Below are 57,671 nucleotides of genomic sequence, written 5' to 3'. Positions count from 1 at the left end.
GAAATTGCCCTTATCCTAAGCAAGATCGAATCGTTAAAACATACAGAAGCATCAGAAGAAGTTTCGAATACAATAAAGGAGCTATTGAATTTCTTAACGGCGAATAAAATCTCTATGCCTGAATACTCCAACCTGAATAGCGATAACTTTGAGCATACTTTTAAAATTCTCAAATCATACCGAAAACATCCTTTAGTATAGAGTGGAGCAGCTGTGATAATCATTTGGATGAATATATGCCGTTCACATATATCCATCCAATGAGCTGATTACTTTATTAAGTTATAAAGTTCATCCAGTTTTGGTGAAAGAACAATTTCAATTCTTCTGTTTTTACTGCGGCCATCGGCATTCGCATTTGTTCCCAGCGGCTGAAATTCTCCTTTACCTGTAGCAGTCATCCTTACGCCTTCTACTTTCTCATTTTCCGTCAGGTAACGCACTACCGAAGTTGCACGAAGCACACTTAAATCCCAATTGTCTTTAATCTGACCCAGGTTATTTATTTTCTGGTTGTCGGTATGGCCTTCAACAGCGATATTGATTTCCGGTTGCTGCTTTAGTACATTAGCCAGCTGGGTTAATGCTTGTTTACCCTTATCATCAATAATGATACTTCCGGAAGGAAATAGCAATTTGTCGGTCAGGGACACATACACTTTCCCGTTCTTAATTTCCACAGTTAATCCGCTTTTTGTGAAGCCTAACAATGCCTGTTGCAACTTCTCCTTTAATGCATTGGTTGCCTCATCACGCTTGCGCAATACCTCTTCCACTTCTTTCAAACGTTTTTCGCGGGCTGCAAGATCGCCGGATAGCTTGGTAATTTCTGAAGATGAATTGCTTTTTAACTTTTTGTAATTTGCATCAACGGTATTATAGCTCGATTGCAGGTCGCGAAGTTCTTCAGCCATTAAAGTCGTATCCTTTTTTAACCTGGACACCTCTTTCTCTAAATTTTCAATTTTGATTAATCCTTCATTGAAAGCAGTATATAAAGAGTCTTTTGTACCCAGTAATGCTTTATATTTTTTGGGGGATAAAACGACACAAGAGGTTAGCGAAGAAAAGAATAGAAGAACGGCAAAAGCCAGAAAGGTCTGTTTCATTATGTTATTTGATATTGTTTGATTTTAAGCATTAATCGCATTTCGTAAAAATGCAACTAATGGTTGTACTGTTGCAAAAGAACTTATCAACTTATTAACGAGTGCAGGCTTAAAAAATTCTTCATCCGCAATTTTCATAGTCGCTTCAAAGCTTTTCAACTTTAAAAATTCGATATTGGGATCTTCCGGATCGTAACCTTTAGGTGCATTTTTAAGCGCATTCTCTGTACCTAATTTAAAGTTTTTTTTAAAATCCTTGTTTTCTATAATCTCTTTAAAGTCTTCGAAATTATAATCAATTTCCTGTCTGATCAGTTTTAAATGGGGTGCTTCGGGCATCCAGTAACCACCAGCAATAAAGCTCTTTCCTGGTTGAATGTGCAGGTAATATCCTGGCTCATTGCTCCCTTTTTTAGTGGCAAACCAGATTCCGAAGTTATTTTTGTAAGGATCTTTGTTTTTGCTAAACCGCACATCGCGGTAAATGCGCATCAGGCTTTTTTTAGGATCTGCTTCTGCCGAGAGCACCGGATCAACTTTTGCAATTTCTGGAATAAGCTGCGTTACCAGTTCCAGCACATTGGCTTTCGCCTCCTCATAAACGGCTTTGTTTTCGGCAAACCATTCGCGGTTATTGTTTTCAGATACGTCTTTTATAAATTGAAGGGTTTCTTTTTTTAACATAGGGTTTCTGTAGTTTTGAAGATAATTGCACAACTGAAGAATGATCAGTTCATCAGTTTAACAATTCAATAGCTCAAACAGTTTAGCAATCACGCCTATTGATCGTACCAGGATTTATATTTGATATTCGGCGACAGTACGTGGAGCAATATAATCCTCGAATAACGGTAGTTGAAAGGATAAAGTATAAAACACCCTGCAAATATCACGATCAGGTAAGGCCAGAAGGTATCATCGGTTAATGGGCCTGCAGCAAGGTAGGTAAGGTAACTGGCAAACAGCATTTCAATTACGTTCATGGCATAACTCACATACATGGCTGCATAGAAGTAGCCGGGCTCAATCTCAATCCGCTGTGCACAGTGGCTGCAGATTTCTCTGGTATGCTGAATGTTCCAGCCGTACATGCTGCCGGTAAAGATATTGCCCCGGCGGCAATGCGGGCACTTACAATGAACAATTGCAGATAATTTTGAGGTCCCTCCTGCCATGCTTAATTCAGGTTGAACGGCTCTTTCTTCATATTGAGCTGGATGTTTTTCTTGCGGTATTTTTTATACCAGATTACCCCCACAATCATTGCCATTAAATATGGAATAGCCAGCAGGTACAGTACCCCGGTATTTAAGCCTGCAGACACTGTATTTCCATTCTTGATACCTTGCTCGGCATTAATGCTGCACATGGCGCATTGTGCATTGGCCTGAATCATGAACGCAAAAGTGAGAACGAATGTTAGTATGGTAAAAACCAGTTTCTTTTTCATCAGTACAAATATAAAGATTTAAAGGATGGAGGGGGTTAAAAATTATGTCATAAAAAAGCCCCCGATTTATCGGGGGCTTGGAGAGAGCGGAAAAAATTTTATTGAATATTCCCTGTAAACGTAAATGTAGGGTTCTGAACACTTTTAAACAGAGCCATTACTACTCCGGTGGTTGGATGGGTAAAATAATCTACTGTAAACGTATCCACATTAATTCGTTGCCCTAATAAGGGAGCTAAATCTGGACCAATAGCCGATTCATTACCACCTAAAGTTCCCTGATTAAATTTGAACACTCCGTCAGCTGTCTTGGTATAAGTATAATCAAATGTCAATGAGAAACTATTTGTACCATCTGGAGCATCAATTTTTATACTCATTTTCTTGGTAACGTCATTGAAAGTAAATGTCATACTCTGAAACCTTAGTGAACCAGCACCAATATTCCATCTTGCTAATCCAGTTGTCGCAGCTGCTCGACGCGTAATGAAGTCGCTACCCCACCCAGGGAATGTTGTCGCATTAGGAACAATGACTGATTTATATCCCGAACCAATCAATATATACAATGGTAGTAGTGGGGTTGGGTTGGATTTAACAATATACTCTTTTCCTGCCACATCGTAAAAAACCAGGGTTGTGGCATCTTTCCATAGAGCTTTCAGAAATGTTACTCCGGAATAAGCTAATCCTGACCCTAAAAAATCAACCCCATCAAGTTTGAAGGCAAATTTGGAGGATCCGCTTCCTACAGTTCCATCGGCAAGTAAACCCGTAAAATTGACACGTTTCCCGGACGCTACGCTTGTTGTAAAGTCAAAGTTAATTCCACCTTTCAACGTTGTTGATCCAGATACAATTTCTATATATGGATTGCTCGTAGTTGCAAAAAAGCTCTTGAACTTATCGATGGCAGTTTTATAACCTCCACTTTCATATGCAGCTTTTTGTGCTGCAGTCGCCTTCACCAATTTAAATGGTTGACGATATTTTTTGCCGGTAAAAATGATGCTATCTGCAGTAGAGTGATCGTAAATGAATTCAACATCACTTTTATGGCCTGAACCCGTAACTCCCGCGAATGAGGCAGGATCAGGATCATCTAAAAGAGAGATTGAATTATAAGTATCAAAGATCAATTCAGCCCCCGCATTAGCTTTAACACGATAAGTTGAAACACCTACTGTGGTCGATGAAGCACCTGTCAGATCGCTATACATCTTAACCACTTGTGTAGCTCCATCAAATGTGACAAAGAATCCATATCCACCCCCAGCCTGAGTTGGGAGTGTTGCAATCCATCCATTTTGTGCACTGGTTAAAGTGGTATTGACTTTTGCAATCGCAGCCTGCATTCTGGCTTCTGGTAATTCATCAAAAGCCGATTCAAAGGAAGAGTTTTTACATCCCGCCATTGAAAGCAGGAATATAAATAGATATAATATTTTTTTCATTTCACATTATTGTCCTAAAAGTCCATAGAAGTAATTTGTTGGCACACCGCTTACATAGAAGCCACCATATTGGTTATAATTTGCTGCGTCAATGGATGCAGGTAACCAGTCTGCTATGAATGTTTTACCTGTTAAATACGCCTGTATGGTATTTGTAAATGAAGTAGCAAATAAGGCTCCGTTGTTAAATGTCGTTCCAGTTCCATTCGCTACCTTTGTAAAAGTTACAGCTCCTGTAGTTGGATTAACGGTATAAGTAAAAGAATAATCACCAAAGTACTGAGTAGTAGCATTCGAAAAAGCTCCTCTGACTACTAAACTTGTTGAGGAGTCGAATCTCAATTGAATATAGTCCAAGTGGTATTTCTGAGTGGCATTAAAAGCTAATACTGCTGCTTTAAACGAGTTGTACGGAACTGAAAAATCGGAGGATGAACCATTCGCAGTATATATTCCGTCTTCTAGATTGATGGTCATTGTTTTAAATAGATTCTGACTCATCCAATAACGGAAACTCGCTTGCTGGTAACTATACTTTTTACGTACAACCTCTTGTATTTCTTTTTGCAACGACCTGAAATCTATACCAAGGTTAACCGTAAAGTACTGAACTACACTTGCCTCTTTGGCTTTAAGGGCTGCTTTTCCAGCAGCAGTTGACCCATTTGCCCATGCATCGAACCAAGCTTGTCCTAATACTAGCAACGATGTGGTCGTTTCTGCAAAATCTTCCCCTGGTTGGCTTGATGCGTAAGGAGTTACATAACCATTTGCTCGCGCAGTAGCATCACTAACCGTAGTCCATGTTGCTAGATATGTAGACTTTGTAATTAACTGAAAGTCAGTCGGCATAGGAACAATTTGGTTCAGAATATGTGTAAACTCATGATGAATTGTTCTAAGCTTGCCAACAATAGCATTAGTGTTAGACAAATCAAAATTATTCAAGTCATAAATGGTAATATTCCTTCCTGCTGAAGCTGTTGCAAGTGTATAGGAGTTGTCCGGATTATACGATCCTGAGCCAAATAATACAACCTGCTTAGGTGCATATTTTTTTATGAATGATGTCCCGGCAATTTTCCGGTAAGGTAGCAAAAAACCATCCAGATAAGTTTGCATCTGAGGTTGCACTTTCTCTACTTTTACCGAAGCCACATCCCTGTCATTACCGTGGTAAAACCGATTATATCGGTAAATCACTTCCATATTATATTCGTCTAGGAAGGTTGTAGTCAACCATTTATCAAGATCGGTATTGGCAACAGGATTATCAATGTTATACTGACTAAAGTCGGTATTTAGCACATCTTCTTTCTTGCATGATATCAAAGCAACGACGAAGAGCAATATTGCGAAAATATTATATATATTCTTTTTCATAATAATTGATATTTATTATCTGGGATTTAATGTTACTCCCGACAAAAGCGCTTCCTGCGGGATCTGAAAAACACGACGAAGATCACCGGCCTTCAATTCAACAAATGTTTCTACACCATTGCTGTCGTAAACATTATGCTTTACTGTTAAACCTCTTCTTACAATATCTAACCACCGTAAGCCTTCTTGTAAAAATTCTGCTTTTTTACTTTCCAGGATGAATTTGATTAGCACTTCTTTGGAATCTAGTATGCCATAGTAACTTGTGATCCTGGCGAGTGTTGCGGCATCGCTACTGGCGCTATAGTTATTGATTTTGGTACTGAGAAAAGTATTCATATCCCTGAGTGCGTTATCAAATTGTCCCAGTTCCGTATAAGCTTCCGCCCGGTTCAGAAGTGATTCGTCAACAGTTAATAAAGGTGCTATCAGATAAGGGAACCCAATGTCAGCACCCGGGCTGGTACGAAAGAAATATTCTCTGAATTTATATGTGGTATAAGCCGGCACTCCATATGACAAAATTTTGTCTGCCCTCGACTTACCAGTAAAATTACCTGAGGTCCCGAACATTTTTACCATATTGACTCCATACCCATATCTTGGAGATGTTTGTCTTTGCCATCCTGAGTATTGTTCCGTTAACAAGAGTGTTGCCTTTTGATCAGACCGTGTAAAGGCTAGCCTGAAATCTTCTGCTCCGTATGCTTTATATATTGTATTCACAGGCCTCAGATTGTTAAAAAAATCACCGCCCGTAACTGTTGCTGTAGATTCATCGACAACTTTCTGCCAATCTCCTTTAAACAAATAAAAACGGGAAGCAAAAGCATGTGCCGCCGCCGGAGTAAAGTGGTATTTTGGTACACCATAAGCTGATCCAGATAATAAAGGCATTCCTTCTAAAAGGTCTTTCTCGATTTTAGCATAGGTTTTTGCGACAGTTTCCCTATCATATTGTACAATGACTTTTGTTTCTGGCGCAGTAACGTATGGAATACCAGGGGAGTCGTTTGAGCCACCAATTTGATAAGGCTTTGAAAAAAATGTTACCAGCATAAAGTGAGCATAAGCACGTGCCACTAACGCCTCACCCTTATACGGTAAAACTGCATTGCCAAAATTTCCGTTATTTATCGCCTCCAAAGCTTGATTTGCAGCAGCAATTGCTTCATAACAACTATTCCAATAAGAAGTAGTGGATCCCGTTTGGTCACCAACAACATCTTGCCAAGCATAAGGACGGGCAATTGCGTCGTCTAGATTGCCAACTCCATTGCCTTTATCTTCACTGTTATCCGATGCTGATTCTGTAAAATAATAGTAATCTCGTCCAGGGTAGGCAGTGGTGACTAATTGAGCTACTTTGTCTATTGTATTAATTTCTGTCCTGTTGTCTGGTTCTTTATCCAAATACTTATTGCATGACTGAGCAGTAAGCATAAGTCCAAGTCCAAATAATAAAAAATGTGTTTTTATTTTCATAGCATTTTTTTCTAAAAGCCAACTTTTAATGATAATGTATATTGCTTAGGGATTGGCAAGGCAACGCCTCCACTTCCAAAAAACTCAGGGTCCTGTCCATTTAACCGTTTATCAGAATATAGTAATGCGATGTTATTCCCAACGAAGGAAATTGACGCATTGGTCATATGTAGTCTGCTGTAGATGGTTTTCGGTATGTCGTAAGTGAGAGAAATTTGTTTAAATCTTACAAAATCTCCTTTGGCTACCCTCTCTGTTGAAAAATTATACAAATTGTAAGGATATACAGCACCGACAGATGCGCCAGATGCGTCTTTAATAGTCTGGGAGGCATCAAACGGATCAAGTAAAGCTGGGATATTTGTGAATTTTTCGTCCCCTGGCATCACCCACCTGTTCAACATATCTTTAGACATTGAATAAATATCTGAATAACTTGACTGATATGTATTAGCCAAACGGACTACGTTCCCTGTAGCAAATGTTAATAGTGTAGATAGACTGAAATTTTTATATCTGAACTGATTATAGAAGCCACCTGTAAGCTTCGGATCTACTGGCCCTTCATATTTCAAATGCTCAACACTCGTACTTTGCAAATTAATGTAAGTGTTCCTCACACCATCTTCATCTATGTAATATGGATAGCCTCTATCATGGTCTAACCCTGCAAATTGAACAGAAAATAGCCCCCTTTGAGAATAACCTTCCAAAACTCCGCCATCGGCATCAACCAAACTGAAAATATTTGGATTTACCTTTAAACTTGTGATTTCATTTTTGTTATATGCGATGTTAAAGTTCGTTCGCCATTTAAAGTTATCGTGACTTATTGGATTACCACCAAGAGTGAATTCAATACCTTTGGAACTCATACTGGCATAATTTGCTGTTTTCTCAAATTGCCCTCCAATTCCGGATGTATTAATTTGTCCAATTAAATCATAGATATTTCGAGTATAAACATCTAAAGTTAAATTTACTCTATTATTAAAAAAGCTTAAGTCAGTTCCAATATTTAATTCCTTATTTTTTTCCCAGGTCAACTCAGAATTTTCAAGCCCTGAGATATAAGTGGCAGTTTCTTTTTCATTATCATATGGTCTTCTTGTTACCTGATTATAGTAAATAGCGCTTGAATTCCTTGCATTCCCAATATTTGCTGTCAAACCGTATGTGGCCCTTAAAGCTGCTGCGGTGAAGATCTTACTATCTTTTGGCCAAAATGATTCATTATTAATAAACCATTTCCCTGAAACATTCCAGGTAGGTAACCATCTTGCAGTGCGGCTTTTCCCCATTTTATTTGAACCGTCTAAACGAGTTGAAGCATTTAATGTGTATTTTTCCTTGTATGAGTAAGCTGCATTTGCAAGGAAGCCAGTAAATCTATCATAGGTATTCTGCATTCCAAAATATGGAAACCCTGATTCTTGTGCCCATTTGAAATATTTATATGCGGAGTTGACTATTCCGCCATTCTCGTACTGATAACCAACTCCATCGAAGTTTTCTGTCTGCCTATCTGTGTAACGAACCTCCATTAAGCCTAATACATAGAGGTGATGATCAGTGTTGAAAATCTTGTCGAATTCAAGTTTCTGGTTGAAATAGTAATTTTTAAGGTTGTCAGTTGTAGTGTTATAAAATCCCCCTTCTGGTAACACACTCTCAGGTAATGCATAAGGATTGGATGGATCGGTATACAAAAACTTATTGCTTCCTATAGTAGTAGCATCTGACACGTTACGATAAGCTAACACCATATTTGAACTTTCCAATTGATAGTGTTGCCGCTCTGTCTTGGCATAACGATACGCCCCGTCAACTGAATAGGTTAAAGTGGGAATAATCTTATACCTGATTCCACCTTGAACTTTGAAGTCAATTTGTCCTAAAGTCAAATAGTTATTTTCAAGTTCATGAAGTATGTTAAAGGGTGAAAAATTTCTAGTAAAGAACTCGCGGTTTCCATTTTCATCAAAAGCAGTCATCGTACGACTAGTATTCAAAGCATACGAATATGGATTAATATCAAAATCACGCGAGTATTTTCCATATACCGGATCAGATGTTCTTTCCAGAGTTCCCGGAGCCCGCTGATCACGGACAGAGCCATTTGCTAATAATTCAAAACTCAATTTATCGCTCATTTTAGCCGTAGCACGAAAATTACCAGTAAAACGGTCAACGCTGTTTCCAACTGTCTGCCCATTATCATGCAGGTAAGATGTTGAGGTATACGTTTGAAACTTCTCGGTTCCCGATGTTACACTCAAGGAATGTTCCTGAAGCAAAGAATTCTTAAAAAGAACATCAAACCAATCGGTATTAGCATTGGCATAACGCTTTAAAAAATTATTTCTGCTTGAAATATCATTGCGTAAAGCAAAAGAATCGGTGGAAGGATTATAGTCGTACAAAGAATTATACATTTTGTAAAAAACACCGCCTTCCGAACCTCGAGAAGCAGTTGTATGCTGGAAGTAGCCCTTGTTTTCCAATTCCAAAAGGACTGACATTTGATCCGCTGAATTTAGGATATCGAAACTTTCATATGATGGTTTCAGATATGTGGTAAAGTTTCCTGTGTAGCTTATGCGTGGTGAGCCATCAGTTATTCGTCCCTTCTTCGTGGTAACTACCACGACACCATTCATAGCACGTGCACCATATAATGCAGTTGCAGCTGCATCTTTTAATATCGTGAAACTCTCAATATCATCACCATTAAGACCTGCGACAGAAGAGCCAATCAAAGTATTAGCATCGCCAGTGGAAAGCGCTTCATTGGAGATATTCACAACATCTTCCAAAATAATTCCGTCAACAACCCACAATGGTTTATTATCGCCCGAAAGAGATGTTGCACCTCTCACACGTATTTTAGGAGCTGCTCCAAATGTACCTGAAACATTCTGTACGGTTACGCCAGCAACCTGGCCTTCCAACATCCTGCTCACATCAGGCACACCGTTGCGCTGTGCATCTTCTGCTTTTACCAAAGAAGCAGACCCAGTAAACAACTTTCTATCAATCTTTTGATAACCAGTAGAAACCACATTAACCTCTTTTAACTGAGCTGCATCTTCTTCAAGTGTTACATTAATCGTTGTTTTCGAACCGACTTCAACCTCAACATTTTTATATCCAATAAAGCTAAACACCAAAGTCGCGCCTTCTTTAACTGAGATCGAATAATCTCCGGAAGCAGTAGTGGAAACTGCATTTGAAGCACCTTTTTCCCGTACGCTTACTCCAGGTAAAACCGCACCACTTTTATCCCTAACCTTGCCCGTTACACGAACAGCTACGAAGTAATCTACTACTTTGTCGAATAAGGATTTTGCTTTCGGGCTGATTAAAATAGTTTTATCTTCAATAGTATAAGTTAAATCCTTATCAGCAAGAATTTTAGCCATTACCTCTTCAATAGTAGCTCTTGTGAAATTAGCATTGATTGTAGTGCTACTCTTGATTTTATTTGTTGATAACAAAACGTCATACCCAGATTGCTGCCTAATTTCCTTAAACATTCTTTCCAGGGTAACATTTCTTTCTTTTAGTGTAACGAACTGGCCATAGGTAGCGGCACTTACCTGCATGAGGGAAGTCAACAGAACAGCCGTAATTAACTTCATCATTAATAATAATTTAGGTATGTAGCGTCGTTGCGTACATAAAATTCTGATATAAATTTTGTACATTTAATAGTCTGTTTTTAGCGAACTGCAATGAAGTTTGGACGCAAAATTGCGTTCGCGGTTATTCAAGAAATAATTGGTTTAATCGATCCGGTTTACGGAATAGTTAAACAGACATAAAAGGGAGTGCTGAAACGCTCCTTTTTTTATGCATTTAACTTTTTGAATCGTCAGATCTGTTGTCGAAGTGTGGTCATAGTTGTTTACGTTTAGGGTGATTTTTAATTAGTTATTTTTTTATAGATAAAGGTTAGTTATGCCTTCATCTGTGGCTCGTTTAATCTTTGTAGACAATTAGTTTTTTGTCCTTTATATCAAATCTTACTTCTCCTGTTTGCTCAAATTTTCGCAATACCTGAGATATTTTATCGAAACGGCTCACCGTTCCATAATACATTACATTCCTGGCCGACTGATCTGCAAATTCAACCTTTACGTCGTACCAGCGGGCAATTTTCCTTAAAATACTTTCCTGCTTCTCATTGTTAAACATGAAATAACCATTTTTCCAGGCAATCGATTCATCAGTATCAACTTCGTCAACCCTGAACATTCCGTTATTAAGTACCGACTGCTCACCAGGTTTAAGGACTTCCCCTTGGCCATTCTCGAAATTTACTATTCTAACACTACCCTCAAGAAGAGTCGTTCGCGTGACAACTTCGTCAGCATAACTGTTAACATTAAAATGAGTCCCTAAAACAGTTACTTCCTGTTTTGATGTTTTAACAATAAATGGATGTAATTTGTCTTTTGCTACTTCAAAATAGGCCTCTCCGGCCAATAACACTTCACGCTTTTTACCATTTCCAAGATTTAATGGATAGGTTAACGATGATGCCGCATTCAGCCAAACAGTAGACCCATCTGGTAGTTTAATCTGCCATTCCCCTCCATTAGGTGTAGTGATTGTATTCGTCTTGGAGTCATCCGTTGCCTCACTCGACTTAACAATATGGTACACCAATTGCCCATTCGCTGTTTTTGTCACTGCCATGCCTGCATCTTCCATTAGGTCGCCCGCCGCTGCATCGTTCAATGATATTCTAGTTCCATTTGCTAACGTTAAAATGGCTTTATTACTTCCTGGGGCAAAATCAGTGGCAAAAACGTGCTCCTTTTGCCTGGTCACATTAACATAGGTTGAAAGGGAGAACACAATCAGCACAACAGCTGCTGCAGCCCACCACCATTTTAAATTGATAGATTTGACTGTTTTTAATTTCGGCTTATCGCTCGCGAGGATTGTTTCCAGAACACTGTCCCAGGATTGCTGATCGTCTATAGTCCTATCGACCATTTGCGCTTCAATTAACTTCACAATTTCACTGTTGATCAACAAAGGATATTCCTCTGCCAATTGAAGTAACTCCTGCCGCTCAACGCTGCTGAGTTTTGCTTCAGTAAATCGATGTAAGAGATAGTTGATTCGTTGGTCCATAATAATTCTGAATATAAGAAGACAGATATTGAAATTAGGACTATCGGAAAATGAAATTTATTTTAATTTATTTAAAAAAAGTGAATGCAAAGGGTAAAATCATAGTAATCCCGTATTGCTCCAGGTAAGAACGAATGAATTTCAAGGATTGGACCAGCGCGTTTTTAACAGTATTCGGTGATATGCCTAGTAATTCCGCTATTTCAGGAATGCTTTTCCCATCACCTCTGCTAAGATGGTAAATTTTTTTCCGTTGGCTGGGAAGTTTATCAACAGCCTGAGCAATAATACGGGTAACCTCATTAACTTGTATCGTATGAAGTGTATTATACTCAGCATTGTTATGTTTGGAAGCAATTATATTGACCAGCTTCTCGTCCCGGAGCTTTTTCTTCAGATAGCTAAGGCACTCATTCGAAACATATTTATACAAGTAAGCTCTTATATTATCTACAATACCTAATTTATCTCTATTTAACCATAATCGAAGGAAAGAATCCTGAATAATCTCTTTAGCATCGTCCTGGTCTTTAGTAAACTTCAATGCAAACGCCTGCAATACTGGAAGATATTGAAAAAATAGCTCGGAGAAAGCCTTTTCGTCACCTTCCACAATCTTGTCTATCAGCACCCGATCATTACTTCTTCCATTTGATATCATACATTCACAGTGGCGAAAACTGTTTGACAATTTAATAAATTTTCTAGGTAGTTGACTTTATCGCAGAAGCTAAAACGAATTAGCCCTACTTAACCAAATATAAGATTTCCATTTATTACTTCAGTCAGAAATAATTTTAAAATAAAAAGCCCGACACAATGGTCAGGCTAGATCAATTTTAAGTCCCTTAGTACTGATAATACGGCGATATCATTAAATAGACAATCACACCGGTAACAGCAACATATAACCACATCGGAAACGTGATCCTTGCAAGCTTCCTGTGCTTATCAAACCGCTTCGCCAGTGCCCGCACATAAGTAACCAACACAAAAGGAATAATAATCACTGATAAACAGATATGAGTAATCAAAATGAAGAAATAAATATATTTTATTGCACCCGTACCGCCGAATTTGGTCGAATCAGATGTCATGTGGTATGCAACATACATGGCCAGAAAGGCTACCGACAAACCAATTGCAAATTTCATCAGGTTTTCATGCAATTTCTGTTTCCCGTTTTTAATAGCCCAAACAGCCGTTACCAGCACAATTGCAGTAAGCCCGTTAATTGTAGCATAAATTGGAGGTAAAAACGAAAGAGGTTTAATATCAGGGTTCCACTTCCGAAGGTTAACACCAAATAAAATTGCCACTACTACCGGAATGGCTACCGATAAAATAACAATCCATTTACTATATTTTTTTTCTATTGAATTATTTTCCATCAACTGTTTATTAATAATGATATCAGGTATTCAGGATTTGGAATAAACCATGACTACCTACCATCCTTCAAATTTCTTAAATACTCTGCAATTAATACTTTAATCTCATCCTCCAGCCTTGCGGTAGACTGTTGATTATCGGCATCATAAATACCTCTGATCCGGTGCAGATGATCAATGAGTAATAGCTTATTGCTGAAGATATAACTTGTCTTCCCTCCTTGCTGGTCAGCTACAACATCCAGAAGTAAACCTTTTCTAATCCATGGATAGGTTTTAACCGTATCTCCCGACACCAGATCCCATTTGGAAGCTAATACGCCTAAACTATCTGCATATCGCTTCAACGCTACTGGCGCCTCCTGTTTAACGGCTATACTTATAAACCTGACAAGGGGTTTATGTTCATAACTATCAGAAAGTTGTTTAACGTAGCTATTGGCCTGCTGAGTTCCCGCGTTTGCATTGAACAAATTCATTACAACAATCTTGTTTTCAAAAGATTTCCATTGTAAAGCTTTACTTTCCTGATTAATCAGGTCGAAATCTGGCACCTCATGATAAATGGTATCCGGAATTTTCTTGCCTTTTACACTGTGAAAAGTTCCCGACAAACGTTTCTCTCCAAAATAAGGAAGGCTCTTGTACCGGTTCTTAGCAAAGTGAGGCAATAAGTAAAAAAACAAAAATCCCGGTATAGCTAAAATGCTTACCAGGATTAGTACCTTTTTTATAGGGTTTGGTTTCATTAATGACTCATCATGTGTAAGTTCAAATAACCGCCTTCAATAAGCATTAAAACTATGAAGTAAATGATGAAAATAAACGTTACCGTTAATGATAACTGCAAACCAAGTTTCTCAAATTTCAAGTGCATGAAGTAAGCTACGATATAGAATGCTTTTAATAATGTTAAAGCAATGTATACAAAGTTACCTACGTGCTGGCTCATTGCGCCATTTGGAATCAGTACCAGGGCAATGATAAATTCAATGGCAGTGATTAAAGATAATATACCGGCAACTTTCCAGATCTTACCTTTGCTCATTCCTGCATGGTCGCCATGCTCGTGCCCTTCTTCTGTATGTGTATGTTGTGACATGTGAATATTTTTATATTATGATAAATTAAACCAAATAGAAGAATGTAAATACAAACACCCATACTAAATCAACAAAGTGCCAGTATAAACCAACTTTTTCAACCATCAGGTAGTGACCTCTCTTTTCAAATGTACCGTTGATCGTCATAATCAAAATGATGATATTGATTACCACACCACTAAATACGTGGAAACCATGGAAACCGGTAATCGTAAAGAAAAGGTTAGCAAACTGCTGTGCTGCAATTTCAGAAACTGGTCCGTCGAATAAGTGCTTCAACTCTTCAGCCGAAGGTATTGAACCCCACCAGAAACCTTCGTGGTGCAAGTGAGACCACTCTAAAGCCTGGCACCCAAGGAACATGAAACCACCTATAACAGTAGCAACCATCCACCAGATTACTTCTTTCTTAGCCCTGCGATGTCCTGCTTCCACAGCCATAACCATAGTTACAGAACTTAAAATAAGGATAAACGTCATGATACCCACGAAAACAAGTGGAGCACCTGAATCTTTTAACCCAGGAATAGATTGGAAAACCAAATCCGGATCAGGCCACGTTAGTTTCGAGAAACGCTGTGCGCCATAGTAGACCAATAACGAAGAAAAGGTAAAAGCATCCGACAAGAGGAAAAACCACATCATGATTTTACCATATTCTACCGACCACGGTGAACGACCGCCATCCCATGGTCCGGTTTTAACTTGATCTAATTGTGATACTGCATTCATTTGGAAATAGTATAATAGTTTGTTAACAAATTTAACGGTTCAAAAGTAAAAAAACATAAAGATATATCCATAATATATCGATAAAATGCCAAAAAATAGAAGCAATTTCCATTTTGTACTGGCTCTGGGCAGCAGGAACATTTTTGTAACTTCCTGCTAATGCATTGATGATCAATCCAACTCCTGCAATAATATGCAATAAGTGAACGCCCGATACTACGTAAATAAAGGAAATAGCGGCATTATTACCAACCAAAGTGGCACCAGTCCTAACCATGCTTCCCCATGCGTTAAACTGCATTACGCCAAACACGACAGCCAGAATCATCGTAATCCAGAGCAGTCTGCGCTCCAAACTGAAATTAAGTTTCTTTAATGCCCTTGAGGCCAGAAATAGTGTTAAGCTACTTGCCAGGATCACTAGACTGGAATAAATAAAAGCATCAGGCAACACTAAACCATGCCCCTTACCCTTCGATGCCGCAAATACCAGATAGTAACTGGTAAAGCCACCAAACATAATGGTAGAGGAGACCACAAATAGCCACACGATAAACTTTCGCGGCTTCGGGTCAAATGTATCAGGAATATTTTCCATCGTTAAAACCATAATTTATTTTGCAATAAAATTTAATAATAAACCCAGCTGTACAGCCGGAATGTAAAAAAATGAACAGAACATCACCTTTTTGGCATCGGCAAGTTCACGATTTAAAAACAACTTCAAAGCCAGCCAGCTAAAAATGAGTCCAGCAATTAATGAAAGGCCGGCTATGTAATAACCGCCAAAACCATAAAATGTTGGCAAGAGGCTCACCGGAATTAAGATTAAGGTACTCAAAAAGGTAACTAACGCAGTTGTGCGGTCACGTTTCTTTGTTGGTAACAGCCTAAAACCTGCTTTTTTATAATCATCATCCAATACCCAGGCAATTGCCCAGAAATGTGGAAACTGCCAGACAAACTGAATCAGGAACAAGATCCCGGCAATGTAATAGTCAATTTCATGAAATAGCTCTGCCTTTAAACTACCAAAAGCAGCCAGATAACCAATAAGCGGAGGCAACGCCCCAGGTATCGCACCAACAAAGACTGCAATAGGCGATTTCCTTTTTAAAGGCGTATAAGCAAAAGCATATAACAGAATCGAAAACACTGACAGCAGTCCGGTTTCCAGGTTTAATTTACCCAATAACCAGGTACCAAGAAAAGCCATAAACACACCAAGAATTAATCCCTGTCCGGTTGTCATTCTACCTGCGGGCATTGGTCTGTCTTTAGTCCTGCTCATTAACTTATCCAGATCTTTTTCAATGATCTCGTTAAAGCAATTTGCAGCAGCAGTAACTAAAAATCCTCCGGCGATAAGGATTAGCCAGTTGCCCCAGTCTATTGTTGGAATATGCCCCCTACCCACTTGCATCTTCTGTCCGATCAAAAATGAGATCGACGCAGAAAACACTACCGTAAACGATAGCCTGAATTTGATGAGTTTCGAAAAATCTGAAAATATCTGCTTCAATACTAAAATAATTATTGTCTATAAGTACTTGTTCTGTAAACCAGCAAGTACAGATAAAACTGTAAACTAAATAACAACGTCGAAAACAGTATATGCACGGCCTGCGCTGCAGGAGGAAAAGCAATATAGGCTAAAGCAAAACCACTCAACAATTGTATTAAAAGTGCCCCTAATATATAACGGGCAGTTAATAGTGGTGCTTCTTTCCCACTAAAACGGTCAATAACCATTTTATAAACAACCCCGTTTGAAATTAAAACCAAAATAGCCAGATCCCTGTGATAAGAGAAAACAGAACCAACTTTACTGATCCAGCTCGCTCTTCCGCCATATGCAAGTGATTTTGCAATAACATCAATAGCTTCCCTTACCTCTGTGCCTACCACAATCTGCGCAATACTTAATATTACAGTAAACAGTAAAAAGCCTTTCAACCATAATATCCGGTACATAATAACCGAGGGCTCTTTATTTAACTGTTTTGCATAGTTATAGGTATAAATCGATATGCCCAGGAGTACAAGCGCCAAAAGCATGTGTACCGTTACAACCCATTGAGCCAGATTTGTTGATACAACAATTGAACCCAACCAGGCCTGATAACCAACAACAAAAATATTCAGAATGCTGAGAATAATAATCCTTTTAGCTTTCTTCCTGTAGGCAAATGAGTAAATAACAGATAACAGCAAGAAAATACCGGCAACAACACCTGTAAGTCTGTTAAGGTATTCTACCCAGGTTTTGGTCGGATTAAATTCCTCAGGAATGGTAATACTCCTATCATGTCGGATACTGTCTGCAAGTGCTACCTTGCCCATGCTTTCCAGATACTTCGCAAACTTCTCGTTCTTTTTTAATCGCCCGGCTACATACTTTTCTTTGTAGTTAGCTGGAAGCTGGGAAACATCAGTTGGTGGGATATATCGATCGAAACATTTCGGCCAGTCAGGACAACCCATGCCCGAACCTGTACTACGTACAACTCCCCCTGCAAGTACTACCATTAACGTAACGATAATAGTAATAAAGTTAATCCTGATAAAACGTTGCTCTGATCCGCTGACCATATATCTCTTAAGATGAAAAGGGTATCCGGATAAGCAGAAACTTAATCAGATACCCCTTTTTAAAATGTTTAAGACTTTATTAGCCCTTATTTTCTGTTACAGGATTGGCTTTTTCCCAATCTTGCTGTATTCTCTCTGCCACTTCATTCCCTTCAAAGTCATGAGGCAAATTAGAGCTCATGGTTTCAGAAAAAGGAACAGTTTGAGGGATAAAATCAAGATCATGTCCCGGTTTGCTATAGTCATATGGCCATCTGTAAACAGTTGGAATCTCTCCCGGCCAGTTACCGTGGATATGCTCAACAGGTGCAGTCCATTCTAAAGTGTTAGCTTCCCAAGGATTCTGAGGTGCTTTTTTACCTTTGAAAATCGAATAAAAGAAGTTAAATAAGAAAGCCACCTGCGCTAAGGCTGCCATAATAGCGGCCCACGTAACAAATACGTTTACAGTTAACCATTTCTTCATGAATTCAAATTCAGTGAATGCATAGTAACGACGAGGTACACCATCTAAACCTAAGAAGTGAAGTGGGAAGAAAACCAGGTAAGCGGCTATAAATGTTAACCAGAAGTGTAAATAACCCAGTTTAGCATTCATCATTTTACCAAACATTCTTGGAAACCAGTGATAAACACCAGCAAGCATACCAAAGATTGCTGCAGACCCCATTACAAGGTGGAAGTGGGCAACAACGAAGTAAGTATCATGCAGGTTAATGTCTAATGATGCATTACCTAAAAATAATCCGGTTAAACCACCAGAGATAAAGAATGATACTAAACCGATTGCAAATAACATTGCCGGAGTAAAGCGGATGTTACCTCTCCACAAGGTGGCAAGATAATTAAAAGTTTTTACTGCTGAAGGAACGGCAATAATCAACGTAGTGATCATAAATACCCCTCCCAATAACGGGTTCATACCGGTTACAAACATATGGTGTCCCCATACAATGAACGACAGTACAGTAATACCTATTAATGAATAAACCATCGCATGGTAACCGAAGATCGGCTTACGTGAGTTTACTGAGATAACCTCTGATGAAATACCCAACGCAGGCATAATTACAATGTATACCTCAGGGTGACCTAAGAACCAGAATAAGTGTTGCCATAAAATCGGAGAACCACCTTCGTTTGGTAAAATATCAGTACCGATAACAATATCTGACAAGTAGAAACTAGTACCAACACTACGGTCGAAAACCATTAACACAACACCGGCAACCAAAACAGGGAAAGATAAAATACCCAGGATCGCTGTTAAAAAGAAAGCCCAGATGGTTAATGGCATTTTCCAAAGATCCATACCTTTAGTACGCATGTTTAAGATCGTACTAACATAGTTAATACCTCCCATTAAAGATGACGCTACGAAAAGTACCATACTCACTAACCATAAGGTCATACCCAATCCTGAACCAGGCATAGCCTTCGCAACAATTGAAAGTGGAGGATAAACCGTCCAACCTCCTGAAGCAGGTCCTGTCTGGATGAAGAAAGAAGACATCATGATCACACAGGCCATAAAGAAGAACCAGTAGGAAAGCATATTTAAAAATGGCGAAGCCATGTCTCTTGCTCCAATCTGCAATGGAATTAATAAGTTACTGAACGTTCCGCTCAATCCGGCAGTTAGTACAAAGAATACCATGATGGTACCGTGAATGGTAACCAAAGCCAGATAAAAATCAGGCTTGATACGTCCACCCTCTGCCCATTTGCCTAAAAAGGTCTCTAAGAAAGGGAAGTTAGTTTCTGGCCAGGCCAGTTGAATACGGAATAAAATCGATAAGCCCATTGCAATTACGGCCATAATGATACCCGTAATCAAAAACTGCTTTCCAATCATTTTATGATCCATGCTGAAGATATACTTCGAGATCAGTGTCTCCTTGTGGTGACCGTGATCAGCGTGATCGTGTGTGTGTTCGTCGTGTAATGCTATTGTTGACATAATTCTTTTCGCTCCTGCTTAATATTATTTATTTAAAGCCATTTGGTTAGTTTTAACAGCAGCCGAATCGGTAGCTGTAGAGTCTGCCTCTGCTTTCACAGGTGCAGGTGCCACTGGCAAATTAAATTGTTTTCTTAAATCATCGTTTAAGTATGTTTTCTGCTCAGCTAACCAGGTTTTATACTCAGCATCAGAAACTACACGCACAACTTTTTGCATGTTGTAGTGCCCAGATCCACAAATTTTAGCACAATAAAAAAGGTACTTAAAATTAGGATCGTTTGTTTCCTGCTGCATCTCAGCAGTAGTTTTTGTTGGCGTGAATTCAAAGAAAGTTCTCATACCAGGAACAGTATTTAACTGCACCCTAAAGTGTGGCATGTAGAAACTGTGAATTACATCCTTACTGGTTAAGATTAATTTAACGGCTTTGTTCACAGGAAGAACCAACTCATCAGCCATTTCATCATCACGTGAATTGATATCTTTAAAATCGATACCTAGTGTATTTGTAGCAGTAGTTAACTTATAGTTTTTAGTACCTACAATACCATCAGCTCCCGGATAACGTATTGACCATTTGAATTGCTCAGAAGTAATCTCAATTTGAATCGGCTTATTATTTGGATCTTCAACTTTGAAGAAAATTGATCTCCAGGTTAAGAAACCCATCAAAACCAATACCGTTAAAACTAAAGCCGGAACGATAGTCCAGATTTTCTCTATGGTATTGTTGTGCGGATAGTAGTAAGCTTTTCTTTTTGCTGAATATTTGTAGATGTAAGCAAATCCAAATAATAAAATGTGAGTAGCAATGAAAACGATAGTGGTGATGATCAATGTGATATTGAACATCTGATCGATCTTCTTACCATGCTCCGAAGCAGCATCAGGTAATAACATTGAACCATGTACCGTATATTCCCAATACACACCATATAAACCCAAAACAAGGAACAATGCAAACAAACTTGCATGAACTCTGTTCCAGTTGATTCCAACAGGTTTACCCTGTGCTTCGCGGCTTAATTCATACACCCTGATGGCTTTACCAATAATGGCTATGAATAAACATATGGCTAAGAAAATCAATACATAAAAAATGACTGATTTATAAACCTCACCCATATCAACTTTTGTTGCCGCTGCAGCACCCGCTGCTGCCTCTTGCGCAAAGGCGCTGGTACTTGCAAAAACAGTAACTAGTACTGCTAAAGCTGCGGTCGTTTTATTCGTGATAAACTTTCTTAAACTCATTTTCTTAAAAGTAGTACGCCGTACTGCTAATTATAATAATAATAAAATATCTGCCCTATAATACCACCGGCTATAGCTGGTGGTGCAAACTTTCTTGTAATAATGGGTGGTTCTTTGCAATAAGTGGTTTCTTACTTAGTGCGGTCAATACCGTAAAGGTAAACAAACCTACAAATCCTACTGCAGTACCAATTTCAATAAAGCTGAAACCATTAGTTCCTTCTTCTACCGCTCCTGGCATAATCATCTGATAGTAATCAACCCAGTGACCTAATAATACTACGATAGCTACAAATAACAATTTAACATCTTTTCTTTTGTTATCCCTATCCATTAGCAATAATACTGGTGCCAGGAAGTTCATGGCAAGGTTTAAGAAAAACCAGAATTTGTAATATTCAAAGCGTTTGTAAAAGTACACAGTTTCTTCCGGCATGTTAGCATAGTAGATCAATAAGAATTGTGCAAACCATACATAGGTCCAGAAAATAGAGAAACCAAAAATAAACTGACCAAGATTGTGCAAGTGGCTATTGTTAACCCATTGCATATAACCGGCTCTTCTTAACAGGATGATGATAATGGCAATAGTAGCTAAAGCACTTACCCACATTGCAGCAAAGTTATACCAGCCGAACATCGTTGAAAACCAGTGAGCCTCTAACGACATGATCGTATCGAAAGCAAAAATTGGTGTTGTAAAACCATAAATTACTAAGAAGATACATGCATTTTTAAAGCTCTTTCTGTAAGAATTTAAGCCGCCTGCTAAATCTTCATTGTACGAAAACTTAGTAAACATGATAGCGAAGATACTATACACACCCAGGAACAATATCTGACGAGCCAAAAAGAAAGGCTTGTTCAAAAATACCGACTTACCTGCTATAATCGCATCATAGTGCTCAGAACCTTCTTCTGCTAAACCATGAGTAGCCCAGTGTTTGTAAAGATAAGGTACAGTAACGTTCTGACCATGTTCTATAATAGAATGCTCAAAGAACAGACCTGCGGATATGATAGCAACAAGAATTACCGCTGCAATAGGCAAAGTCTTTGCCATGGCTTGTGGTACACGTAGAATTGAAGCAGACCAACCTGCTTGAGCTACAAATTGAACAGCTAAAAAGAACATTCCCGACATACAAACGCATGCAAAATAATATCCCATAAGCAACAGGTTTGCAAAAGTGCGCTCTTGATGGCCACTTAAAAAACCGTAAGCAACAGCAGCAATACCGAAAACGATACCAACTATACTTAAAGTTTTTACTTTACCTGTAAACTCAAACTGTTCACTAAAATTAATATTGTGAGTTCCCATTTATATTCTGCTTTACTATTGTCCTTTTTGTAATTGTTGAACATACATCACCACTTTCCAACGATCTGTCGGGTTGATTTGTGAAGCATGCGACCCCATGTTATTTACGCCATATGTAATGGTATGATAAATTTTACCAGCGGTAAGATCTGCCATATTTCCACCACGCGATGAAGCGCCCGTTTGATAAGCTGGTACACCGCTAAATTTCTCGATTTTAACTAAGTGGCCTTGTCCATCCCCTTTTTCACCGTGACATGGGCTACAGAAAACAGTAAATAAATGTTTTCCTTGTGCCAGATTAGTTGTATCAACTGGTAAAGGGTTAACCATACTCACACCTGCAGCCTCATAACCTTCTTTGGTATTAGGATATTCATCATACTCAGTGAAACCTACTGGTTTGGTATTGGCTGGTGGCAACTGTGCAGCATGACCTTTAAAACTAGGTACATGTGCAGTATCCACTGGTTGATCCGGATTCAAAGCGATCGGATCATACATATTTCTGGCATATTCTAAGCCAGTACTGCGTTTATCCTTGCAAGATGATAAACTAGCTGCAAAAGCAATAGCTAAAAACGCAGTATAAACAAATTTATTCTTATTCATAGCTAATGTACTTCCTTTCATTATACTTTACTTCTAAAGCACCGGCATCTTTTAATAAACCATCAATTTCAGTATGCGCCGTATTATCTTTTGCATCGATTGCAATAACAAAACGATCGTCAGTCGCACGAAGATCCATTACTCTTGGAGCTCTTCCCGGAAATAAATGTGTAGAAGCATAATAGCTTAACACCATACCGAAAGCACAAAACAATACGGTAAGCTCAAACATTATCGGAATAAAATCCGGCAATGCAAATGATGGCTTACCACCAATGTTAACTCTCCAATCGATTACTGCGCAAAAATAAATTAAAGCAAATGCTGCGCAAGTTCCAGTAATACCAAAGCAAAATGCCGCGATATCGATTCTCGATCTTTTAACTCCTAATTTAGCTTCTATTCCGTGAATAGGCATTGGGGTATACACATCAAAAATACTGATGTTATTCTCCTGAAGCTTTTCGATGCCATGCATCATCTCATCAGGATCACCGAAACTGCCTAAAATATATTTGATATCACTCATTGTTATATTTTTGCGTAATCTTCTTGTTTAACACTATCAAATTTTTCTAAAGATTCTATGTATTCAGCTACATATTCTTTATTCTCATGACCTTCTTTAATCTGTTTCATTTTCGCTTGCTCACTCGCAGATTTCAATAATAATTTAACCTCAGCAATAGCGATTGATGGCAATACTCTTAAGAATAATAAGAATAAAGTAAAGAATAGTCCGATTGAACCTACGAATACACTGATATCAACCCAGGTTGGATAAAACATTGCCCAGCTTGATGGAATATAATCACGGTGTAATGAAGTAACGATAATTACAAAACGCTCAAACCACATACCTACGTTTACTACGATTGATAAAATCCAGGTCGCTTTAATGCTTAAACGGATCTTCTTGAACCATAACAACTGTGGAGAGATTACGTTACAAGTCATCATCATCCAGTACGACCACCAGTAAGGACCGGTAGATCTGTTGATAAATGCATACTGCTCATATTCTGAACCAGAATACCATGCAATGAAGAACTCTGTTAAATAAGCCACACCTACGATAGATCCGGTTAAGATAATGATCTTATTCATCGACTCAATGTGGAACATGGTGATGTAGTTTTCAAGACCCAAAACTTTACGGGCAACCAATAATAAGGTCAATACCATCGCAAATCCTGAGAAGATCGCTCCTGCCACAAAGTATGGAGGGAAGATCGTTGTATGCCATCCTGGAATTACAGATGTTGCAAAGTCCATCGATACAATCGTGTGTACCGAAAGTACCAGTGGAGTAGAGATACCTGCAAGGATTAGAGACACCGCCTCAAAACGTTGCCAGGTTTTCACACTTCCTGACCAACCGAATGAAAATATCGAATAAATTTTTCTGCGTGTTCCAACAGCACGGTCACGGATGGTTGCAATATCCGGTAACAAACCAGTGTACCAGAATAATAATGATACAGAGAAGTAAGTAGAGATGGCAAACATATCCCATACCAGTGGTGAGTTAAAGTTTACCCATAATGAACCAAACTGGTTTGGCAAAGGTAAAACCCAATAAGCTAACCACGGCCGGCCCATGTGAGATACGACATAAGTCGCTGCACAGATTACGGCGAAAATGGTCATCGCCTCTGCCGAACGGTTAATGGAGTTACGCCAGTTCTGACGGAAAAGTAATAATACCGCTGAAATCAAAGTTCCCGCGTGACCGATACCTACCCACCACACGAAACCGGTGATATCCCAAGCCCATCCAACTGTTTTATTTAAACCCCATGCACCGATACCATTCCAGAAAGTGTAACTTACAGCTACAACCCAAAGTAATGCACCCATAGAGGCTACGATGAAACCAATCCACCAGGCCTTGTTCGGCTTGTTTTCTACCGGCATCAAAATATCATCCGTAATTTTTGCATACGTGATATTATCGCCGGTAATTAATGGTTCTCTAAGTATTGATTCGTTATGTCCTGACATAATTTGTATTTTCTTTATACTAAAGCTTACGCTTGTACTGTTGTATCTGTATTTCTAATTTTAGTCATATATCCGATACCTGGTTTCACGTTGATCTCTTCTAAAACGTAATAGATACGCTCAGAACGTAAAGCTTTTGAAACCTCTGAATTAGGATCGTTTGAATCACCAAATATGATGGCGTTTGCTGAACAAGCCTCTTGACAAGCCATTTTGATATCGCCATCTCTCAACGGACGTTTCTGCAATTTAGCCTCTAATTTACCAGCCTGGATACGTTGAACACACATCGAGCATTTCTCCATTACACCACGTGAACGGGTAGTAACATCTGGGTTTAAAACCAATTGAGTAAACTCGTTATTTAAGTAGTTATCAAAACGTGAATCGTTCCAGTAGTTAAACCAGTTGAAACGACGAACTTTGTACGGACAGTTATTCGCGCAGTAACGGGTACCTACACAACGGTTATAAGCCATTTGGTTCAAACCATCTGATGAGTGTACTGTTGCCAATACCGGACAAACTGTTTCACAAGGAGCGTGATCACAGTGCTGACACAACATAGGTTGGTGAACTACAGAAACGTGATCTAAGTCTTCAAGCTTAGCGATTTCTTTTTCTTTAGTTACATCACCTTCTTTAGTCTCATAGCTATAGTAACGGTCAATACGAATCCAGTGCATCTCACGACGACGGCGAACCTCATCACGTCCTACAACAGGAATATTATTCTCAACATTACAAGCAACAACACAAGAACCACATCCAGTACAAGCATTCAAATCGATTGCCATTACCCAGTTGTTACCAGGTTTTTCATATTGATCCCACAAATCGTAATTTTTGTGTTCACCTTTTTCATTACCAGCAGATGCATCTTTAAGATAAGCTGCAAAAGTAGCTTCTTTGATTACTGCACGACCTTCAAATGAATGGTGAGTTTGGGTCTGAGCAAGCTCATAGTGACCTCCTGTTGGAGTAATCGTCACATTTGTAGCATATTGCATCGTTCCATTTACAAAAGAAATGAAAGGGAATGCATTCTTACCTACATCGTTACCAGCCTTACCCACTTTTGTGCGGCCGTAACCTAATGCGATAGAAGCTGTACCTTGGGCCTGTCCAGGTTGAATCAACACCGGAAGGTCAATCGAATATCCGTTGCCACCTTTAACCGTTACAACATCAAATTCTTTAAGTTCTAATTTCTCAGCAAACTTAGGAGCAAGAGCAACATAGTTATCCCAAGTTACTTTAGAAACCGGATCAGGTAACTCTTGTAAAAATGCATTATTGGCATTTTTACCGTCACGCATCGGAATGTTTTCGTAAACCTGTAACTCAACCTGGTTGCCGCCTTTCGCTAAAGCTTTGCTCGAATTCAAAACTGAAGCAGCCACAGCGGTTAGCGATAAAGTGAAAGAATAAGCACCTGCAGGTTTGGCTGCAGCTCTAACAACACCTTTCTCTAATACATCATTCCATTTAAGTCCTAATGCAGGCAACATTTTGGTTTCCCAGTTGCTGCGTACAAACTGATAGTAATCTTTTACCTGAGCATCAGCCCAAACCAATAAGCTCTCTTCTGCCTGACGGCTATTGAAAACCGGATTAATGGTTGGCTGTACAATTGAATAGTAACCTTCGTAAGCATTTGCATCACCCCACGATTCTAAATAATTGTGGTTAATCGCAATCGCATCACAAAGTGTAGCAGTTTCATCAGCACGGTCTGCAAATGAAATCTTTGCAGGTACTTTAGCCAACGCTTCAGTGAATGCTTTTGTATTCATGAAATCGTAAACCGGATTACTGTTTAAAAATAAAACAGCACCAACTTCTCCACGATTCATTTCAGCAACTAAGCCATTAAACTCAGCATCGTTACCAGCATATAAATAACAAGGATTATCTAAATCAATGGTTGTACCATAGCTACCAATTGCAGCGTTAATGGCATTGACCAGGATTTGTGTAGAAACATCGTTCGATCCTGAAACCACAAGGGCTTTACCTTTACTTTGAACCAGTTCTTTAGCCGCTAATTTCACTACTTTATCAGCAGTGGTATTGTTTCCTAAAGTTCCGCCAGCTAAAGCCTGACCAGTAATTGCATTATATAACGCAATTAATAACGGTCCCTCTTCAGATAATTTGATCGGCACACGCGTATCTGCGTTTGTACCTGTTAAGCTCATACCACTTTCAAATTGAATGTGGCGACTCATTTTTTTACCTTCTAACGATTTATAGTTACGGTTAGCAGTATACTGAGAAGTAAATTCCTCACCGCTAATCCAGGTACCTAAGAAATCTGCGCCAACACTTACAATAAGGTCAGCCTTGTCGAAGTTATATTTTGGCAATACCGCTTTACCAAAACTATTCTGGTTAGCCTGAATGATTCCTGTATAAGAAACAGCATCGTACTGAACCAGTTTAGCTGCAGGATATTTTGTAATAAAATGAGCTAAAACAGCATTAGTAGAAGGACTGTTTACTGTTGAAGCAACAATACGGATTTTTTTACCTCCAGCCTGTGCTTTAGCTAACTCGCCTTTAACAAAACTGTCGATTTTTGCCCAGGTTGTTTCTTCAACTTGTTCGTTCTTTACAAAAGCTGGTGCTTTTAATTTAGATACGTCATATAAATCTAAAACCGAAGCCTGTGCTCTCGCATCAGTACCGCAATTGAATTCACCGGCATTTGGATTCGGCTCAATTTTAATCGGACGACCCTCTCTGGTTTTAACTAAAATACTCTGGCCGTTAAAGCTCGAAGTATAATAGTTAGGAATACCTGGTGTTACCTCCTCTGGCTTTACCAGGTAAGGGATAGATTTATGAACAGGGGCTGTTTGACATGCAGCCAAAGTTACTGCACCTAAACCAAAACCTAACGCCTTTAAAAAGTCGCGGCGTGGGGTAACGGTACTTAACCCTGCTTCATTCAAAACATCTTCTATTGGAAGTGGCTCGGCGAATTCGTTTTTGTTATTTTTAACAAAATCGGGTGTATTGTTATACTCCTCTAAGCCTTTCCAGTATTTTTTGTTGCTTTCCATTTAAGCTATATTACTGTTTATTCGAACGTTCTTACTAAACTCTAATCTATTAATAGTGGCACTTACCACATTCTAAACCACCCAATAATGCTGGGGTAATTTTCTCGCCTTTTTTAATTTTCTCATGTGCCTCGATTACCTTAGCATAGAAAGCATTGTTTTTCTGACCAGAAATATCAGTCTCTTTGTGACAGTTAATACACCATTTCATGGTTAACGGAGAATATTGATAAATTTCTTCCATGGTATTAACCGGACCGTGACAGGCGAAACATACTGGCTCTGTAGGCTGTAATCCTTTTGCTTTACGGATCGCATCTTCTGCTACAACTACGTGCTGAGAGTGATTGAAGTAGGCAAAATCAGGAAGGTTGTGTACACGAACCCACTCCATTGGCTTAGCTTTACTCTGATCATATTTCTGAGTTTCAGGATCGTATCCTAAAGCAGCATAGATTTTCTTGATCTCAGGAGAAATTTCACCATCGTAATTATCCCTTGCCTGAACAGCTTTGTGACAGTTCATACAAACGTTCAACGATGGAATAGTAGCATTCTTAGATTTAAATGCTCCATTGTGGCAATACTGACAATCAATCTGATTGATACCAGCGTGCAACTCATGGGAGAATTTAATTGGCTGAACTGGCTGATATCCAGTATGAACACCGGTATTCCACATACCCATCCAACCGAATGAACCTAAGCAAATGATCAAACACAAGATGAAGAACATTACGAACTTCTTGTTTTTGAACATTTTGCGGATACCTACATTTAAAGGCACATCCTCTTCAATCTCAATACCTTGTTTTTGAAGAATCAAACGTTCAAGCAATTTACTTGCGCGACCTAAGATTACTAGAATGACAATTGCAATTAATACAATGGCAACTATACCCGCAATTGATAAACCTGAAGTTTTATCTTCTTTAGGGCCGGCTGCGTTTGGATCAACAGCTTTCTTAGGCTCACCTTCTTTAATGTAGGCTAAGATATCTTTTACTTTCGTTTCGTCAAGCTCAGGGAAAGTGGTCATATCCACTTTACCATTTTCGTTGAACAACTTAACAGCAGCAGGATCACCAGCGGCAATCATTGCTTTGTTGTTAGGAATCCATTTCAAAAGGAAATCCTCAGGGTGGCGATCACTCACTCCCGTTAAGGCAGGACCAGTTAACTTAACATCCAATGCATGACACGAAGAACATTTTGCTTTGAAAAGCGTTCTTCCATTAGCAGCATCTTGCGCATTTACGGTTGAAACCGCTATTACGGAAATTGCTGAAAATACGAATAACGACTTCCAAACGCTTTTTAAAATCATCGAGATATCTCTCATAATGAACACTTTATACTTATTTAATTTATTTTTTGTTAGGAAATTGATGATTAAACTGCCATAGCTCCATCAAAACTTGAACAAAAGTATAACTTATTAATAAATCCCATGACAAAATAGTGACTGGAAATACAATTTATAATCATTCTAAACAAATGGCGTTTCAAGCCCCTCAGGCAAGAAAAATGCCCATTTTCGATACAATCTCCAATGGGCACCATACATCCTTAATTTGGATGATTGAAATATTACACTTATTGTTTTAAGATCCAGGCAAACATCAGTGGCGCAACAATTGTCGCATCACTCTCTACAATGAATTTTGGGGTATGGATATCCAGTTTACCCCAGGTAATTTTTTCATTTGGAACCGCACCGGAGTATGACCCGTATGAAGTAGTTGAATCAGAGATCTGACAGAAATAGCTCCAGAAAGGAATATTTTCCATTTCCATATCCTGGTAAAGCATAGGAACAACACAAATCGGGAAATCACCTGCAATACCTCCACCAATCTGGAAGAAACCAATTCCTTTACCCCCACTATTTGCAATATACCAGTCAGCTAACCAACCCATATATTCAATACCGCTTTTCATGGTGGTGGCTTTCAGCTCCTTTTTCATCACATAAGAAGCGAAAATGTTTCCCATTGTAGAATCTTCCCATCCCGGTACAACAATCGGCAAGTTCTTCTCAGCCGCAGCAAGCATCCACGAATTCTTCGGATCTATTTCATAGTACTGCTCCAGATCGCCGCTTAACAGCATCTTGTACATAAATTCATGCGGAAAATACCTCTCTCCTGCATCATCCGCATCTTTCCAGATTTTATGAATATGTTTTTGTAAACGACGGAATGCTTCTTCCTCCGGAATACAGGTATCTGTAACACGGTTATAATGGTTTTCTAAAAGGTCCCACTCATCCTGTGGACTTAAATCGCGGTAATTTGGTACACGCTTGTAGTGAGAGTGCGCAACCAGATTCATAATATCCTCTTCAAGGTTGGCACCTGTACAAGAAATAATAGCCACTTTATCCTGACGGATCATCTCGGCTAGCGAGATTCCCAATTCAGCAGTACTCATTGCACCTGCAAGGGTAATAATCATTTTACCACCTTCGTCTAAATGCGTTTCGTAGCCTTTGGCAGCATCCATCATCGCCGCAGCGTTAAAATGGAGGTAATTACGCTCCATAAACTGAGATATTGGTCCTCTTGTATTGCTCATCTTTTTATTGTTTGCCGCAAAAGTAGCGAATTATGATACGATTTTGAAAACATTAAGGAAATTTTGGACAAACCCGGTACCCAACATTATAAAATAAATTCAGTTAATTTGCGGCAATGAAGTAACTCCATCATAAATCTTCATTAAGTACCGAACAAATCATTCACGAATGAAAAAAATTTACCTAATCATATTCTTTATTGCCCTTTCCGGAAGCTCATTTGCACAAATGAAGTTGATCAAAAAGCTACTTTCGAATGAAAAGGATACGCTTCGTAAAGCAAGCTTTCTTCCCATCCCCTCTTTTGGCTACGCTCAGGAAACAGGCTTCCAGTTTGGTGTAGGAGCAATATTTGGGTTCTATGTCGATCGTAAAGATACACTCAACCGGCCCTCATCAATCACCCTGAACCTCAACTATTCTACTAAGAAGGCATATAATATGAGTACCATACTGGATGTATGGGGCAAAGAAAATAATCTCCATTACATTGGAGAACTCAGGTTTAAAAGAATGCCCTTCAACTTTTATGGTGTGGGTAACAGCACCAGCGAAGCAAATGAAGACAAGCTCATTCAGCAACAGTTTAAAGTTTTATTACAGGCTGAAAAGCAGTTATTGCCTAAAACTTATTCAGGTATCTCTCTTGGATTTGAAAATTACGAATACAACGACTTGCAACCAGATGGAATTTTCAATGCAAACCCATACTATAAAAACAGAAACGGAACTGTATTATACATCGGGGTTTCTCAGGCTTATGATTCAAGAAACAATAACAATTACACAACCAAAGGCTTTTTCATAAGGGGAACTTACCAATATGCCCCCGACATCTTTTCTGAAGGAAGTTTTACCGGAAGCCAGATAAAATTTGATTTGAGGAACTTCTGGAAACTGAGCAATAAATTTTCGTTTGGTGTCCAGGGGCTCTACAACATCATTACCGGTAAAAACACGCCCGTTTACCTCCTGCAGCAGATGGGTAACGATGAAATGATGAGAGGCTATTACAACGGGCGATTCCGTGATAAAAACCTTTTGGTGGCTCAGGGAGAATTACGCTATCGCTACAATACTCGTTTCGGTGCAACACTATTCGGAGGAACAGGAACAGTTTGGGGAAATGACCAGTTTAACGCCAGAGGTTTCAAACCCAACTATGGCGCAGGATTGAGATACTTCTTCGATCCGGAGAAAGGGATAAGTATCCGTCTGGATTACGGTGTAGGCGAGAAAAGAAGTAATGAGCAGCGACAAAGCGGATTTTACATCAGCATAGCAGAAGCTTTTTAGTTTCTTCTTCGCTCCTCTTCATTACCCGTGCGATGTTCTGATTGTTTTACCTTTTCATTGCCGAAATTATACCGTACGGAAATCCTGAACGAACGGGAATCATAATAGTTAAGATATTCCTGCCTGATATGATTAACTTCATTTTCGAAATGGTATTGATTTGTTTTTAAGACATCGTTAACATTTACGGCTACTTGCAGTTGCTTGTTAAACAATAAGGTTTTTAGCCCTAAGTCCAGGTTATATTGAGCCCTGTTTTTACTTAAACCATCTACGGCGGGAAACTGGTACCAAAAGTATACATCACCAAAAAATGTTTTAGCAGGGTTAAACAATAACTGGTTCAAAGTAGAGAAATAAGCTCCAATCCCATTCAAACGGTACAACGCCTCAGCAATGGCTGAGTGCGAAACATTGTGAAAAACATTAAACTGATTTACGCTTTGCCATACCCTGAAGGGTTTAACAGAAACCGACTGGCTAAGCTGATAGCTGTAACACGTTAAAAAATTCAGTGGCCTGGAAACCTGAAAATAAGAGCCGGCATCAACAAAATTAACATCGGCAAAACCATTGGAAGTTTTAGCAAAACTTAAAGTTGTGGTAAACCTGTTTCGATAGGTATAAGAGATCTCCAGATTATCGTTATAAGAGGGCAGTAGGAAAGGGTTTCCTTCTGCGTAAACAGATGGATTGCTATACCAGCGAAAGGGATTGAGTTTTTTATATGGAGGCCGGTTGATCCTTCTGCCATAATTAAAATTCCAGCTGTTGTTTTCACCTGCACGGTAAACGGCGTAAAAGGTTGGAAATAACTGAAAGTACCTGCTCCGGTTAGTGTCATTTAATGTTGTTCCGTTTACCTGTGTATATTCACCACGCAAACCGGCCTGAAAATCCCATTTTCCTGTAGTTTTACCTAAACTAAAATAGGCTGACTGCGTATTTTCTTCATAATCAAACAAGTTGTCCTGGCTTAAATCAGGAAGATAAACACCGTCTTCTTTCCTGTAAAACCCAATATCACTTTGATTTTTAATAAAACTCAGTTTCGCCCCTAATGAAAGTTTAAAGATTTTAAGCGGTAAATCGAGATCTGTTTTTAAAGTGTATAAATCTACAGTTTGGCCGCTGCCGGATAAAAATGCGGCGAAAGAACTTGGGACAATCACTCCACTGCCAAGATAGGTAGTACTGTTAAAGTACCTTTCCTTATCATCGTTATACTTAAACCAATCGCCATTAACGGTAAGCGCTTTCCCTGATGGGCTCAGCGTTTTCTTCAGATATAGATTTGCTGAATGGTAATGGGATTTTATTCTGGCGTTGGCATCAGAATGGAGAACAGAATCAATATGGTTGGCACCATTAAAAATGTTTGTACTGATATTTTCATCAGAATGAAAGTTGGTGACCCCTCCTGAATACGATACACCAAGAAGTGTTTGCCTTGATGGCTGATATTCCAGACCGATCTGCCCTGAGGCAACTGCTCTATAATTTCTGTCCCTGTTGATGACCTCGCGGGTTTGACCCGGATAAAAAACACGGCTTTGCTCCAGCGGAACAACCGACCCCTTCCTTAAGTTAAAATTGGAATTGACAGCTATCTTATTGTTCCGGTAGCTGAGCGTACCGCCTGCAGAAGCGGTTAAATACGTAGCCTGGGTAAAAACAGTATTGACCGATCCATTCATACCATTGGTTACAGGTTTTTTAAGCACAATATTAATCGAGCCTGAGTTTCCCTGTGCATCGTATCTGGCAGGCGGATTAGTGATCACTTCTACCTTTGCTATTTCTGCGGCAGACAAAGACTTCAGATAGTTTGATAAATCATCGTCAGAAACCGGAACCAGCCTATCATTAACCATTACATTAACACTCCCCTTCCCAACTAAAGAAACACGGTCATTCATCACACGCACTCTGGGTAATTTTGCCAGCAACTCCAGGGCATCGCTACCTGTGGCAGCAATACTTTTCTCTACATTAAATACCGTTCTGTCTGTTTTACTTTCTGTTAATAACTGCTCAGACGCGATGTTAACTTCAGCCAGAACATGAGTTTTTTCTTTCAATACAACATCAATTGAAGTATCGCCTTTAAGGTAAAGGTGCAAATTGGCAGTCTCAAAATTTAATCCTGAAAATACAAGCGAATATTTGCCCTCCTTTAAAAGGTTAAAACGGTATAAGCCTAAACTATCACTTTGTGTGTAAACCGGCTTATCCGATGCATTTGTTAATTTAATGGCAATGCGGGAAATTCCTATTGCTGATTCGGCATGCAATTTTCCGGAAATGGTATATTGGGCATAACCTTTTGTAAAGAACAAGGATATGAGGATTAAAAAAGCGGTTCTCATAAACATGCTATCTCAACAAAGGCTATTTATCCTCCTGCCAAACCTCGTACTTTCCTTTGCCATTTAAATCAAACTTTGCGTGGCTTCCATCCATAATCACTTCATTTTTTTGCCCTTTAACAACAACATTTTTTGCACTGCCTTTCTTCATTTCACTGTTAAAAATAATTTCATCAGCGATCAGGTTAACATCGCCGTATGCCAGTACTGCGTTTCCGTAAAGCATAATGGTTTTCTTGTCTTTCGAAACCCTTATCGAATCTTCAGCTGAATATCCAATCCGTTTCATTAAAATGTCTTCAGGCTTAACATTAGCGCCATATTCTGCAATACTTTTTTTATCAGTAGTATAAGTTTTATATATATTCCTGCTCAAATCGTAAACAATTTTATCAGCAATAACCATTGTTCCTCCTTTGCTGATTGACGCTTTCATTGCTGTAATTAAACTTTCTTTTTTGTTGAATATTGCATTTACAGCACTCAGCTTATAAGCGCCGATGTGAAAAACAGGATTTTCCATTTCAGTTGTTTCATTTTTCACATCACCTTTTATTTTTGTGTAAGAAATTATCTGAGGAATTACTGCTCTTTTAATAGCATCAGCTTTTGCTACTTTTTGACTTCCATCTGAATTATAGAACCGACTAAAAAGCTTTTTATTCTGAACCCCAAATGTGCGGATGTTTTTAGATATTGAAATCCAGTCATTAACCAAATAAGATTTTCCACCCGTTTTCTCCTCGTGTACGAAACGTAGTCTTACCTGATCACCTTTTCTGTAATCCTTTAGATAATTTAAATCGGTTTGGGTTTGATCTACCGCTACCTTGAAGTTAAACCCATTGGCATCAATATGCAAGAAACGTTTATTATCTGACTGGTGTACGTCCGTTATTTTCCCATCATTAAAGCGAACCTTGTTGGCTTCAAAAAGAAAAGGGTGCTGCTCGGATTTTGGTCTGGAAAACACCAACTTATCACCCATGAATATCTGTTTAGGAAAAACGGCTACGTGAGAATCATCCTTTGTAGACGCTGAAGCATCTACAATCACCCGTAGCTGGTCTCCCTTTTTAAGAATTATTGGTGAGTGTTTACCGAGGTGAAACCCATCCAAAACATAAGTTTCCTGATCAGTCTTAAATAGGTAACCTGTAAAACTCTTAGTTTTATATAGCCCCGTAACTGTACCAGTGATAGTTTTTCCAGAAACTTGAGTCATTTTCTGAACTTTATCCGCATGGTCTGCAGAACTGAAGTGAGGGTCGCTTTGCCTGCGGTTAGGTAAAGGTAAATCCCTCTCAAAAACAGGTTCGGATTTCGTTGTTTCTGCCGGTGATTTTTGTGCATAAACAAGCTCAACGGCAAACATCCAAACCAGTCCTGCAACTACCGGCAGTACCAGTAAATAACTTAGTTTTTTCATCTTTTTCGATTTAGAATTAAATAACATCTTAATCCGGTCTTTCACCGGACTTTTAACGAAATTGTGTACGAGTGTCATCTCACTTTTGCCTATGGTTAACCTCAGCAACAAAGCGGCATAAGATTGTTGACCGAAACTTGATGAAGTAATTGCATCGGCCTCATATTCGTGAACCTGCTCCAAAGCCTGATTGTATAGGTAAATTATAGGATTAAACCACAATACTGTCTTCAATAACATCATCATAAGTTTATCAAGAGAATGGAGCTGTCTAACGTGGACCCGCTCATGTGTAAGCAAAACCTGCAATTCAGGTCCGCTGAGTTTGCTTTGATCGATAAAAATGTAATTGAAAAAAGAACAGTTGGTAAAACCGTCCGTTTTAACCACTATTTTTAAACCATCATTATTTTTAAGCGCAGAATTAATGTACTTGAACAAGCCATACAATCTCCAGACGCAAACCATCAACAATATGCATGCAACGGCAGCATAAATGTAAATACCTGCACTAATCCAGTCAATTCCAGATAGTTGTTCTTCAGGGTAGGTGATCATAACAGGTTGGGTAAACCGAAGGGGTTCTGCACTGGCTCGAACCCACTCCGGTGCAGTAACTGGAATTTCCGTATCCGTTAGGCTTGATTTCCTGTTAATTTCAAATTGCAAAACCGGAATAGTGAAACTCAGGAGCAGTGTTCCTAACAGATAAAACCGGTTAATTTTGAAAAATGTAAGATTCTTCAGTACCAGCAGGTAGAAACAAAAGAATAAAACCGTGCACGCACTTACCTTAAGCAAATAGGTTAATATTTCCATAGCCATCTATTTAGCATCCACGTTTAGAAAATTGTACAAACCCATCCAGTATCAAATTGCTGATCTTTCGGATGTTCTTTTCATCGTTGATAAAACCAAAGGACTTTTCATCAGCTATATTTCCCAGCTCGATCAACACAGCAGGAACCTTCGATTCCCGCAACAACAGCAGATTGGCTTCCTTTAAGGTATTGTTTATCTCAATACCCTTACTTTTTTTAAAGGCGTTCAAGATCCCGCCGGCCAGTTCTTCAATCAGCCTGATATTTGGGTTTTGTTTAGAAACAATGACTTCAATCCCACCAAATGGACTGGCACCTGCATGGCTATTTGCATTGTGATGGATGGAAATGAAAGCGGTTGCCATTTGCACCGGTAACCGGTCGCGGAGCGAAACATACTCATCAGCGCTTCTGGTAAGCCTCACTTTGATCCCCCTTCTTACAGCTTCCTCTTCTAAAATTTTTACCGCCCTTAAATTCAGGTCCTTTTCCTTTTGCCCCTTAGTCGCAATTGATGAATCATCCTTGCCCCCATGTCCCGCATCCAGAACCAAAGTCATTTCGTCAACCTCGTTAAAAGCAGACCTGGCATTCTGATTGACCTGAATTTCATTATTCAGGTAATTTCCGGCGTACATATCGGGCTTCAATGCCACATCAGTGTGAACTGCCTTTGCTTGTGCAGTTTTTTGAACAACAATTTCTCTCTTGTTGATAAATGCAACAGAACAAATGAGTAGTACAGGTAAAATGGCCAGATAAACCAGTTTCTGCATGCCTGTATTCGGTTCTTTGTACAACATCATAATCCTGTTTTTCAGTGGGAGTTTACTGAAATGCTTAGCGAATATATCCACAGATGGCATGGCCAGCTGGAGTAAAAGCGTAGCATATGTTTTTTTATCCGCTGTGCTTGCGGTTTCCTCATCGGCTAAAAATTCATGGTTATGATCAACAGCATTTCTCCAGAGATAAACAATTGGGTTAAGCCAAAGAACAGCCGCCACCAGATTAGCCAGAACTTTATCCACTACATGCTGCTGCGAAACATGTACGCGTTCATGCTGTATAACTAATTGCTTATCCCGATCCGACATTGAGGCATCAATAATAATCAGGTTAAAGAATGAACAATTCTTCAATGGCGAATGCGGCATAACCTCAACTATCCTGTTCATTCTAATCACACCATATCGCCGAAGCTGCAGCTTAATGCGTACGACATTAAAAAATAGACGCAAAATTAAAACCGCCACAATCCCGAAATAACAGTATTCAAAAATTTCACGCCAGCTATAAGACATATTACCGTCTTTGAACACCTCCGAGTCTTTTTCCAGAGAAGCCTCTGTAGAATATGCTATTGGGCTATCCTTTAATTGTGCAGCAATATCAACCTCCCTAACATGCTCAATACTGATGGAAGGAATAGCGAAACTCATCGCAACCAGCGCAAGCAAGTAAAACCGGTTAAACTGAAAGAACGTCAATCTGGCAAGGAAGAACCAGTATAGCCCAAAAAACAATGCCATGCAGACCGAAACTTTTAACAAATAAATGAGTGCCATAATCAGGAGTTTTTTTCGATGAGTTTTCTGATTTCTTCTATATCCTTTTCACTTAACTTTTCTTCTTTTACCATAAAAGATAAAAGACTTGCAGGAGAGTTGTCAAAGTATCCGGAAAATAGCTTTGAAAAAGTTGTTTTGGCGTATTCCTCCTTAGTTATTGCCGGAAAATATTCATACGTTTTACCATATGCTTTATAATTTACATAACCCTTTTTTTCCAGCAAACGTACAATAGATGATATGGTATTGTAAGGCGGTTTCGGCTCGTCGTCAAGTTCATCAATGATGTCTTTCACAAAAGCCTTCTGCAGCTTCCATAACACCTGCATAATGCGCTCTTCCGTTTTGGTTAATTCTTCCATATCCAAATCTATAACTTATTTTTCAGTTATACAACTAAAAAATAAGTTATTCGACTGAAAAAACAGTTATATCAATTAAATCACTGATAATAAAAGATATGAATAAAATTTATTTACTTAAACCTGCAAGTGCATTGATGGTTAGGGCCACTATTACAGTATTGAAAACAAATGCAATTAAGCTATGTAGTAAGGAAAGCCGGCGTAACTGCCGTGAAGAGATTTCTACATCCGACACCTGGAAAGTCATGCCCAGAACAAATGAAAAATAGGCGAAGTCAATGAAATCAGGTTCATCCTCTCCGGGGAAATCCAGACCTTTACCTTTGTCATCATCGCTATCACCATAGTAAAGGTGAGCGTATCGCATACTAAAAGTAGTATGCACCAGAAACCAGGATAAAAACATACCTGAAATTGCTGTTATAAGATCAAGCGCTTTAATGTCTTTATTAATCAGAAGCAATACTACTGCCAGTAATCCGGCAAAAGTAGATACCAGTACAATTGCAAAAATTTCTTCCCTGCTTTCATCCTGCATCCTGGCCTTTAAATGCGTTTCAGAAGATGAAGTATTGAAAAACATATACCAATGAAGGGATATCAGTACAATGCAAAAAAAATCCCAGCCCAGCATAATATGCGTTAGCGTACTCATCTGTAAAGCAAACGATACCCCACAACCCAATAACCCGGCAAAAAAGCTAACCAACAATATATATAGCGCTGAGCGCTTCTGTATACCTCTTAACTGGGCCTTGTCTCTCATTGCTTAAATTTAAGTTTGAAATGTTCTTTTACCTGACCTTTTTTGAAATAAACCAAACCAATCCAGAATAAATCTATCGTGACGGTAACCTGCGGATGAGCCTTAATTTCAGCCCAGGCTTCTTTCATACCTTCACTCCAGTAAATATCATCAAATATGAGTAGTGAATTTTCTGTTACTTTGGGCAAACACCATTTGAAGTAATTCAAAGTCGCGTCTTTACGATGGTTTCCATCGATATAAACAAAATCAAGTGATGGCTGTTTTGCAATCACATCGGGTAAAATCAAGTCGAAATTACCCACATGCAATTCGATATTCTCAATACCCATATCATCGAAATTGTTTTTTGCAACACCGGCCGTTTGTGGACAACCCTCAATACTGATTACTTCGGCACCAGGACATGCCTTGGCCAGATATGAAGTGGTAATTCCAAGGCAGGTCCCCAATTCAATTACAGTTTTAGGATTAGTATTTTTAGCTAATCGGTATATTAACTTGGCTAATCGTGGACTTTTCAACGCATTCTTGGCAATTTCACTTACTTTTTTAGTCCTGTTCTTATTTAAATGCGAACCAGCACCTAAATCGGTTACCGTAATACTAGATTCGTCATTAAAAAGTTTTTTTCGCTGTTCCTCAATCTTTTTATATTCAGATTTATCGCTAAAATCGTAAATTACCTCATCAGCTAACTTATAGACAAATGGCGAATGCGTCCCGTGGCGGGTTTTAGCTGTCAAACGGTGTTTAAGATAATCTGTAATAAATTGAAGTAGCATAATATTGCAAAAGTAAACAAACACCGCAAACGTATGTATCTTTTATGGAAAATATCTCGGAGATTAGTGCTTTAGTAAAATTGTTGGATGATCCTGATGAGGAAGTTTACCAGCATGTAGAAAAAAAATTAATGGAATATGGTGGTGAGGTAATCCATTATCTTGAAAACGCCTGGGAACAATCATTCGACGGATTATTGCAGGAACGTATTGAAAATATCGTTCATCAGATCCAGTTCAATACAGTCAAAGAAGACTTAAACCTATGGTACCTGAGCGGTGCGTTCGACCTGCTCCAGGGCGCTTTAATTATCAACCGTTATCAATACCCTGATCTGGACGAACAAAAGGTGATCAATCAGATTGAAGAAATCAAAAGAGATATCTGGCTGGGATTGCAATATGAAATGAGTTCCATAGAAAAAGTTAAACTCATCAACCATATTCTTTACCAGCAATATGGCTTTGGTGGAAATACAAAAAATCATCACGACCCTCAAAATTCTTACCTGAGTCAGGTGCTGGAAAGCAAAAAAGGAAATCAGATATCGCTTGCCATTATCTATTCCACGCTTGCTCAAAAATTAGATTTACCCATCTATGGCATAAACTTGCCCCAGCATTTCATTCTAGGTTTTATCGATGAAAGCAAACAAGATGCTACAGAATATGGTGTCCTTTTTTACATTAACGCCTTTAACAAAGGAAATATATTTGGAAAGCATGATGTTGATCAGTTCCTGCGCCAGCTCAATTTAGAGTCTCAGCAAGAGTATTACCGACCTTGTAGCAATACCGACATCATACGAAGGGTAATCAGGAACCTCATCTCCGCTTATGAAAGTGCAGGAGCAACCGATAAAGTTGCCGAACTAAATGAATTACAAACTATCCTTTCCGAATAACCCATAACAAGCCGTTTCATGAAATTTAACAAAAACGTTTGCAGCATGATGCTGATTGCACTCACCATGCTTGTATTCCAGGATAACATCCAGGCGCAAACGAAAAGCAAGCCAAATGTCATTGCATATTATACTGGAAACGGAACAGTGATAGAAAATTATCCGATAGAAAAAATAACCCACCTGATTTATAGCTTTGGCCATCTCAAAGGCGATAGTATGTTCATCCATAACGCCAAAGATTCTGCATTGATTGCAAACATGGTCGCCCTCAAGAAACGTAATCCTGAATTGAAAGTAATGCTCGCTATGGGTGGCTGGAGTGCCTGCCCCAACTGCTCTGAAGTTTTTAGCAGGGCAGATGGACGTAAAACATTTGCCAGAACAACCAAATCATTGCTCGATTATTTTCATGCCGATGGTATTGACATTGACTGGGAGTACCCGGCAGTATTAGGTTATCCCGGACATAAATATGCTGAAAGCGACAAGCAGCATTTTACAAGGCTAATTAAAGAACTGCGCAGAACATTGGGCAAAAAAGCAGAAATCAGCTTTGCTGCAGGCGGGACCAAAAACTGTCTCGACTCATGCTTCGAATGGAAAAAAGTAATGCCGCTTGTTAATCGTGTAAACCTAATGAGCTATGATTTAGTTGGTGGGTATGCGACAACCAGCGGACACCATACTCCCCTGTTTTCAACTGATAAACAAGAGCTATCTGCAGATTATGCCATCAGCCAAATGATTAAATATGGCGTTCCAGCAAATAAAATAGCACTCGGCGCTGCCTTTTACGCACGAATTTTCGAAAATACTATTGATGCCAACCAGGGGCTGTATCAGCCTTCTAAGTTTCTTCATGGTGTATCGTCACGAGATTACAAAAAAACATTAACCCCCGAAAATGGCTTCACGTATTATTGGGATGATCAGGCCAAAGCCCCCTATTATTACAATTCTGCAACTAAACAGCTGGTCACATTCGACGACGCAAAATCAATCGCATTGAAAACCAGATATGTTGTCGATCATAACCTAAATGGCATCATGTTCTGGGAACTTAACGACGACCCTTATACAGATGGCTTACTCGATGTGATTGACCAATCGGTAAAACAAGTGAAATAACTAAAATTTTTCCTTCTTTAACCAGGCTGCTAATAAGTTAAACCAATCAACATCGGAAGTTTTATTGATTAAACCGAAACCGTGACCTCCTTTTTCATAAAGATAAACCTCCGTATCGATACCCTCAGCTTTCAAGGCATCACTCATTAAAATGCTATTGGCGTATGGAACAGTTGCATCATCTTTAGCATGTACAAAAAAGGCAGGAGGTGTCCTTTTATTTATGTTTTTATTAGCCGAGAAATAATGTTTCAAACTATCGGCAGGTGCTGAGCCCAAAAGGTTCTTCATAGTGCCCGTATGTACCGACTCTTCAAAACTGATTACAGGATAAATAAGTGCCCCAAAATCAGGCCTAAGACTAATTTTCTCAGGGTTACTAATCTTTAAATTACTATAATGTGCAATTAACGTTGATGCAAAATGACCACCTGCAGAAAAACCGAGGATACCAACTCTATTTTTTTTAATTCCGTATTTTTTAGCATACTTCCTAACCAGATAGATAGCCTGCTCAGCGTCCTGCAAAGGTCCGTAAGCTTTATCAACCATAATCTGATCGCTCGGCAAACGGTACTTAAATACAAAGGCCGTAACACCAATGGCATTAAACCTCTTAGCCACATCAATACCTTCGTGACTGAATGCCAGGGCGCCATATCCCCCACCCGGACAAATAATTACTGCCGTACCGGTTGCAATGTCTTTAGGGGCCTCATAAACAGTTAAGGTAGGTGCAGAAACTTTGGTAATACTCAAAGTACCGTTGGTTCTTACCTCAGTTTTCTCCACATATTCAGCCGGTGTAGGCTTTGAGCCAGGTATTTCCCCGGTGTAAAGCGGAATAATTTCCTGCGCATTTGAAATTGTTACCCCCATACAAAACAGGATTAAAAGCAGAGCTGATTTTTTCATTTTTAAACAATTAAAACTCCATTAAATAGGCCTTCAGAAACTCATTGATATCTCCGTTTAAAACGGCATCCGGATTTGAAGTCTGATGATTGGTACGATGGTCTTTAACCCTTCTGTCATCTAAAACATAGCTCCTGATTTGGGAGCCCCATTCAATTTTCTTCTTGCTTCCTTCTATCGCGGCCGATGCTTCCATACGCTGACGCATCTCAATCTCATATAACTGCGATTTTAGCAAACGGATGGCGTTTTCCTTATTCTGAAGTTGTGATCTCGACTCCTGATTTTTGATAATGATGCCCGAAGGTTTGTGATATAAACGAACTGCAGTTTCAACCTTATTTACGTTCTGCCCGCCAGCACCACCAGCCCTGAAGGTTTCGAATTCAATATCCGCCGGATTAACATCTATTTCAATTGTATCATCAACTAAAGGATAAACATAAACCGACGCAAAAGAAGTATGTCTGCGATTATTACTATCGAATGGTGAAATACGAACTAAACGATGAACACCGTTTTCTCCTTTTAAATAGCCATAAGCAAAATCGCCTTTTATTTCAATGGTTACCGATTTTATTCCGGCTACATCACCTTCGGCATAATCCTGCTCAGTAATCTTATAACCGTTCTTCTCAGCCCACATTAAATACATCCGCAACAGCATACTGGCCCAGTCACAACTCTCGGTACCCCCCGCCCCTGCCGTAATCTGCATTACCGCCGGAAGCTGGTCTTCTTTGTTTCGAAGCATGTTTTTCAGTTCCAGTTCTTCTACCGCCTTTTTGCTGGTATCAAATTGTTCCTGCAATTCTGTTTCCGAAGCATCGCCCGACTGAAAAAAATCGTACATCACAACAACATCTTCTACCGCATTGTGCGCAGCATTGTAGCCATCAGTCCATTTCTTCTTGGTACTGATTTCGGCAAGTATTTTTTCTGCTTTTTTTGGATCGTCCCAGAAATCGGGCGCCATGGTTAATTTTTCTTCTTCGCGAATGGCGTAAAGTAGCTCATCAACGTCAAAGATACCTCCTCAGAGACGTTACCCTGTCTCTTAAATCCTGAACTTGTTCTTTGGTCATTCAACAAATATAGTATGTTATTTCTTCATTACCATATAATCCAGAGCGAGATTGGATAAGAGCTTCACCCCCAGAACAAAACCACTTTCATCCAGATAGAAATCAGGCGTATGATGCGAAGCTGCCTTCAATGGATCTTTACCCTTTGGCATGCCTCCTAAAAATACAAACAAACCAGGTACTTTTTCCTGGAAAAACGAAAAATCTTCGGCACCTGTTACCGGTGGCCTTAGCAGCACGTGGTCTTTACCAGCAGTGGCCTGCATACTGGGCAGCATTTTTTCCGTTAGCGCCACATTGTTAAAAGTTACCGGATAATGGTTGCTATATGGAATTTTTACCTCAGCAGTTCCACCCCCCGCCTCGGCCGTTTTCATGGCAATGGTTTTAATGCGTTGGATAAACATCGCTTCATCTTCTTTGCTGAAGTTGCGTACAGTACCCAACATCTCCACTTTTTCTGGAATAATATTCGAGCGGACACCACCATTGATGGAGCCTATCGTTACCACGCCTGGGTTTTCGGTTACATTTAAATTCCGGCTAACAATAGTCTGTAAATTATTTACAATCTGCGCAGAAATTACAACCGGATCAATACTGCTCCAAGGGTACGCACCATGTGCCTGACGACCGGTAACCGTAATTTTCATGTCGTTAACAGCCGCCATCGTGCCGCCCGGCCTGTAGGTAACATTGCCAACCTCGGTTTGCGAATTGATGTGAAGGCCAAAAATAGCCTCAACCTTTGGGTTCTCCAGTACACCTTCCTTAATCATCAAAGCTGCACCACCTTCTTCACCGGCAGGTACACCTTCTTCAGCAGGTTGAAAAATAAATTTAACCGTACCCGGAATATCCTTTTGCATTGCTGCCAGAACTTCTGCAACTCCCATCAGTATTGCTACGTGGCTGTCGTGGCCACACGCATGCATTACCCCAACTTCCTGGCCATTGTATTGTGTTTTTACTTTTGATGCAAATGGAATATTTACCCTTTCGCTTACCGGCAAACCGTCCATATCTGCCCTAAGCGCAACCACAGGCCCGGGCTTACCACCCTTCAAAACCCCAACAACACCAGTTTTGGCTACACCCGTAGTTACTTTAATGCCCAGAGATTCCAGGTGTTTTGCGATGATCCCTGCTGTTCTTATTTCCTGGTTACCCAGTTCGGGGTGCTCATGAAAATCCCTGCGCCAGGAGATTACTTTTTGTTCAATGAGATCGGCTTTTTTAGCAACCTGTTCATTTAAAGGCGATTTTTGAGCAAATGTGCTGAATGATAAAAGACAAAAGCCGAATAAGTATATTTTTTTCATGAAAGTTTTATTTTAGGAATTACTAAAATAACGATTATTAATTTCAAAACTAACAAGGCCCTTAATTTGAATGACCTTGTTATCCATAGCCATGATTCAGTTAGCATTCATATCAACCGATCCGATACCGACTCCCTTCAGTTTTATAAATTGTTAATGTTTTTTGAACATTAAAAAGACCATTTTAAATTTTTGCTTTATTACTTTTACAAAAAAACAAAGATTATGTTACCTAAAATAAATTTCACAGAAACTGAGGCATATAAATACCTGGCCGACCATTTTATCGATATCAATCAAAAAAGCATTAACGATCTTTTCGCCGAAGATGCAGATCGATATAACAAGTTTTCTGTTTTTTTTGAAGACATTTTATTAGACTATAGCAAAAACCGCATCAGCGATGAAACACTTGCTTTATTGATCCAATTGGCTCGGGAATGCAAACTTGATGAAGCCATCGAATCAATGTACGCAGGCGATAAAATCAATGAAACGGAAGACCGTTCAGTACTCCACATTGCATTAAGGAACCTGAGCAACACACCAATATTAGTCGATGGTAAAGATGTGATGCCTGAAGTAAACGCGGTGCTTGCTAAAATGGAGAAGTTCAGCAACAGCATTATCAGCGGCGAATGGAAAGGTTACACGGGTAAAGCCATTACGGATATCGTTAACATTGGCATAGGTGGTTCCGATCTGGGCCCGGTAATGGTTACTGAAGCTTTAAAGCATTATAAAAATCATTTAAATATCCATTTTGTTTCAAATATCGATGGTACCCATATTGCTGAAACACTATCAGAATTAAACGCCGAAACAACACTGTTTTTGGTAGCATCAAAAACCTTCACTACTCAGGAAACCATGACAAACGCACATTCTGCACGTTCCTGGTTTCTGGAAAAAGGTGGTAAAGAACAGGATATTGCAAAACATTTTGCTGCATTATCTACAAATGCTAAAGACGTTTCTGCTTTTGGCATCGACACCGAAAATATGTTCGAATTCTGGGATTGGGTTGGTGGCCGCTACTCATTGTGGAGCGCCATTGGTCTTTCAATCTCATTAAGCATCGGTTTTGATAATTTTAAACAACTACTGGCAGGCGCCCATGCTACCGACAATCATTTTAAAACAGCAGAATTCGAAACTAACATCCCGGTAATCCTTGGATTATTAGGTGTTTGGTACATCAACTTTTATAACGCGGAAACACAGGTAATTTTACCTTACGATCAATACCTGCACCGCTTTTCAGCCTATTTTCAGCAAGGCGACATGGAAAGTAATGGCAAGCATGTAGATCGCAACGGAAATGAGGTTGATTACGAAACGGGTCCGATCATCTGGGGTGAGCCCGGAACGAATGGCCAACACGCCTTCTATCAGCTCATTCACCAGGGCACCAGAATTATCCCTGCAGATTTCATCGCCCCTGCACAGAGCTTAAACCCTTTAGGTGACCACCATCCCATACTGCTCTCTAACTTCTTCGCACAAACCGAAGCATTGATGAACGGCAAAACAGAAGAAGAAGTAACTGCCGAACTGGAGAAAGATGGTAAATCTGAAGATGAAATTAAAACAATTGCACCTTTCAAAGTATTTGAAGGCAATCGTCCAACCAACTCCATTTTATTGAAAAAGATTACCCCATACTCTTTAGGAAGCCTGGTCGCCATGTATGAACACAAAATCTTTGTTCAGGGCATCATCTGGAATATCTTTAGCTTCGATCAGTGGGGGGTGGAACTGGGTAAACAGCTGGCTAAAAAGATTCTGCCTGAATTAGCAGGCGAGGAGAAAGTATCCAGTCATGATAGTTCTACAAACGGCTTAATTAATCAATATAAAGCCTGGAGATAAAAATTATTCAAAAAGCGGGTATAATTACTCGCTTTTTTTATTTAAATGCTTTATTTTAGTCCCAATCCAATCATATTAATGAATGGATAATTAATACACATACGAAATGCTCTCTCGCTTCCTGCTTTTGATTATTTCTAATCATTAAAAACCAATTTATACTCATGAAAAAAAGATTTCTCTTTGCTCTGGCTATTTCTGGCCTGTGCTTCAGTGCTGCTGCACAAAAAGTACAGTTCACAGAATTTGATCTGGACAATGGCCTGCATGTCATTCTTCACCAGGATAAAACTGCGCCCGTTGTTGCCGTTTCGGTGATGTACCACGTAGGCTCAAAGGATGAGGAAACAGAGCGTACAGGATTCGCACATTTCTTCGAACACCTGCTGTTTGAAGGTTCAGACAATATCAAACGTGGTGAATTTATGAAGCTGGTGAGCAGTAATGGCGGTCAGAATAATGCCAATACCTCACAAGACCGTACGTTCTATTATGAAGTTTTTCCGTCAAACCAGCTGGAGCTCGGATTATGGCTCGAAAGCGAAAGAATGTTACACCCGGTAATTAATGAAACTGGAGTTAAAACCCAGAATGAAGTCGTTAAAGAAGAAAAACGTCTGCGCATTGATAATTCTCCTTACGGAAAATTCACTGAAAAAATCTTTTCACATTTATTTGATGGGCATCCGTACCGCTGGCAGCCGATCGGTTCCATGGAACACTTAAATGCCGCCAAGCTAAGTGAATTTATTGCTTTCTTTAAAAAATACTATGTTCCAAACAATGCAGTGCTAACCATTGCCGGCGACTTAGACGTAGACAAAACAAAATCACTCGTTAAATCATATTTTAATGAAGTACCTAAAGGTGCAGCGGTAGTTCGTAAAACGTATACCTTACCTGAAATCACAAAAGAAATTATCGACACTGCTTACGATGCAAACATCCAGATTCCGGCAATTTTCGCTGCATATCGTGTTCCTGGAATGAAAAGTAGAGACAGTAAGGTTTTAGGAATGATCAGTTCGATTTTATCAGGCGGTGGCAGTTCAAGATTAAGTACTAAAATGGTCGATGAAAAGAAAACCGCATTACAGGTTGCCGCCTTCAATTATAGCCTTGAAGATTATGGCGCTTACATCACCCTCGCACTCCCAAACAAAAACACACCACTTAATGATTTATTGAAAGATATTGATGAAGAGGTAGCTCGCCTGCAAACCGAATTAATAAGCGAAAGTGATTATAAAAAATTACAGAATAAATTCGAAAACGATTATGTAAGTGCAAACAGCAGAATGCTTGGCGTAGCCGAAAACCTGGCAGCAGGCTATACTTTCCATGATAAGGATACCAACGATATCAATAAAGAATTAGAGGTAATCAGGTCGATTACCCGAGAGGAAATAAGAGACGTCGCTAAAAAATACCTGGGCAAAAACCAACGAGTTGTTTTGTATTACTTACCAAAGAAATAAGCAATCGCTTTTCATAACAATTATTCAAAATCATGAAAAAATTATTCATATTAGCCGCTGTTTCCTTATTGGCTCAAGGCATTTCAGCACAAACCATAAATCGCAGCCAGAAACCAAAACCGGGCCCCGCACCGGTAATTACCATCGCTGATCCGGCCATCTATAAATTAGCCAACGGAATTACCATTCTTGTTGTAGAAAATCACAAACTACCGAAAGTTTCTGCAAGCTACAGCATGGATGCAGGTCCTATAACTGAAGGCGGCAAAGCCGGTGTGGTTAGCCTGATGGGTAGCATGTTAAACGAAGGAACAACATCAAAAACCAAAGCCCAATTTGATGAGGCTGTAGATCAGCTTGGGGCAGATGTAAGTGCCGGTTCTAATGGAGGGTTTGCAACTGCATTAACCCGCTACTTTCCACAGGCATTTGCACTGATGGCAGAGAGTATCCGTCAACCAGCCTTTCCGGCCGGGTCATTTGAAAAACTGAAATCTCAAACGCTCACAGGCCTCAAGTCGAACGAAAAAAGTGCAAAGGCAATATCTGGCCGGGTAGTAAATGCACTAGCCTATGGAAAAAACCATCCAAACGGTGAGTTCGAAACAGAAGCTTCGATCACTGCCTTAACACTTGCAGATGTAAAAGCTGCCTATGCAAAATACATTACGCCCTCTCGCGGTTACCTTACTTTTGTTGGAGATATTAAACCTGAGGCTGCCAAAGCACTTGCTGAAAAAGCTTTTGGTGACTGGAAAGGAGCAACTTTAACTTTGCCTGTACTGGCAAAAGTCAGCAATCCTGCGAAAACAGAAGTTGATATTATCAACGTCAGCAATGCTGTACAATCCGAAATTACGGTGGTTAACCTGATTGATCTGCCAATGAGCAACCCTGATTATTTCCCGGTCTTGCTTGCTAATCAGATTTTAGGAGGTGGTTCTGAATCCAGGCTATTTAATAACTTACGTGAAAAACACGGCTTTACCTATGGCGCCTATTCCAGTACAGGCGCAGGCCGTTTTCAATCGAAATTCTCAGCCAATGCTGCTGTTAGAAATGAAAAGGTCGACAGTGCAGTGGTAGAATTCCTGCATGAAATCAATAGCATCAGAACAGAAAAAGTATCCGCTGAAGAGTTACAAAATGCTAAAAATTTATACAATGGTAGTTTTGCCCTGGGCCTTGAGAATCCCGCAAGAACAGCTGGTTTTGCCAGCAGCATCCTGATTAACAATTTACCGAAAGATTTTTATCGTACCTATCTGCAGAAATTAAATGCTGTTACCACTGATGATGTACTGAGAGTGGCAAAAAAATACTATAACCATGATAACACACGAGTTGTCATTGTCGGCAAAACGGATGCATTTGAAGCTGGATTAAAGAAAGCCGGATTTTCGGTAAATCAGTTTGATAGTTTCGCTGCACCGGTTAAAGCCTCAACATCTAACACGCCATTAAAGCAATAATCTGCAAACTGATCCAGATAAATCTTTGTGAAAACTAAGTTCCGAACAGGGAAATTCGTGATGACCGCCACTGCAACCAGTGGCGGTTTTTTTGTGTTTCACCCAATTGAAATCTTTTCTATATTTTAGTATCCCTTACGGAAAAGATAATCATGTCAGATAAAATCATTATAGGTGTAACAGACTGCAGCAAATTCTCGATCTACCGCGACTGGGTGATGGCATACAACGATGATGTTGAGGTGATCCAGCTCGGGTACAAACTAAATAATTTTGATGAAATCACCAGATGCCAGGGCATTGTACTTACCGGCGGGGAAGACGTTCATCCACGATTCTATAACTTACCAGAATACTATCATTACTGCTATGAGGACGACATAGATGAAAAACGTGATGAATTCGAATTCAAAGTACTGGAATTTACAGAAGCCAATAACATACCCCTTCTGGGTATTTGCCGGGGCATTCAGGTGGGGAATGTTTTTTTTGGTGGTACACTTATTCCCGATATCCCAACCTGGGGGAAATTCGACCACTCAAAAATGCCTGATAAAAGTGATCGTCACCATGAAATCATCGTGAATCCATCCTCCTGGTTAAGCACCATCGTAAATACAGATAGGGGCCTGGTAAACAGCAACCACCACCAGAGCACAGATAAAACAGGTAAAGGCCTGGTAGCATCAGCAATAGCTGCTGATGGCGTGGTTGAAGCGATGGAAAGGCTTCATCCGGATAACAAGTCCTTCCTGCTTTTCATACAATGGCATCCTGAGCGGTTAGATAAAAATTCGCCTTTCAGTAAAAATCTGCATGAGGCATTTATTCTGGCAATTACCTCCACACCTTAAATTCAATTTTTCGACCAAACATCGCAAAATCATCTGATTTAAAATCTTTTTAATAAATTGCAGATTAATCCTCATCCGGTCTGTCCGCAGTTTAAGATATAATGAAAAAATTAATCCTGATGATTAGCTTCTGCATCGCAGTAGCTCATTTGTACGCCCAAAACATAGTAAGTGAACCAGAAATCGGCGATGCTGAAAGTACTGTGTCTCAAATGCCAGTTGTCATAATTCCGGAGCCTGTATCTTTGATGAAAAAGACAGGCACCTTTACTTTACCCGAAAACGTAATCATCCAGGCACTCAAAAGTGCCGAACTCAAACAGAGTATCACCTTCTTATCCGACCGCATAGGTACATCAACGGGAAAATTCGTCAGTGTCGTAAATAATGCTACACATCCCACAATTAAACTGATTCTTAACAGCCAGGCCGATCCACAATTGGGAAATGAGGGCTATAAGCTTAATGTTAACCCTACACAAATAGTCATAACAGCAAATAAACCTGCAGGGATATTCTGGGGAGCACAATCCTTAATACAACTTTTCCCTGCCGAAATGGAAAGCAAAGAACTGATCGACAACCGGAAATGGAGGTTACCCTGCGTTGATGTGGTGGATTATCCCAAACTGGGCTGGAGAGGCCTGATGTTCGATGTGGCACGCCACTTTTTTACCAAAGATGAAGTGAAAAGATTCATCGATGATATGGTCCGTTATAAATTTAACCTGTTACACCTGCACTTAGCAGATGATGAAGGCTGGAGAATCGAAATTAAAGGCTTACCAAAGCTTACTGAAGTAGGCGCATGGAGTGTAAAAAAGGTAGGCACTTTCGGCGATTTCGTTCCGCCAACGGCCGATGAACCTCGCACCTACGGTGGATTCTATACTCAGGACGATATTAAAGAACTGGTACAATATGCTCAGGAACGTTTCGTAAATATCCTTCCCGAAATTGATGTACCCGGACACAGCTTAGCAATAATCGCATCTTACCCTGAACTTTCCTGCACACCTGATGCAGTAAATTATAAGGTACGTTCAGGGGAAAAAATTATGGACTGGAGCCGTGGCGCTCCTCCAATTGCCTTAGTTGATAATACACTCTGCCCCGCAAATGAAAAAGTATATAGTTTTCTCGACACCGTAATCACGCAAATTGCTCAACTTTTCCCCTTTGATTATATTCACATGGGAGGAGATGAAGCTTCTCATAATTTCTGGGAAAAGAACGATCAGGTAAAAGCATTAATGCAACGTGAAAACTTAAAAACCATCCCTCAGGTGCAGGCTTATTTCGAAAAAAGAGTAGAGCAGATTGTAATGGCTAAGGGCAAGAAGTTTATGGGCTGGGATGAAATCCTCGATGGTGGTGTATCTCCAACGGCCGCAGTGATGAGTTGGAGAGGAATGAAATATGGAATTCAGGCAGCTAATGACAAACACAACGTTGTGATGAGCCCAACAGAATTTGCCTACCTGGATTACATGCAGGCTGATGTAGTTACCGAACCGCGCGTATATGCTTCCCTAAGACTAAATAAAGCATATCAATTTAATCCCGTTCCGGCAAGCGTAAATGCACAATATGTAATAGGTGGACAGGCGAACCTGTGGACAGAACAGATCTTTAATTTTCGCCAGGTACAATATATGCTTTGGCCTCGTGCTTTTGCCATTTCTGAATCAGTATGGAGCCCAATCGAAAAGAAAAACTGGACAAACTTCGTGCAGCGTACAGAGGAACATTTCAAACGATTAGACTTGGCTGAAACTAAATATTCTCCTGCCATTTACGACCCAATGATTAGTGTAAAAAGGTCTCCAGACAAGCAATTGATGATCGAACTTACACCGGAAATTGACGGGCTGGATATTTATTACAGTTTCGACAATTCTACTCCCGATCGCTTTTATCCCAAATATACTGCCGCAATTGTCCCGCCAAAAGACGCAAGCATTTTAAGGATAATCACGTATAAGGGCAAACAACCAATAGGCAGGCTGATTAGTATTCCGGTAACTGATTTACAAAAAAGATCAAGATAATGGGAAAGGAAATAGAAAGAAAATTCCTTTTAAATCCCTCAGAATGGGAAAAATTAAGCAAGCCAGAAGGTAAACATTTAAGACAAGGTTACATTTTAACCGATCCTGACAAAACGATTAGAGTAAGAGTGGCAGACTCAAAAGGATGGTTAACCATTAAAGGCATTTCAATAGGTGCCTCCCGGTTGGAATATGAATATGAAGTTCCTTTGCAGGAAGCCCTCGAATTACTGGATCATTTTTCCGATCAGGAACTTGAAAAAATCCGTTATGAAATTGTTCACGAAGAAAAGCTATGGGAAATTGATATTTTTCTCGGTGATAACAGCGGGTTGATCGTGGCTGAAATAGAACTGTCTTCAGAGGATGAATACTTTGATTTACCCATCTGGATTGATAAAGAAGTTACACACGAACAAAAATACTTCAACTCAAACTTAACCCAGAATCCTTTCAAAAACTGGCCCTGAAAATTCAATAATTCAGCCATTCCATCACTCATTAATCCAACACTACGCCCTAACAAAAAATGCAACCTTTAAGGTTGCATTTTTTGTTGCTAAATACGTTCGTGTAAAGCTATTTGCTTAGCGGCAAACGACCAACCGGCTTAATAATTCTTTTCAGTTCAACGTCAAATACCAAAGGGGTAAATGGATTAAATGGCCCTCCACCGTTTTCGCCAAAAGCCAGTTTCGATGGCAGAATCATCTTTATCTTACCACCAACACCAATCAGCTGAATCCCCTGGATTACCCCCTGAGGCAGCTGTCCCAAAGGCAAATTACGTGGAATATACTGAACGCTTTCAGAGAATATACCTGCATCCTTCGCAATTCGTGCATCCGAAGTATCGAATACGTTTAATTTTCCGTCAGACTTTTTATTCGTAAACTGGCCCGTATAGTCCATCACTACTGTATCAGTTAAACTTGCTCTTTCACCATTACCCGGACGCTCAATAATATAATTTAATCCAGATGGAGCCGTAGTCACCTTCAGATTATTCTCATCAATGTATTTCTTAATCTTAGCTGGCTCAACTACTTTATTTTTCTCATTTAAGGCCTTATATTCTGCCTCAAAAAACAATCTTTTCTTTGCATCAAAAATCGAATCAACATCATTTCCCTTGTGTAACACCTTCTCAATTTTGATAGTAAAAGTGGCGATCCTGGATTTTAAATTCTTTGGATTCGGGGTACCTGAATATTTTTCCATCGAATCAAGATTAAGTTTAATAACAGCACTGTCCCCCTCTCCTAATAGTTTTAATCCGGAGGTTAAATCCCCTGGAAACATCGATTTTGTAATCGCAAAAAAGGCAGGGCGTTCATTATCATAAGTATTAACCATTACCGAATCAGGGTTGGTAGTCGTTTCAACAGTTTCAACACCGTTTAACTTAACGTAATCTCCTTCCTGAATTTTTGGTTTTCCTTCACTGCTATAGATCTTGTAGGTCATCGCACCTTCACCCTTTTCGAATTTATTGCATGCTGCAAGTCCCAATGTCACTGCAAATGCAACAACTAATACTTTTCCTTTCATTTTTACTGTTATTATTTAACTGCTAAGCGATTGCTCAATCAACTTATTGGTTAACGCCCGATATGATTTGATCGGTACAAAGATAGGCGATAATATGTTAAAAAGCAGAAACACAAATCATCAAAGCACAATTCCAATGTAAAACTATAAAACTCCCTTACACAAAAAAGTCCCGCCTATTGCTAGGCAGGACTTTCTAAAACATTAAGAATTATTATTTCTTAACCGGGGCTGTAGCAACAGGGGCTGCACCAGCTTTTGGCTTGATAATATCTTTAATTTCAAGATCAAATACAATTGGGCTGTTCGGCATAATTCCGGCCTGTGGAGCACCTTGCTCACCATAACCTAATTTAGATGGAATAATAACTTTAATTTTTCCACCTTTACCAATCATTTGTAAAGCCTCATCAAAACCTGGTACTGTTTGTCCTAAAGCCATTTTCTGTGGGCCGTATGGTTTACCTGGTCTTGTATTACCTTCTTTTTTATCTAATTTCTCATCGCTGGTATCAAAAATTTTGTAAATACCATTCTTACCTTTTTTAGTAACGCGACCTGTATAGTCAACTAAAATCGTATCACCAGCCACAGCTTTTTCTGCAGAACCTGGCTTCTCAATAACATAGCTTAAACCACTTGGCGTAGTTTTAACATCTAACTTATTATCTTCAATAAAAGCTTTGATTTTTGCAGGTTCAGCAGCTTTTTGTTTTTCAGCTCTTTCTTTGAAATCTGCCTGGAAAAACTCAGTTGCTCTCTTCTGGAAAGTTGAATCAGCCTCACCAGCATTTTTCTTGAATACTTTTTCGATTTTAACGGTAAAAGTGATGTATTTATCGTTTTTGAACTGCTCTGGCTTTGGTTGTTTGCTTTGAGCAGCCATCGTATCTAAATTCACTTTGAAGGTAGCACTATCGCCTTCTCCAAATAAAGTCAATACATCATTCATGTCACCAGCATACATTTTCTTTTGTGCAGGAAATACTGCAGGCATTTCGCTATCGTAGGTACTCGATAAAACTGAATCTTTATCGTTGGTTTGAACAAAGTTCATTTTAACGATATCGCCTTCTTTGATTTTTTCTTTACCATCAGAATGATGAATCGTGTACAATAAGCCCCCGGCACCCTTTTTCTCCTTGTTACATGCTGCTAAACCTAGAGTTGCAGCTGCTAGAATAATTATTCCTTTTTTCATTTAATTTATGTTGACTTTTTAAAGTTTTGATTTGTAATGTTAAGCAAGTAGCTGTTCCTTGTATTCTTCTAAAATAGATTTAAACTGATCAACAACTTCATGTAGTTTATGGTCTGACGCACCTCCTGCAGCATTTCTATGCCCACCTCCATTGAAGTATTTCTTACAGATTTCATTAGCAGGAAAATCTCCGGTTGAACGAACAGACAACTTTACTTTATCCGTACGCTCCACAATCAATGCTGCCAGTTTAATGCCGTTAATTGATAAAGCATAATTTACAACACCTTCCGTATCCCCGGTAGCACTATGATACTGTGCCAATTCCTCTTTAGTTACCGATATAATTGCAGTATTAAACTCTCTTAAAACTTCGAGCTTATTCGATAAACAATAGCCTAAAAAGCGTAAGCGGTTTTCGCTGGCATTATCGTAAACCAACTGATGAATTTTCCAATGCTCGGCACCAAGGTCGATCAGGTTTGCCGCAATGCGATAAACATCCGATGTGGCAGATTCGAAACGAAATGAACCAGAATCTGTCATAATCCCCGTATACAAACAAGATGCAACATCTTTATTAATCCCGGCTTTGTCCTCAAGTTGATTTACGATGAAGTCGTAAACTAATTGTGCAGCCGCACAGGCATTAATATCCCAGTGGCGGTATTCGTCAAAATCTTCGGGCTCGAGATGATGGTCAATCATCACTTTTGTAGATTTCGAAACCCTCACCAATTCACCTAACTCATTAATACGGCTTAGCGTATTAAAGTCCAGACAAAAAATGATCGATGCCTCATCCACCAGCCGTGCTGCCTTCTCCTGGTCTTCAGTAAAAATAATAACGTCCGAATTATTTGGCATCCAATGTAAAAAGGTTGGATAGTCCGTTGGAGTGATCACCTTAACATGATGTCCCTTCTGAATCAGATACCCGTAAAGACCCAGTGAAGAACCCATTGCATCACCATCAGGTTTGTGGTGCGTGGTAATCACAATTCGTTGTGGAGTAGCTAATAAGGATTTTAATTCTGTAAGTGTTATCATATTTTAAGAGTTGCAAAGCTAAGTAAAAATTAATATTATTAGATGTATTTAACTATCCTTTTATATTCATCAATTAAAACGTATTTTTGCACAAAATTTGATATCAAAACACAATGAGCACGAATAGAACTTTTACTATGATCAAGCCTGATGCAGTTGCAAATGGCCACATCGGATCAATCATCAACGACATCACCAATGCAGGTTTTAAAATCATTGCATTAAAATATACTAAGCTTACAGAAGAAACTGCAGGTCAGTTCTATGCTGTTCACGCTGAGCGTCCTTTCTACAAAAATTTAGTAGGCTTCATGTCTTCAGGTCCAATTGTAGCTGCTATTCTGGAGAAAGATAACGCAGTAGAAGATTTTAGAAAACTGATCGGCGCAACAAACCCTGCAGAAGCAGCAGAAGGTACAATCCGTCAGAAATATGCAAAGTCAATCGATGCAAATGCAGTTCACGGGTCAGATTCTAATGAAAATGCAGAAATTGAAGGAAACTTCTTCTTTAAAGCCGACGAACGTTTCTAAGCTTTAAATGACGGCATAAAACAATAAAACCCCGAACATTCGGGGTTTTATTGTTTTAGCATTTTTGTATCTTTCGCCTCGAAATAATCCAACCAATTAATCGTTAGCAATAACAACAATCACACATAATGAAAAAATTTTTCTTGGCGGCTTGTTTATCAGGATTAGCCGTTACATCCTATGCACAAACCAAAACAGTAGC

50 protein-coding genes (2 of these 50 running past the window's edge) are annotated in these 57,671 nt (G+C 39.4%); 12 read left to right on the top strand and 38 right to left on the bottom strand.

The window, feature by feature from the left end; all coding sequences use genetic code 11:
• A protein-coding gene (locus R2Q80_RS18600; RefSeq protein WP_316801045.1) for a hypothetical protein crosses the window boundary here: on the top strand, nucleotides 1-201 show its 3' portion. The gene continues 2,391 nt to the left of window position 1, outside the view; only the last 201 of its 2,592 coding nucleotides appear in the window; its start codon lies off the left edge, out of view; it ends in the stop codon at nucleotides 199-201.
• A 68-nt stretch (nucleotides 202-269) separates the two neighbouring features.
• Here R2Q80_RS18600 and R2Q80_RS18595 read toward each other — a convergent pair whose 3' ends face one another.
• The 26 genes from R2Q80_RS18595 to R2Q80_RS18470 all read right to left on the bottom strand — a co-directional run bounded on the left by R2Q80_RS18595 (nucleotide 270) and on the right by R2Q80_RS18470 (nucleotide 30,646).
• Complete coding sequence (locus R2Q80_RS18595; protein ID WP_316801044.1) at nucleotides 270-1,109, bottom strand: flagellar motor protein MotB; 840 nt, start codon at nucleotides 1,107-1,109, stop codon at nucleotides 270-272.
• 24 nt (nucleotides 1,110-1,133) lie between these two features.
• Nucleotides 1,134-1,793, bottom strand: coding sequence for a DUF2461 domain-containing protein (locus R2Q80_RS18590; protein WP_316801043.1), 660 nt, complete (start codon nucleotides 1,791-1,793; stop codon nucleotides 1,134-1,136).
• Between the two features lie 95 nt (nucleotides 1,794-1,888).
• On the bottom strand, nucleotides 1,889-2,284 hold the full coding sequence (locus tag R2Q80_RS18585; RefSeq protein WP_316801042.1) for a DUF983 domain-containing protein: 396 nt from the start codon (nucleotides 2,282-2,284) through the stop codon (nucleotides 1,889-1,891).
• Nucleotides 2,285-2,286: 2 nt separating this feature from the next.
• Entirely contained in the window at nucleotides 2,287-2,559 is a 273-nt protein-coding gene (locus R2Q80_RS18580; protein ID WP_316801041.1) for a hypothetical protein, read from the bottom strand.
• Between the two features lie 98 nt (nucleotides 2,560-2,657).
• Nucleotides 2,658-4,013: a DUF4302 domain-containing protein gene (locus R2Q80_RS18575; RefSeq protein ID WP_316801040.1), complete on the bottom strand. Its 1,356-nt coding sequence runs from the start codon at nucleotides 4,011-4,013 to the stop codon at nucleotides 2,658-2,660.
• 6 nt (nucleotides 4,014-4,019) lie between these two features.
• Complete coding sequence (locus R2Q80_RS18570; RefSeq protein WP_316801039.1) at nucleotides 4,020-5,396, bottom strand: substrate import-associated zinc metallohydrolase lipoprotein; 1,377 nt, start codon at nucleotides 5,394-5,396, stop codon at nucleotides 4,020-4,022.
• A gap of 15 nt (nucleotides 5,397-5,411) precedes the next feature.
• Entirely contained in the window at nucleotides 5,412-6,881 is a 1,470-nt protein-coding gene (locus tag R2Q80_RS18565) for a RagB/SusD family nutrient uptake outer membrane protein (RefSeq protein WP_316801038.1), read from the bottom strand.
• 11 nt (nucleotides 6,882-6,892) lie between these two features.
• Nucleotides 6,893-10,525 carry a SusC/RagA family TonB-linked outer membrane protein gene (locus tag R2Q80_RS18560; RefSeq protein WP_316801037.1) on the bottom strand — a complete coding sequence of 1,211 codons (3,633 nt, stop codon included), beginning with the start codon at nucleotides 10,523-10,525 and terminating at the stop codon, nucleotides 6,893-6,895.
• A 337-nt stretch (nucleotides 10,526-10,862) separates the two neighbouring features.
• On the bottom strand, nucleotides 10,863-12,026 hold the full coding sequence (locus R2Q80_RS18555; protein ID WP_316801036.1) for a FecR family protein: 1,164 nt from the start codon (nucleotides 12,024-12,026) through the stop codon (nucleotides 10,863-10,865).
• Nucleotides 12,027-12,093: 67 nt separating this feature from the next.
• Complete coding sequence (locus R2Q80_RS18550) at nucleotides 12,094-12,687, bottom strand: RNA polymerase sigma-70 factor (RefSeq protein WP_316801035.1); 594 nt, start codon at nucleotides 12,685-12,687, stop codon at nucleotides 12,094-12,096.
• A 187-nt stretch (nucleotides 12,688-12,874) separates the two neighbouring features.
• Nucleotides 12,875-13,417, bottom strand: coding sequence for a DUF420 domain-containing protein (locus tag R2Q80_RS18545; protein ID WP_316801034.1), 543 nt, complete (start codon nucleotides 13,415-13,417; stop codon nucleotides 12,875-12,877).
• Between the two features lie 53 nt (nucleotides 13,418-13,470).
• Nucleotides 13,471-14,166: an SCO family protein gene (locus tag R2Q80_RS18540; protein ID WP_316801033.1), complete on the bottom strand. Its 696-nt coding sequence runs from the start codon at nucleotides 14,164-14,166 to the stop codon at nucleotides 13,471-13,473.
• Nucleotides 14,166-14,519, bottom strand: coding sequence for a cytochrome C oxidase subunit IV family protein (locus tag R2Q80_RS18535; protein WP_047798862.1), 354 nt, complete (start codon nucleotides 14,517-14,519; stop codon nucleotides 14,166-14,168). Before R2Q80_RS18535 ends, R2Q80_RS18540 begins: the two co-directional genes overlap by 1 nt.
• A 25-nt stretch (nucleotides 14,520-14,544) precedes the next feature.
• Nucleotides 14,545-15,252, bottom strand: coding sequence for a cytochrome c oxidase subunit 3 (locus tag R2Q80_RS18530; protein ID WP_047798863.1), 708 nt, complete (start codon nucleotides 15,250-15,252; stop codon nucleotides 14,545-14,547).
• A 31-nt stretch (nucleotides 15,253-15,283) separates the two neighbouring features.
• Nucleotides 15,284-15,850, bottom strand: a complete 567-nt coding sequence (locus tag R2Q80_RS18525) for a cytochrome c oxidase subunit 3 (protein WP_316801032.1) — start codon at nucleotides 15,848-15,850, stop codon at nucleotides 15,284-15,286.
• A gap of 15 nt (nucleotides 15,851-15,865) precedes the next feature.
• Nucleotides 15,866-16,774 carry a heme o synthase gene (gene cyoE, locus R2Q80_RS18520; protein WP_316801031.1) on the bottom strand — a complete coding sequence of 303 codons (909 nt, stop codon included), beginning with the start codon at nucleotides 16,772-16,774 and terminating at the stop codon, nucleotides 15,866-15,868.
• 11 nt (nucleotides 16,775-16,785) lie between these two features.
• On the bottom strand, nucleotides 16,786-17,844 hold the full coding sequence (locus R2Q80_RS18515; protein WP_316801030.1) for a COX15/CtaA family protein: 1,059 nt from the start codon (nucleotides 17,842-17,844) through the stop codon (nucleotides 16,786-16,788).
• Between the two features lie 79 nt (nucleotides 17,845-17,923).
• Nucleotides 17,924-19,804 carry a cbb3-type cytochrome c oxidase subunit I gene (locus R2Q80_RS18510; RefSeq protein ID WP_316801029.1) on the bottom strand — a complete coding sequence of 627 codons (1,881 nt, stop codon included), beginning with the start codon at nucleotides 19,802-19,804 and terminating at the stop codon, nucleotides 17,924-17,926.
• 24 nt (nucleotides 19,805-19,828) lie between these two features.
• Entirely contained in the window at nucleotides 19,829-21,061 is a 1,233-nt protein-coding gene (locus R2Q80_RS18505) for a cytochrome c oxidase subunit II (protein WP_316801028.1), read from the bottom strand.
• Between the two features lie 70 nt (nucleotides 21,062-21,131).
• Entirely contained in the window at nucleotides 21,132-22,385 is a 1,254-nt protein-coding gene (locus R2Q80_RS18500; protein ID WP_316801027.1) for a quinol:cytochrome C oxidoreductase, read from the bottom strand.
• A gap of 15 nt (nucleotides 22,386-22,400) precedes the next feature.
• Nucleotides 22,401-23,018 carry a c-type cytochrome gene (locus tag R2Q80_RS18495; protein WP_047798869.1) on the bottom strand — a complete coding sequence of 206 codons (618 nt, stop codon included), beginning with the start codon at nucleotides 23,016-23,018 and terminating at the stop codon, nucleotides 22,401-22,403.
• Nucleotides 22,990-23,526, bottom strand: a complete 537-nt coding sequence (locus tag R2Q80_RS18490) for a DUF3341 domain-containing protein (protein ID WP_047798870.1) — start codon at nucleotides 23,524-23,526, stop codon at nucleotides 22,990-22,992. The genes R2Q80_RS18495 and R2Q80_RS18490 overlap by 29 nt, the downstream gene beginning before the upstream one ends.
• Before the next feature lie 2 nt (nucleotides 23,527-23,528).
• Complete coding sequence (nrfD, locus tag R2Q80_RS18485) at nucleotides 23,529-25,001, bottom strand: NrfD/PsrC family molybdoenzyme membrane anchor subunit (RefSeq protein WP_047798871.1); 1,473 nt, start codon at nucleotides 24,999-25,001, stop codon at nucleotides 23,529-23,531.
• A gap of 26 nt (nucleotides 25,002-25,027) precedes the next feature.
• Nucleotides 25,028-28,069, bottom strand: a complete 3,042-nt coding sequence (locus tag R2Q80_RS18480; RefSeq protein WP_316801026.1) for a TAT-variant-translocated molybdopterin oxidoreductase — start codon at nucleotides 28,067-28,069, stop codon at nucleotides 25,028-25,030.
• 49 nt (nucleotides 28,070-28,118) lie between these two features.
• Nucleotides 28,119-29,411, bottom strand: a complete 1,293-nt coding sequence (locus tag R2Q80_RS18475; RefSeq protein ID WP_316801025.1) for a c-type cytochrome — start codon at nucleotides 29,409-29,411, stop codon at nucleotides 28,119-28,121.
• A gap of 254 nt (nucleotides 29,412-29,665) precedes the next feature.
• On the bottom strand, nucleotides 29,666-30,646 hold the full coding sequence (locus tag R2Q80_RS18470) for a deoxyhypusine synthase family protein (protein ID WP_316801024.1): 981 nt from the start codon (nucleotides 30,644-30,646) through the stop codon (nucleotides 29,666-29,668).
• A gap of 169 nt (nucleotides 30,647-30,815) precedes the next feature.
• Here R2Q80_RS18470 and R2Q80_RS18465 point away from each other — a divergent pair, with 169 nt between their 5' ends.
• A complete protein-coding gene (locus tag R2Q80_RS18465) occupies nucleotides 30,816-31,943 on the top strand; it encodes a polymerase (protein ID WP_316801023.1) in 1,128 nt (375 codons plus the stop codon).
• Here R2Q80_RS18465 and R2Q80_RS18460 read toward each other — a convergent pair.
• The 6 genes from R2Q80_RS18460 to R2Q80_RS18435 all read right to left on the bottom strand — a co-directional run bounded on the left by R2Q80_RS18460 (nucleotide 31,940) and on the right by R2Q80_RS18435 (nucleotide 40,049).
• Nucleotides 31,940-34,282, bottom strand: a complete 2,343-nt coding sequence (locus R2Q80_RS18460) for an outer membrane beta-barrel family protein (RefSeq protein ID WP_316801022.1) — start codon at nucleotides 34,280-34,282, stop codon at nucleotides 31,940-31,942. The two genes, R2Q80_RS18465 and R2Q80_RS18460, sit on opposite strands and share 4 nt — an antisense overlap.
• A 52-nt stretch (nucleotides 34,283-34,334) precedes the next feature.
• Complete coding sequence (locus tag R2Q80_RS18455; RefSeq protein WP_316801021.1) at nucleotides 34,335-36,560, bottom strand: M56 family metallopeptidase; 2,226 nt, start codon at nucleotides 36,558-36,560, stop codon at nucleotides 34,335-34,337.
• A 10-nt stretch (nucleotides 36,561-36,570) separates the two neighbouring features.
• Complete coding sequence (locus R2Q80_RS18450; RefSeq protein WP_316801020.1) at nucleotides 36,571-38,130, bottom strand: N-acetylmuramoyl-L-alanine amidase; 1,560 nt, start codon at nucleotides 38,128-38,130, stop codon at nucleotides 36,571-36,573.
• Between the two features lie 2 nt (nucleotides 38,131-38,132).
• On the bottom strand, nucleotides 38,133-38,495 hold the full coding sequence (locus R2Q80_RS18445; RefSeq protein ID WP_316801019.1) for a BlaI/MecI/CopY family transcriptional regulator: 363 nt from the start codon (nucleotides 38,493-38,495) through the stop codon (nucleotides 38,133-38,135).
• A 109-nt stretch (nucleotides 38,496-38,604) separates the two neighbouring features.
• Nucleotides 38,605-39,264: a DUF1345 domain-containing protein gene (locus R2Q80_RS18440; RefSeq protein ID WP_316801018.1), complete on the bottom strand. Its 660-nt coding sequence runs from the start codon at nucleotides 39,262-39,264 to the stop codon at nucleotides 38,605-38,607.
• Nucleotides 39,261-40,049: a class I SAM-dependent methyltransferase gene (locus tag R2Q80_RS18435; protein WP_316801017.1), complete on the bottom strand. Its 789-nt coding sequence runs from the start codon at nucleotides 40,047-40,049 to the stop codon at nucleotides 39,261-39,263. The genes R2Q80_RS18440 and R2Q80_RS18435 overlap by 4 nt, the downstream gene beginning before the upstream one ends.
• A gap of 44 nt (nucleotides 40,050-40,093) precedes the next feature.
• Here R2Q80_RS18435 and R2Q80_RS18430 point away from each other — a divergent pair, with 44 nt between their 5' ends.
• Nucleotides 40,094-40,954, top strand: coding sequence for a transglutaminase-like domain-containing protein (locus tag R2Q80_RS18430; RefSeq protein WP_316801016.1), 861 nt, complete (start codon nucleotides 40,094-40,096; stop codon nucleotides 40,952-40,954).
• Between the two features lie 18 nt (nucleotides 40,955-40,972).
• Nucleotides 40,973-42,085 (top strand): glycoside hydrolase family 18 protein, encoded by a 1,113-nt coding sequence (locus tag R2Q80_RS18425; RefSeq protein ID WP_316801015.1) that lies wholly within the window; start codon nucleotides 40,973-40,975, stop codon nucleotides 42,083-42,085.
• On the opposite strand, the gene R2Q80_RS18420 is transcribed toward R2Q80_RS18425, so the two are convergent.
• From R2Q80_RS18420 to R2Q80_RS18410, 3 genes are all read right to left on the bottom strand, one after another.
• Nucleotides 42,086-43,000 (bottom strand): alpha/beta hydrolase, encoded by a 915-nt coding sequence (locus R2Q80_RS18420; protein WP_316801014.1) that lies wholly within the window; start codon nucleotides 42,998-43,000, stop codon nucleotides 42,086-42,088.
• A gap of 10 nt (nucleotides 43,001-43,010) precedes the next feature.
• A protein-coding gene (gene prfB / locus R2Q80_RS18415; RefSeq protein ID WP_316801013.1) for a peptide chain release factor 2 occupies nucleotides 43,011-44,085 on the bottom strand; the annotation gives its coding sequence in 2 pieces (ribosomal slippage) (nucleotides 43,011-44,024 and nucleotides 44,026-44,085; 1,074 coding nt in all).
• A 17-nt stretch (nucleotides 44,086-44,102) separates the two neighbouring features.
• Entirely contained in the window at nucleotides 44,103-45,407 is a 1,305-nt protein-coding gene (locus R2Q80_RS18410; protein WP_316801012.1) for an amidohydrolase, read from the bottom strand.
• A 225-nt stretch (nucleotides 45,408-45,632) separates the two neighbouring features.
• On the opposite strand from R2Q80_RS18410, the gene pgi reads away from it, so the two are divergent.
• From pgi to R2Q80_RS18380, 6 genes are all read left to right on the top strand, one after another.
• Nucleotides 45,633-47,279, top strand: a complete 1,647-nt coding sequence (pgi, locus tag R2Q80_RS18405; RefSeq protein WP_316801011.1) for a glucose-6-phosphate isomerase — start codon at nucleotides 45,633-45,635, stop codon at nucleotides 47,277-47,279.
• 164 nt (nucleotides 47,280-47,443) lie between these two features.
• Nucleotides 47,444-48,757 (top strand): pitrilysin family protein, encoded by a 1,314-nt coding sequence (locus R2Q80_RS18400; RefSeq protein WP_316801010.1) that lies wholly within the window; start codon nucleotides 47,444-47,446, stop codon nucleotides 48,755-48,757.
• A gap of 32 nt (nucleotides 48,758-48,789) precedes the next feature.
• Nucleotides 48,790-50,229 carry a pitrilysin family protein gene (locus R2Q80_RS18395; protein ID WP_316801009.1) on the top strand — a complete coding sequence of 480 codons (1,440 nt, stop codon included), beginning with the start codon at nucleotides 48,790-48,792 and terminating at the stop codon, nucleotides 50,227-50,229.
• A gap of 152 nt (nucleotides 50,230-50,381) precedes the next feature.
• Nucleotides 50,382-51,083, top strand: coding sequence for a gamma-glutamyl-gamma-aminobutyrate hydrolase family protein (locus R2Q80_RS18390; protein WP_316801008.1), 702 nt, complete (start codon nucleotides 50,382-50,384; stop codon nucleotides 51,081-51,083).
• Between the two features lie 101 nt (nucleotides 51,084-51,184).
• Nucleotides 51,185-53,134: a beta-N-acetylhexosaminidase gene (locus R2Q80_RS18385; RefSeq protein ID WP_316801007.1), complete on the top strand. Its 1,950-nt coding sequence runs from the start codon at nucleotides 51,185-51,187 to the stop codon at nucleotides 53,132-53,134.
• On the top strand, nucleotides 53,134-53,604 hold the full coding sequence (locus R2Q80_RS18380; RefSeq protein ID WP_316801006.1) for a CYTH domain-containing protein: 471 nt from the start codon (nucleotides 53,134-53,136) through the stop codon (nucleotides 53,602-53,604). The genes R2Q80_RS18385 and R2Q80_RS18380 overlap by 1 nt, the downstream gene beginning before the upstream one ends.
• Before the next feature lie 109 nt (nucleotides 53,605-53,713).
• Here R2Q80_RS18380 and R2Q80_RS18375 read toward each other — a convergent pair whose 3' ends face one another.
• The 3 genes from R2Q80_RS18375 to R2Q80_RS18365 form a co-directional block, all read right to left on the bottom strand.
• A complete protein-coding gene (locus tag R2Q80_RS18375) occupies nucleotides 53,714-54,685 on the bottom strand; it encodes an FKBP-type peptidyl-prolyl cis-trans isomerase (protein ID WP_316801005.1) in 972 nt (323 codons plus the stop codon).
• Between the two features lie 214 nt (nucleotides 54,686-54,899).
• Nucleotides 54,900-55,886 carry an FKBP-type peptidyl-prolyl cis-trans isomerase gene (locus tag R2Q80_RS18370; protein WP_047798888.1) on the bottom strand — a complete coding sequence of 329 codons (987 nt, stop codon included), beginning with the start codon at nucleotides 55,884-55,886 and terminating at the stop codon, nucleotides 54,900-54,902.
• Nucleotides 55,887-55,925: 39 nt separating this feature from the next.
• Nucleotides 55,926-56,936 carry a DHH family phosphoesterase gene (locus tag R2Q80_RS18365; RefSeq protein WP_316801004.1) on the bottom strand — a complete coding sequence of 337 codons (1,011 nt, stop codon included), beginning with the start codon at nucleotides 56,934-56,936 and terminating at the stop codon, nucleotides 55,926-55,928.
• A 113-nt stretch (nucleotides 56,937-57,049) separates the two neighbouring features.
• On the opposite strand from R2Q80_RS18365, the gene R2Q80_RS18360 reads away from it, so the two are divergent.
• Both R2Q80_RS18360 and R2Q80_RS18355 read left to right on the top strand, forming a co-directional pair.
• Nucleotides 57,050-57,469, top strand: coding sequence for a nucleoside-diphosphate kinase (locus R2Q80_RS18360; RefSeq protein WP_316801003.1), 420 nt, complete (start codon nucleotides 57,050-57,052; stop codon nucleotides 57,467-57,469).
• Nucleotides 57,470-57,597: 128 nt separating this feature from the next.
• Nucleotides 57,598-57,671, top strand: the 5' end (the start) of a protein-coding gene (locus tag R2Q80_RS18355; RefSeq protein ID WP_316801002.1) for an FKBP-type peptidyl-prolyl cis-trans isomerase. Its footprint extends 700 nt past the window's final position; the window shows 74 of its 774 coding nt (coding positions 1-74); the start codon lies at nucleotides 57,598-57,600; its stop codon lies off the right edge, out of view.

Source organism: Pedobacter frigidisoli, assembly GCF_032678525.1.
Classification (GTDB): Bacteria; Bacteroidota; Bacteroidia; order Sphingobacteriales; family Sphingobacteriaceae; genus Pedobacter; species Pedobacter frigidisoli_A.
The sequence above is the reverse complement of the archived record's forward strand: the minus strand, read 5'-3'. Positions and strand labels throughout refer to the sequence as shown.

What these genes read in the sequence shown, in the direction of transcription:
- R2Q80_RS18595 (WP_316801044.1), bottom strand. Translation starts at nt 1,109, where the DNA reads ATGAAACAGACCTTTCTGGCTTTTGCCGTTCTTCTATTCTTTTCTTCG.
- R2Q80_RS18590 (WP_316801043.1), bottom strand. Translation starts at nt 1,793, where the DNA reads ATGTTAAAAAAAGAAACCCTTCAATTTATAAAAGACGTATCTGAAAAC.
- R2Q80_RS18585 (WP_316801042.1), bottom strand. Translation starts at nt 2,284, where the DNA reads ATGGCAGGAGGGACCTCAAAATTATCTGCAATTGTTCATTGTAAGTGC.
- R2Q80_RS18580 (WP_316801041.1), bottom strand. Translation starts at nt 2,559, where the DNA reads ATGAAAAAGAAACTGGTTTTTACCATACTAACATTCGTTCTCACTTTT.
- R2Q80_RS18575 (WP_316801040.1), bottom strand. Translation starts at nt 4,013, where the DNA reads ATGAAAAAAATATTATATCTATTTATATTCCTGCTTTCAATGGCGGGA.
- R2Q80_RS18570 (WP_316801039.1), bottom strand. Translation starts at nt 5,396, where the DNA reads ATGAAAAAGAATATATATAATATTTTCGCAATATTGCTCTTCGTCGTT.
- R2Q80_RS18565 (WP_316801038.1), bottom strand. Translation starts at nt 6,881, where the DNA reads ATGAAAATAAAAACACATTTTTTATTATTTGGACTTGGACTTATGCTT.
- R2Q80_RS18560 (WP_316801037.1), bottom strand. Translation starts at nt 10,525, where the DNA reads ATGATGAAGTTAATTACGGCTGTTCTGTTGACTTCCCTCATGCAGGTA.
- R2Q80_RS18555 (WP_316801036.1), bottom strand. Translation starts at nt 12,026, where the DNA reads ATGGACCAACGAATCAACTATCTCTTACATCGATTTACTGAAGCAAAA.
- R2Q80_RS18550 (WP_316801035.1), bottom strand. Translation starts at nt 12,687, where the DNA reads ATGATATCAAATGGAAGAAGTAATGATCGGGTGCTGATAGACAAGATT.
- R2Q80_RS18545 (WP_316801034.1), bottom strand. Translation starts at nt 13,417, where the DNA reads ATGGAAAATAATTCAATAGAAAAAAAATATAGTAAATGGATTGTTATT.
- R2Q80_RS18540 (WP_316801033.1), bottom strand. Translation starts at nt 14,166, where the DNA reads ATGAAACCAAACCCTATAAAAAAGGTACTAATCCTGGTAAGCATTTTA.
- R2Q80_RS18535 (WP_047798862.1), bottom strand. Translation starts at nt 14,519, where the DNA reads ATGTCACAACATACACATACAGAAGAAGGGCACGAGCATGGCGACCAT.
- R2Q80_RS18530 (WP_047798863.1), bottom strand. Translation starts at nt 15,252, where the DNA reads ATGAATGCAGTATCACAATTAGATCAAGTTAAAACCGGACCATGGGAT.
- R2Q80_RS18525 (WP_316801032.1), bottom strand. Translation starts at nt 15,850, where the DNA reads ATGGAAAATATTCCTGATACATTTGACCCGAAGCCGCGAAAGTTTATC.
- R2Q80_RS18515 (WP_316801030.1), bottom strand. Translation starts at nt 17,844, where the DNA reads ATGGTCAGCGGATCAGAGCAACGTTTTATCAGGATTAACTTTATTACT.
- R2Q80_RS18510 (WP_316801029.1), bottom strand. Translation starts at nt 19,804, where the DNA reads ATGTCAACAATAGCATTACACGACGAACACACACACGATCACGCTGAT.
- R2Q80_RS18505 (WP_316801028.1), bottom strand. Translation starts at nt 21,061, where the DNA reads ATGAGTTTAAGAAAGTTTATCACGAATAAAACGACCGCAGCTTTAGCA.
- R2Q80_RS18500 (WP_316801027.1), bottom strand. Translation starts at nt 22,385, where the DNA reads ATGGGAACTCACAATATTAATTTTAGTGAACAGTTTGAGTTTACAGGT.
- R2Q80_RS18495 (WP_047798869.1), bottom strand. Translation starts at nt 23,018, where the DNA reads ATGAAAGGAAGTACATTAGCTATGAATAAGAATAAATTTGTTTATACT.
- R2Q80_RS18490 (WP_047798870.1), bottom strand. Translation starts at nt 23,526, where the DNA reads ATGAGTGATATCAAATATATTTTAGGCAGTTTCGGTGATCCTGATGAG.
- nrfD (WP_047798871.1), bottom strand. Translation starts at nt 25,001, where the DNA reads ATGTCAGGACATAACGAATCAATACTTAGAGAACCATTAATTACCGGC.
- R2Q80_RS18480 (WP_316801026.1), bottom strand. Translation starts at nt 28,069, where the DNA reads ATGGAAAGCAACAAAAAATACTGGAAAGGCTTAGAGGAGTATAACAAT.
- R2Q80_RS18475 (WP_316801025.1), bottom strand. Translation starts at nt 29,411, where the DNA reads ATGAGAGATATCTCGATGATTTTAAAAAGCGTTTGGAAGTCGTTATTC.
- R2Q80_RS18470 (WP_316801024.1), bottom strand. Translation starts at nt 30,646, where the DNA reads ATGAGCAATACAAGAGGACCAATATCTCAGTTTATGGAGCGTAATTAC.
- R2Q80_RS18465 (WP_316801023.1), top strand. Translation starts at nt 30,816, where the DNA reads ATGAAAAAAATTTACCTAATCATATTCTTTATTGCCCTTTCCGGAAGC.
- R2Q80_RS18455 (WP_316801021.1), bottom strand. Translation starts at nt 36,560, where the DNA reads ATGGAAATATTAACCTATTTGCTTAAGGTAAGTGCGTGCACGGTTTTA.
- R2Q80_RS18450 (WP_316801020.1), bottom strand. Translation starts at nt 38,130, where the DNA reads ATGGCACTCATTTATTTGTTAAAAGTTTCGGTCTGCATGGCATTGTTT.
- R2Q80_RS18445 (WP_316801019.1), bottom strand. Translation starts at nt 38,495, where the DNA reads ATGGAAGAATTAACCAAAACGGAAGAGCGCATTATGCAGGTGTTATGG.
- R2Q80_RS18440 (WP_316801018.1), bottom strand. Translation starts at nt 39,264, where the DNA reads ATGAGAGACAAGGCCCAGTTAAGAGGTATACAGAAGCGCTCAGCGCTA.
- R2Q80_RS18435 (WP_316801017.1), bottom strand. Translation starts at nt 40,049, where the DNA reads ATGCTACTTCAATTTATTACAGATTATCTTAAACACCGTTTGACAGCT.
- R2Q80_RS18430 (WP_316801016.1), top strand. Translation starts at nt 40,094, where the DNA reads ATGGAAAATATCTCGGAGATTAGTGCTTTAGTAAAATTGTTGGATGAT.
- R2Q80_RS18425 (WP_316801015.1), top strand. Translation starts at nt 40,973, where the DNA reads ATGAAATTTAACAAAAACGTTTGCAGCATGATGCTGATTGCACTCACC.
- R2Q80_RS18420 (WP_316801014.1), bottom strand. Translation starts at nt 43,000, where the DNA reads ATGAAAAAATCAGCTCTGCTTTTAATCCTGTTTTGTATGGGGGTAACA.
- R2Q80_RS18410 (WP_316801012.1), bottom strand. Translation starts at nt 45,407, where the DNA reads ATGAAAAAAATATACTTATTCGGCTTTTGTCTTTTATCATTCAGCACA.
- pgi (WP_316801011.1), top strand. Translation starts at nt 45,633, where the DNA reads ATGTTACCTAAAATAAATTTCACAGAAACTGAGGCATATAAATACCTG.
- R2Q80_RS18400 (WP_316801010.1), top strand. Translation starts at nt 47,444, where the DNA reads ATGAAAAAAAGATTTCTCTTTGCTCTGGCTATTTCTGGCCTGTGCTTC.
- R2Q80_RS18395 (WP_316801009.1), top strand. Translation starts at nt 48,790, where the DNA reads ATGAAAAAATTATTCATATTAGCCGCTGTTTCCTTATTGGCTCAAGGC.
- R2Q80_RS18390 (WP_316801008.1), top strand. Translation starts at nt 50,382, where the DNA reads ATGTCAGATAAAATCATTATAGGTGTAACAGACTGCAGCAAATTCTCG.
- R2Q80_RS18385 (WP_316801007.1), top strand. Translation starts at nt 51,185, where the DNA reads ATGAAAAAATTAATCCTGATGATTAGCTTCTGCATCGCAGTAGCTCAT.
- R2Q80_RS18380 (WP_316801006.1), top strand. Translation starts at nt 53,134, where the DNA reads ATGGGAAAGGAAATAGAAAGAAAATTCCTTTTAAATCCCTCAGAATGG.
- R2Q80_RS18375 (WP_316801005.1), bottom strand. Translation starts at nt 54,685, where the DNA reads ATGAAAGGAAAAGTATTAGTTGTTGCATTTGCAGTGACATTGGGACTT.
- R2Q80_RS18370 (WP_047798888.1), bottom strand. Translation starts at nt 55,886, where the DNA reads ATGAAAAAAGGAATAATTATTCTAGCAGCTGCAACTCTAGGTTTAGCA.
- R2Q80_RS18365 (WP_316801004.1), bottom strand. Translation starts at nt 56,936, where the DNA reads ATGATAACACTTACAGAATTAAAATCCTTATTAGCTACTCCACAACGA.
- R2Q80_RS18360 (WP_316801003.1), top strand. Translation starts at nt 57,050, where the DNA reads ATGAGCACGAATAGAACTTTTACTATGATCAAGCCTGATGCAGTTGCA.